Annotated in this window: 48 protein-coding genes (1 of these 48 running past the window's edge); 21 read left to right on the top strand and 27 right to left on the bottom strand. The window is 64.2% G+C overall.

What is annotated here, in order from left to right:
* Positions 1-585, bottom strand: the 5' portion of a protein-coding gene (locus ACQR1W_RS32940) for an ABC transporter substrate-binding protein (protein ID WP_434854663.1). Its footprint begins 1,023 nt before the window's first position; 585 of the gene's 1,608 nt are visible here — the first part of the coding sequence; it begins with the start codon at positions 583-585; its stop codon lies off the left edge, out of view.
* 297 nt (positions 586-882) lie between these two features.
* On the opposite strand from ACQR1W_RS32940, the gene ACQR1W_RS32935 reads away from it, so the two are divergent.
* On the top strand, positions 883-1,023 hold the full coding sequence (locus ACQR1W_RS32935; RefSeq protein WP_434854662.1) for a hypothetical protein: 141 nt from the start codon (positions 883-885) through the stop codon (positions 1,021-1,023).
* Positions 1,024-1,122: 99 nt separating this feature from the next.
* On the opposite strand, the gene ACQR1W_RS32930 is transcribed toward ACQR1W_RS32935, so the two are convergent.
* Positions 1,123-2,736: an ABC transporter substrate-binding protein gene (locus ACQR1W_RS32930; RefSeq protein ID WP_434854661.1), complete on the bottom strand. Its 1,614-nt coding sequence runs from the start codon at positions 2,734-2,736 to the stop codon at positions 1,123-1,125.
* A gap of 261 nt (positions 2,737-2,997) precedes the next feature.
* Here ACQR1W_RS32930 and ACQR1W_RS32925 point away from each other — a divergent pair, with 261 nt between their 5' ends.
* The 9 genes from ACQR1W_RS32925 (at position 2,998) to ACQR1W_RS32885 (ending at position 14,171) form a co-directional block, all read left to right on the top strand.
* On the top strand, positions 2,998-4,128 hold the full coding sequence (locus ACQR1W_RS32925; RefSeq protein ID WP_434854660.1) for a M20/M25/M40 family metallo-hydrolase: 1,131 nt from the start codon (positions 2,998-3,000) through the stop codon (positions 4,126-4,128).
* Positions 4,129-4,196: 68 nt separating this feature from the next.
* Complete coding sequence (locus ACQR1W_RS32920) at positions 4,197-4,883, top strand: DNA-3-methyladenine glycosylase I (RefSeq protein WP_434854659.1); 687 nt, start codon at positions 4,197-4,199, stop codon at positions 4,881-4,883.
* A gap of 163 nt (positions 4,884-5,046) precedes the next feature.
* A complete protein-coding gene (locus ACQR1W_RS32915) occupies positions 5,047-5,988 on the top strand; it encodes an ABC transporter permease (protein WP_434854658.1) in 942 nt (313 codons plus the stop codon).
* 12 nt (positions 5,989-6,000) lie between these two features.
* A complete protein-coding gene (locus ACQR1W_RS32910; protein WP_434854657.1) occupies positions 6,001-6,891 on the top strand; it encodes an ABC transporter permease in 891 nt (296 codons plus the stop codon).
* Positions 6,892-7,035: 144 nt separating this feature from the next.
* Positions 7,036-8,682: an ABC transporter ATP-binding protein gene (locus tag ACQR1W_RS32905; RefSeq protein ID WP_434854656.1), complete on the top strand. Its 1,647-nt coding sequence runs from the start codon at positions 7,036-7,038 to the stop codon at positions 8,680-8,682.
* A gap of 350 nt (positions 8,683-9,032) precedes the next feature.
* Entirely contained in the window at positions 9,033-10,532 is a 1,500-nt protein-coding gene (locus ACQR1W_RS32900) for a M81 family metallopeptidase (RefSeq protein ID WP_434854655.1), read from the top strand.
* Between the two features lie 36 nt (positions 10,533-10,568).
* Positions 10,569-11,741: a M20 aminoacylase family protein gene (locus ACQR1W_RS32895; RefSeq protein ID WP_434854654.1), complete on the top strand. Its 1,173-nt coding sequence runs from the start codon at positions 10,569-10,571 to the stop codon at positions 11,739-11,741.
* The gene (locus ACQR1W_RS32890) at positions 11,734-13,152 is read left to right on the top strand and encodes an amidase (protein WP_434854653.1); all 1,419 of its coding nucleotides are present in this window, start codon (positions 11,734-11,736) and stop codon (positions 13,150-13,152) included. The genes ACQR1W_RS32895 and ACQR1W_RS32890 overlap by 8 nt, the downstream gene beginning before the upstream one ends.
* Before the next feature lie 128 nt (positions 13,153-13,280).
* Positions 13,281-14,171, top strand: coding sequence for a crotonase/enoyl-CoA hydratase family protein (locus tag ACQR1W_RS32885; protein WP_434854652.1), 891 nt, complete (start codon positions 13,281-13,283; stop codon positions 14,169-14,171).
* A gap of 182 nt (positions 14,172-14,353) precedes the next feature.
* On the opposite strand, the gene ACQR1W_RS32880 is transcribed toward ACQR1W_RS32885, so the two are convergent.
* The 3 genes from ACQR1W_RS32880 to ACQR1W_RS32870 form a co-directional block, all read right to left on the bottom strand.
* The gene (locus ACQR1W_RS32880) at positions 14,354-16,393 is read right to left on the bottom strand and encodes a methyl-accepting chemotaxis protein (protein ID WP_434854651.1); all 2,040 of its coding nucleotides are present in this window, start codon (positions 16,391-16,393) and stop codon (positions 14,354-14,356) included.
* A 113-nt stretch (positions 16,394-16,506) separates the two neighbouring features.
* The gene (locus ACQR1W_RS32875; RefSeq protein ID WP_434854650.1) at positions 16,507-17,484 is read right to left on the bottom strand and encodes an NADPH:quinone oxidoreductase family protein; all 978 of its coding nucleotides are present in this window, start codon (positions 17,482-17,484) and stop codon (positions 16,507-16,509) included.
* Complete coding sequence (locus ACQR1W_RS32870) at positions 17,484-18,092, bottom strand: 2-hydroxychromene-2-carboxylate isomerase (protein ID WP_434854649.1); 609 nt, start codon at positions 18,090-18,092, stop codon at positions 17,484-17,486. Before ACQR1W_RS32870 ends, ACQR1W_RS32875 begins: the two co-directional genes overlap by 1 nt.
* Before the next feature lie 242 nt (positions 18,093-18,334).
* On the opposite strand from ACQR1W_RS32870, the gene ACQR1W_RS32865 reads away from it, so the two are divergent.
* Positions 18,335-19,357 carry a methionine synthase gene (locus ACQR1W_RS32865; RefSeq protein ID WP_434854848.1) on the top strand — a complete coding sequence of 341 codons (1,023 nt, stop codon included), beginning with the start codon at positions 18,335-18,337 and terminating at the stop codon, positions 19,355-19,357.
* Positions 19,358-19,449: 92 nt separating this feature from the next.
* Here ACQR1W_RS32865 and ACQR1W_RS32860 read toward each other — a convergent pair whose 3' ends face one another.
* From ACQR1W_RS32860 to ACQR1W_RS32850, 3 genes are all read right to left on the bottom strand, one after another.
* Positions 19,450-20,094, bottom strand: coding sequence for a hypothetical protein (locus ACQR1W_RS32860; RefSeq protein WP_434854648.1), 645 nt, complete (start codon positions 20,092-20,094; stop codon positions 19,450-19,452).
* Positions 20,095-20,207: 113 nt separating this feature from the next.
* Positions 20,208-20,729: a xanthine phosphoribosyltransferase gene (gene gpt, locus ACQR1W_RS32855; RefSeq protein WP_434854647.1), complete on the bottom strand. Its 522-nt coding sequence runs from the start codon at positions 20,727-20,729 to the stop codon at positions 20,208-20,210.
* Positions 20,730-20,771: 42 nt separating this feature from the next.
* Complete coding sequence (locus ACQR1W_RS32850) at positions 20,772-21,509, bottom strand: competence/damage-inducible protein A (RefSeq protein ID WP_434854646.1); 738 nt, start codon at positions 21,507-21,509, stop codon at positions 20,772-20,774.
* A gap of 226 nt (positions 21,510-21,735) precedes the next feature.
* On the opposite strand from ACQR1W_RS32850, the gene ACQR1W_RS32845 reads away from it, so the two are divergent.
* The 6 genes from ACQR1W_RS32845 to ACQR1W_RS32820 all read left to right on the top strand — a co-directional run bounded on the left by ACQR1W_RS32845 (position 21,736) and on the right by ACQR1W_RS32820 (position 27,693).
* Positions 21,736-23,154: a circularly permuted type 2 ATP-grasp protein gene (locus tag ACQR1W_RS32845; protein ID WP_434854645.1), complete on the top strand. Its 1,419-nt coding sequence runs from the start codon at positions 21,736-21,738 to the stop codon at positions 23,152-23,154.
* Positions 23,155-23,380: 226 nt separating this feature from the next.
* On the top strand, positions 23,381-24,325 hold the full coding sequence (locus tag ACQR1W_RS32840) for an alpha-E domain-containing protein (RefSeq protein WP_008969809.1): 945 nt from the start codon (positions 23,381-23,383) through the stop codon (positions 24,323-24,325).
* A 143-nt stretch (positions 24,326-24,468) separates the two neighbouring features.
* On the top strand, positions 24,469-25,320 hold the full coding sequence (locus ACQR1W_RS32835) for a transglutaminase family protein (RefSeq protein WP_434854644.1): 852 nt from the start codon (positions 24,469-24,471) through the stop codon (positions 25,318-25,320).
* Positions 25,321-25,555: 235 nt separating this feature from the next.
* On the top strand, positions 25,556-25,966 hold the full coding sequence (locus ACQR1W_RS32830) for a carboxymuconolactone decarboxylase family protein (protein WP_008969807.1): 411 nt from the start codon (positions 25,556-25,558) through the stop codon (positions 25,964-25,966).
* 113 nt (positions 25,967-26,079) lie between these two features.
* Positions 26,080-26,838 carry a peptidase gene (locus ACQR1W_RS32825; protein ID WP_434854643.1) on the top strand — a complete coding sequence of 253 codons (759 nt, stop codon included), beginning with the start codon at positions 26,080-26,082 and terminating at the stop codon, positions 26,836-26,838.
* Between the two features lie 99 nt (positions 26,839-26,937).
* Complete coding sequence (locus ACQR1W_RS32820; RefSeq protein ID WP_008969805.1) at positions 26,938-27,693, top strand: SDR family oxidoreductase; 756 nt, start codon at positions 26,938-26,940, stop codon at positions 27,691-27,693.
* Positions 27,694-27,871: 178 nt separating this feature from the next.
* Here the strand turns inward: ACQR1W_RS32820 and ACQR1W_RS32815 are convergent, their stop codons facing one another.
* The gene (locus ACQR1W_RS32815) at positions 27,872-28,408 is read right to left on the bottom strand and encodes an REP-associated tyrosine transposase (protein WP_434854642.1); all 537 of its coding nucleotides are present in this window, start codon (positions 28,406-28,408) and stop codon (positions 27,872-27,874) included.
* 295 nt (positions 28,409-28,703) lie between these two features.
* Here ACQR1W_RS32815 and ACQR1W_RS32810 point away from each other — a divergent pair, with 295 nt between their 5' ends.
* The gene (locus ACQR1W_RS32810; RefSeq protein ID WP_434854641.1) at positions 28,704-29,987 is read left to right on the top strand and encodes a glycosyltransferase family 87 protein; all 1,284 of its coding nucleotides are present in this window, start codon (positions 28,704-28,706) and stop codon (positions 29,985-29,987) included.
* Here ACQR1W_RS32810 and ACQR1W_RS32805 read toward each other — a convergent pair whose 3' ends face one another.
* Entirely contained in the window at positions 29,988-31,214 is a 1,227-nt protein-coding gene (locus tag ACQR1W_RS32805) for an MFS transporter (protein ID WP_434854640.1), read from the bottom strand.
* 113 nt (positions 31,215-31,327) lie between these two features.
* Between ACQR1W_RS32805 and ACQR1W_RS32800 the strand changes: the two genes are divergently transcribed.
* Positions 31,328-32,578, top strand: a complete 1,251-nt coding sequence (locus ACQR1W_RS32800; RefSeq protein WP_434854639.1) for a NupC/NupG family nucleoside CNT transporter — start codon at positions 31,328-31,330, stop codon at positions 32,576-32,578.
* 1 nt (position 32,579) lies between these two features.
* On the opposite strand, the gene ACQR1W_RS32795 is transcribed toward ACQR1W_RS32800, so the two are convergent.
* The 3 genes from ACQR1W_RS32795 to ACQR1W_RS32785 form a co-directional block, all read right to left on the bottom strand.
* Complete coding sequence (locus ACQR1W_RS32795) at positions 32,580-34,574, bottom strand: acyltransferase family protein (protein WP_434854638.1); 1,995 nt, start codon at positions 34,572-34,574, stop codon at positions 32,580-32,582.
* Positions 34,575-34,737: 163 nt separating this feature from the next.
* Entirely contained in the window at positions 34,738-35,298 is a 561-nt protein-coding gene (locus ACQR1W_RS32790; protein ID WP_434854637.1) for a cupin domain-containing protein, read from the bottom strand.
* 232 nt (positions 35,299-35,530) lie between these two features.
* A complete protein-coding gene (locus tag ACQR1W_RS32785) occupies positions 35,531-35,815 on the bottom strand; it encodes an usg protein (protein ID WP_008969799.1) in 285 nt (94 codons plus the stop codon).
* A 382-nt stretch (positions 35,816-36,197) separates the two neighbouring features.
* Here ACQR1W_RS32785 and groES point away from each other — a divergent pair, with 382 nt between their 5' ends.
* Positions 36,198-36,512 (top strand): co-chaperone GroES, encoded by a 315-nt coding sequence (groES, locus tag ACQR1W_RS32780; protein WP_008969797.1) that lies wholly within the window; start codon positions 36,198-36,200, stop codon positions 36,510-36,512.
* Between the two features lie 89 nt (positions 36,513-36,601).
* A complete protein-coding gene (groL, locus tag ACQR1W_RS32775) occupies positions 36,602-38,242 on the top strand; it encodes a chaperonin GroEL (RefSeq protein WP_008969796.1) in 1,641 nt (546 codons plus the stop codon).
* A 391-nt stretch (positions 38,243-38,633) separates the two neighbouring features.
* Here groL and lepB read toward each other — a convergent pair whose 3' ends face one another.
* From lepB to ACQR1W_RS32705, 14 genes are all read right to left on the bottom strand, one after another.
* Positions 38,634-39,362: a signal peptidase I gene (gene lepB / locus ACQR1W_RS32770; protein ID WP_434854847.1), complete on the bottom strand. Its 729-nt coding sequence runs from the start codon at positions 39,360-39,362 to the stop codon at positions 38,634-38,636.
* Between the two features lie 141 nt (positions 39,363-39,503).
* Positions 39,504-40,088, bottom strand: coding sequence for a 2OG-Fe(II) oxygenase (locus ACQR1W_RS32765; RefSeq protein WP_434854636.1), 585 nt, complete (start codon positions 40,086-40,088; stop codon positions 39,504-39,506).
* 90 nt (positions 40,089-40,178) lie between these two features.
* Positions 40,179-41,522 carry an RtcB family protein gene (locus ACQR1W_RS32760; RefSeq protein ID WP_434854635.1) on the bottom strand — a complete coding sequence of 448 codons (1,344 nt, stop codon included), beginning with the start codon at positions 41,520-41,522 and terminating at the stop codon, positions 40,179-40,181.
* A gap of 109 nt (positions 41,523-41,631) precedes the next feature.
* Positions 41,632-42,213, bottom strand: coding sequence for a 2OG-Fe(II) oxygenase (locus tag ACQR1W_RS32755; protein WP_434854846.1), 582 nt, complete (start codon positions 42,211-42,213; stop codon positions 41,632-41,634).
* Between the two features lie 89 nt (positions 42,214-42,302).
* Positions 42,303-43,643: an RtcB family protein gene (locus ACQR1W_RS32750; RefSeq protein ID WP_434854634.1), complete on the bottom strand. Its 1,341-nt coding sequence runs from the start codon at positions 43,641-43,643 to the stop codon at positions 42,303-42,305.
* An 844-nt stretch (positions 43,644-44,487) separates the two neighbouring features.
* Entirely contained in the window at positions 44,488-46,767 is a 2,280-nt protein-coding gene (locus ACQR1W_RS32745; protein ID WP_434854633.1) for a WD40/YVTN/BNR-like repeat-containing protein, read from the bottom strand.
* 568 nt (positions 46,768-47,335) lie between these two features.
* A complete protein-coding gene (locus tag ACQR1W_RS32740; RefSeq protein WP_434854632.1) occupies positions 47,336-47,824 on the bottom strand; it encodes a DUF2059 domain-containing protein in 489 nt (162 codons plus the stop codon).
* A 17-nt stretch (positions 47,825-47,841) separates the two neighbouring features.
* Positions 47,842-49,017, bottom strand: a complete 1,176-nt coding sequence (locus ACQR1W_RS32735) for an OpgC domain-containing protein (protein WP_434854845.1) — start codon at positions 49,015-49,017, stop codon at positions 47,842-47,844.
* A 172-nt stretch (positions 49,018-49,189) separates the two neighbouring features.
* Positions 49,190-51,151: a S9 family peptidase gene (locus tag ACQR1W_RS32730; RefSeq protein ID WP_434854631.1), complete on the bottom strand. Its 1,962-nt coding sequence runs from the start codon at positions 51,149-51,151 to the stop codon at positions 49,190-49,192.
* Complete coding sequence (locus tag ACQR1W_RS32725) at positions 51,148-52,395, bottom strand: DUF1501 domain-containing protein (RefSeq protein WP_434854630.1); 1,248 nt, start codon at positions 52,393-52,395, stop codon at positions 51,148-51,150. The genes ACQR1W_RS32730 and ACQR1W_RS32725 overlap by 4 nt, the downstream gene beginning before the upstream one ends.
* A 2-nt stretch (positions 52,396-52,397) precedes the next feature.
* Entirely contained in the window at positions 52,398-53,843 is a 1,446-nt protein-coding gene (locus tag ACQR1W_RS32720; protein WP_434854629.1) for a DUF1800 domain-containing protein, read from the bottom strand.
* A 170-nt stretch (positions 53,844-54,013) separates the two neighbouring features.
* The gene (locus ACQR1W_RS32715) at positions 54,014-56,542 is read right to left on the bottom strand and encodes a M56 family metallopeptidase (RefSeq protein WP_434854628.1); all 2,529 of its coding nucleotides are present in this window, start codon (positions 56,540-56,542) and stop codon (positions 54,014-54,016) included.
* On the bottom strand, positions 56,542-56,961 hold the full coding sequence (locus tag ACQR1W_RS32710) for a BlaI/MecI/CopY family transcriptional regulator (RefSeq protein WP_434854627.1): 420 nt from the start codon (positions 56,959-56,961) through the stop codon (positions 56,542-56,544). The genes ACQR1W_RS32715 and ACQR1W_RS32710 overlap by 1 nt, the downstream gene beginning before the upstream one ends.
* A 503-nt stretch (positions 56,962-57,464) precedes the next feature.
* Positions 57,465-57,671 (bottom strand): hypothetical protein (locus ACQR1W_RS32705; RefSeq protein WP_434854626.1); only part of this gene is annotated, 207 nt, incomplete at its 5' end.

Genomic DNA, 57,671 nt, shown 5'->3' with positions numbered 1-57,671 from the left:
GGGGCCGGAGCCGATCTGTTCGGGAATCGGCTGGTTCGCCGGCGTCTCCGCGAGCCGCTTCGGCATCATGAACGGGACGTAGGACGAGGGCTTGCCGATCGACTCCAGCACGAGGCCGTAATACTCCTTCAGCTTCAGCGTGATCGTCTTGGCGTCGGTCGCTTCTAAGCTCGCCGTGAACTCCATCAGCTTCTGGCCCATGGGATCATTGCGGCTCCAGCGCTTCAGCGAGGCCACGCAGTCCTCAGCGGTGACCGGCGTGCCGTCGTGCCATTTGAGTCCGTCACGCAAAGTGAAGGTGTAAGTGAGCTTGTCGTCGCTCACCTTCCAGTCCGCCATCTGCGGCTGGACCTTGAAATGCTCGTCCGTTCCCAACAGCGTGTCATAGACCATGTAGCCATGGTCACGGGTGATGTAGGCCGGCGTGAAAATCGGATCGATGACACGCAGATCCGAGTGCATCACCGCCGTAATGGTTTTCTTGGCAGCTGCGAGCACAGGCGGAACGCTCGCCGACATCACAAGTACGGAAGCGACGAGCCATGCGGCGAGCGCGGACAGCATCCGGCGCGGACTGTGTGACATGCGAACTCTCTCGAGGTGATGTGAGATTGATGGCGCGAAACTGATCAGGGCTCGGCGATTCATTGTGCATCGCATCCGCGCATCGACGCTGAACCGGCTGACAGCGTTCTATATTTTGCGGCGTCGAGAGTTGCAGCAGTTCCAGTGTTCGTCAATCGGCTTTCACCGATCACTGAAAGCGATCTGATCCCGGCGCAAGGCCCCCATCGTGATCACCCGATGTTGGCATCGTCGTTCCCGAAATCTGGAACCGCCTGCGCCGCCAGCCGTTGTCGGCGCAACCAAAGGAGCACGATGATGTCGAGCGAATGCGCGGAGCCGCAAGGCGGCGAGCAGGCAGTCACCGACGCGACCGAGCGCGAGCAGGCGCCCGCGCGCGAGATCGCGCCGCCTTTGATGGTCGACGGACCTGAAGCCGTTCGCGACAGCCATTGCTGACGCGTCTTCCGACGATCCGCGGCCGCGAACACAGCCTCATAAACAAAAACACGGCGGAGAGGCTCCGCCGTGTTTCCTTCACTAATGCGACAAGATCGGCTATTCGCTCTTGTCGACGTTCCAGAACACCGGGGTCGCGGGGCCGTCGAGCACGCCGGTCAGCGATTTGCGCCAGCCGCTCGGCAACAGATACTGGCCGAGCGGGATGTAGATCACCTGCTCGTAGTTCTCCTTCTGGATCTCGGTCGCGATCCGCTTCTGCTCCGCCGGCGAGGTCGCACGCGCATAGTCGTCGCGCAGCTTCTCGATCTTCTCGTCGGCCGCCCAGCCGAACCAGCCGCCCTTGGTGCCGCGGCCGCCGACCGAGACGTTGGCCACGGGGTTGGCGACATCGGCTCCAACCCAGTTGGTGAAGAACATGTTCCAGCCGCCTTCCTTGATCGGCTTCTGGCTGGCGCGACGCGTCACCACGGTCTGCCAATCGGTGGCTTGCAGGTCGACCTTGAAGCCGGCCTCGCGCAGCTGCTGTGCCACGACGATCGGTTGCGCCTTGAGCGTGGTCACGTCGCCCGGCGCCATGATCACGATCGGCGTGCCGTCATAGCCGGATTCGGCCAGCGCCTTCTTGGCTTGCTCCAGGCCATTGCCCTTGACCAGCGTCTCGGCGCCGACGTCGCTCTCCAGCGGCGTATCGCAAACGAACACTGCGCCGCAGACCTTCTGATACTTCGCATTGCCGACGAGCGCGTCGAGCACGTCCTTCTGATTGATCGCCAGGAAGGCCGCGCGGCGGACCTTGACGTTGTCGAAAGGCGGCAGCAGGAAGTTCATCCGGCCGAGCGTCTGGAACCCGAACTTGTTCGAAACCTCGATATGGATGTCCGGGTTGGCCTCGAGCACCGACAGCATGTCGTAGGGCAGGTTCTCCATGAAGTCGATGTCGCCCGACTGCAGCGCGTTCACCGCGGTCTGCGCGTCCGGCATCGTGATCCACTCGACGCGGTCGACCTTCACCACCTTGCCGCCTGCGGTCCAGCTCGCCGGCTCCTTGCGCGGCACGTAGTCGGTGTTCTTCTCATAGACCGCCTTCACGCCCGGCTGGAATTCCTCCTTGACGAATTTGAACGGGCCGGAGCCGATCTGCTCGGGGATCTGCTGGCCCGCCGGCGTCTCGGCCAGACGCTTCGGCATCATGAACGGGACATAGGACGACGGCTTGCCGATCGACTCCAGCACGAGGCCGTAGGGCTCCTTCAACTTGAGCACGATGGTTTTCGCATCGGCAGCTTCCAGGCTCGCCGTGAAATCCATCAGCTTCTGGCCCATGCCGTCATTGCGGCCCCAGCGCTTCAGCGAGGCGACGCAATCCTCTGCCGTGACCGGCGTGCCGTCATGCCACTTCAAGCCGTCGCGCAGGGTGAATGTATAGGTAAGCTTGTCGTCAGAGACCTTCCAATCCGCCATCTGCGGCTGGATCTTGAAGTTCGAGTCGGTCGCCAGCAACGTATCGTAAACCATGTAGCCATGGTCGCGCGTGATGTAGGCGGTGGTAAAACCGGGATCGATGACGCGCAGATCCGAATGCATCACGGCAGTGATCGTCTTCTTGGTCGATGCGGCAAGCACCTCCGACGGCTCTGCTCCGGAGAGCGCAAGCGCCGACCAGGCGATGCCTGCAAGCGTGAGAAGTTTCCGGCGCGAGATGTGGAACATTGATGTCTCCTGACTTGGCGTAAAAGCGGTCACGACCCGGTCACTGTTTATGCATGTAGTCCGGAATTTAGGCGAACTAACACGCTGTAAGTCTTCAGATTTCGACAGTTGCACCAGGACGCTTCACGCGTCAATCCGCATTCCGCGCATGCGTGACGTCGAAAACAACGACGTTAACGCCCGCATGACTTGGCATTACAAAATGCGCACCAGTTGATCGCATCGCTCGGTCACGCTGGCCAACGCGAACGAGGGCTCCCGATGAATCCAGCCAATCTTCCCTTTGATGTCGAGGCTATGCTGCAGGGTCTGCGCGGCTGGGTGGAGTGCGAAAGCCCGACCTGGGACGCCCTCGCGGTTGAGAGCATGCTCGATCTCGCCGCCCGGGACATGGCGATCATGGGTGCGACCATCGAACGCATCACCGGGCGCCAGGGTTTTGCCGGCTGCGTCCGGGCCCGCTTTCCGCATCCCAAACAGGGCGAGCCTGGTATCCTGATCGCGGGTCATTTTGATACCGTCCACCCCGTCGGCACCATCGCGAAGCTGCCATGGCGGCGCGAGGGTAACAAATGTTATGGCCCGGGCATCTTTGACATGAAAGGTGGCAACTATCTGTCGCTCGAAGCGATCAGACAGCTGACGCGCGCGTCGTTCACGACGCCGTTGCCGATCACGGTTCTCTTCACGCCGGACGAGGAAGTCGGCACGCCGTCGACGCGCGACATCATCGAAGCCGAGGCGCTGCGCAACAAATACGTCCTGGTGCCCGAACCTGGCCGCCCCGACAATGGCGTCGTGACCGGCCGCTATGCGATTGCCCGCTTCAATCTCGAAGCCACGGGACGGCCGAGCCATGCGGGTGCGCGACTTTCGGCCGGCCGTTCCGCGATACGGGAAATGGCGCGGCAAATTCTCGTCATCGACGACATGACCACGGAAGATTGCACCTTCTCGGTCGGCATCGTGCACGGCGGCCAATGGGTCAACTGCGTTGCAACGACCTGCACCGGCGAAGCGCTCAGCATGGCCAAGCGTCAGGAGGATCTCGATCACGGCGTGGAACGGATGCTGGCGCTGTCCGGCACCACCAACGACGTCACATTCAAGGTCACGCGCGGCGTCACGCGTCCGGTGTGGGAACCGGATTCCGGAACTATGTCGCTCTACGACACGGCGCGCGGCGTCGCCGAACAGCTCGGGATGAAGCTGCCGCACGGTTCGGCGGGCGGCGGATCCGACGGCAACTTCACCGGCGCGCTGGGAATCCCGACCCTCGACGGCTTGGGCGTGCGCGGCGCGGATGCTCACACCCTCAACGAGCACATCGAGATCGACAGTCTCGTCGAACGCGGCCGCCTCATGGCCGGCCTGCTCGCGACTCTGGAATGAGAACGGGCTGACGCTTTACGCGCGCCGCGAACTCTGCTGTGTTCGGCGCACGGAGTGATACGGCGCGCATGGCCTCGTTCAAGACGATCAGAAGTCGGGCGGAGAAGCGCAAAGGCGGCGCGCAGGCTTTGGCCGCGCTGCTGCCGCCGGTCTCCGATCATGCTGCGGTGGCGAAGCTGACCGATGATCGCGCGCTTGCGGAGATAAGCCGGCGAGTGTTTTCCGCGGGCTTTGCCTGGAGCGTGATCGAGGCGAAATGGCCGGGCTTCGAGGATGCGTTTCTGGGTTTTCAGCCAGCGCAGCTGCTGTTTCAGCCGGATGACTTCTGGGATGGCCTGTTGCGCGATGCACGCATCGTGCGCAATGCAGCAAAGATCATGTCGGTGCGTGCCAACGCCGCCTTCGTGCAGGAGATCGCGAAGGAGCATGGCAGCTTCGGCAACTTCCTGGCGGACTGGCCCTCCTCCGATGAGGTCGGGCTGCTCGCCCTCCTCGACAAGCGCGGCAGCCGGCTTGGCGGCAATACCGGACAGATGCTGCTGCGCTTCCTCGGCTGGGACGGCTTCGTCACCTCGAAGGATGTGGTCGCCTGCCTGCGCGACTCAGGCCTCGATATCGCCGAAGAGGTCAAATCCAAGAGCGATCTCGCCAAGGTTCAGATGCAGTTCAATGCCTGGGCCAAGGAGACCGGATTGTCCTACACGCAGCTGTCGCGCATCTGCGCGCTCTCGATCGGCGAGAACCATCAACCATGATCCGCGTGTGACAGGTCGACTGCAAGCCATGGCACGCAGCTTGCAGCCATCGCACAGCGAAAAGACCGGGAGATCTTGAAAGTGACTGATATCAGTGACATGCAGGCGCATTCACCGCGCCGTGTAACCGGCGAAAGCCTAGGATGAAGGCAGTCGGCCCCTCATGATCGGATATCTGCTACGTCGCGTGCTCGCCGCCATTCCCGTGATGGGCGTGGTCGCTCTGTTCGTGTTCCTTCTTTTGAGACTGACGCCCGGCGATCCTGCCGCCATCCTCGCCGGCGACAACGCCACGCCGGAGCAGCTCGAACGTATCCGCACCTCGCTCGGCCTGAATGAGCCGCTCTACATCCAGTTCATCACCTGGATCAATCAGCTGATGCACGGCGATCTCGGGGTCTCGCTGATCTCGAAGGTGCCGGTGCTGCAGATGATCGGCCAGCGCGTCGAGCCGTCGATCTCGATTGCGATCTCGACCATCATCCTGGCGATCATCGTCGCCGTGCCGCTCGGCGTGATCGCGGCCTGGAAGCACGGCACCTGGATCGATCGGTTCGTGATGGGCCTTTCCGTGCTCGGCTTTTCCGTGCCGGTATTCGTCATCGGCTATATCCTGATCGAGGTGTTCGCGATCAATCGGCACTGGTTTCCGGTGCAGGGCTTCAAGAGCCTCTCCGCAGGTTTTGGCCCCTTCTTCGAACGCATCATCCTGCCGACCTGCACGCTGTCCTTCATCTATATCGCGCTGATCGCGCGCATGACGCGCGCGGCCATGCTCGACGTGCTGGGCGAGGATTTCGTCCGCACCGCGCGTGCCAAGGGCATCGGTGAAGTCTCGGTGCTGCTGCGCCATGCGCTGCGCAATGCCGCCGTGCCTGTGATCACCGTGATCGGCTCGGGCTTTGCGCTTTTGATCTCGGGCGTCGTCGTCACCGAAAGCGTGTTCAACCTGCCGGGCATCGGCCGCCTCACGGTCGACGCCGTGCTGGCGCGCGACTATCCGGTGATCCAGGGCATGATCCTGCTGACCTCCTTCATCTATCTTGCAGTCAATCTGCTGATCGATGTCGCCTACACCCTGCTCGACCCCCGTATCCGTTACTGAGGCGTTGTCCTGATGGCGATCGTCACCCATCCCGAACCGTCGTTGCCGGTCACCACGCGGCTCACTCCGCGGTTCGGCTTTCTCACCTCGACCCCGATCATCGCGGCCGCAACCATCTGTCTGGCGCTGGTCGTGATCGTCTCCGTCCTTGCCCCGATGCTCGCACCGCATGATCCGGTGCTGCTGGCGCCGGCGCAGCGGCTGAAGCCGGCCAGCGCGCAATTCCTGCTCGGCACCGACGCCTATGGCCGCGATCTGTTGTCGCGCACGATCTATGGCGGCCGCGTCTCGCTGCTGGTCGGCGTCGGCGCTGCCGTGTTCTCGATTGCGATCGGGCTTTTCATCGGCCTCGTCTCCGGCTTCTTCAAATGGGTCGATGCGGTGATGATGCGCGTGATGGACGGCCTGATGGCGATCCCGAGCATCCTGCTCGCGATCGCCGTCGTCTCGCTGTCCGGCGCCAGCATCACCACCGTCATGATCGCGATCACCATTCCGGAAATTCCGCGCGTCGCGCGCCTGGTGCGCTCGGTCGTGCTCACCGCGCGCGAGGAGCCGTATGTCGAAGCCGCGATCTCGCTCGGCTCATCGCTGCCCAAGATCATGTGGCGGCATCTGATGCCGAACACCATCGCGCCCCTGATCGTGCAGGGCACCTATGTCTGCGCCTCCGCGATTCTGACCGAGGCGATCCTGTCCTTCCTCGGCGCTGGCATCAGCCCGGAGACGCCGACCTGGGGCAACATCATGGCCGAGGGCCGCGCCTACTTCCAGATCAAGCCGTCGCTGATCTTCTGGCCGGGGCTTCTGCTGTCGATTGCCATCCTCTCGATCAACCTGATCGGCGACGCCGCGCGCGACGCGCTCGATCCGCGGATGAAGCAGCGGGAGGGCGGAAAATGACCGCAATCGTATTCCCGACGCGGGCGACAGATTTGCATATGTTTTCCGTTATTCCGGGGCGCGTCGAAGACGCGACCCCGGAATCTCGAGATGCCGGGTTCAACGCTTCGCGTCGCCCCGGAACGACTGAGAGTATGAGCTGACATGACCGACACCATTCTCGACATCGACAGTCTCGTCGTTGCGCTCGGCAAGACCAAAAACCCCAACGGCCCGCGGATCATCGACGGCATCTCGGTCAAGGTGGCCAAGGGCGAGACGCTGTGCGTCGTCGGCGAAAGCGGTTCGGGCAAGTCCGTGACCTCGCTGACGACGATGGGCCTGTTGCCGAAGAACGCGCTGCATCCGATCGGCGGCAGCATCAAGCTGGTCGGCGAAGAGCTGTTGACCGCCACCGACCGGCGCCTGCGGCAGTTGCGCGCCACCACCATGGCGATGATCTTCCAGGAGCCGATGACGGCGCTCAATCCGGTCGTGCCAGTCGGCCGCCAGATCGACGAGGTCCTGCGCGCGCATACATCCCTCGACGCACGCACCCGCCGCAAGCGCATTCTCGACATGATGGAGCAGGTACGCCTGCCTGACGTCGAGCGCATCTTCGCCTCGTACCCGCATCGCCTGTCGGGCGGCCAGCGCCAGCGCATCATGATCGCGATGGCGCTGGTGCTGGAGCCGAAGCTTCTGATCGCGGACGAGCCGACCACCGCGCTCGACGTCACGACGCAGAAGCAGATCCTCACTTTGATCCGCGACCTGCAGCGCGACCACGGCACCGCCGTGCTGTTCATCACCCACGACATGGGCGTGGTCGCCGAGATTGCCGACCGCGTCGCCGTGATGCGCCAGGGCCGATTGGTCGAGACCGGCGCGCTCGACAAGATCCTGCGCCAGCCGGAAATGGACTACACGCGCAACCTGCTCGCCGCTGTGCCGAGCCTGATTCCGCGGCCCGCGCGCCCCGAGACGAAAGAGCCGGTGGTGCTGGAGGCCAACGAGCTCGGCAAGGTCTATCGCGAGCGCTCCCTGCTCGGCAAAGCGCGCGAAGTGGTCGCTGCGGAAAACGTGTCGCTCACATTGCGCAAGGGCCGCACGCTCGGCATCGTCGGCGAGAGCGGCTCGGGCAAGTCGACGGTCGCGCGCTGCATCGTCCGGCTGATCGACCCAACCTCGGGCGGCGTCCGGCTCGCCGGCCACGAAATCTCCATCCTGACGCGTCGCCTGCTGCAGCCGCACAGGAAGCGCATCCAGATCGTGTTCCAGGATCCCTACCGCTCGCTGAACCCGCGCCTGACCGTGGGCGAAAGCATTGCGGAAGGCCCGATCAACTATGGCACGTCGCGCGACAAGGCGATGGCGCGCGCACGCGAGCTGTTGGAACTGGTCGGCCTGCCCGCCGACTCCATCTCCCGGTTCCCGCACCAGTTCTCCGGTGGCCAGCGCCAGCGCATCGCAATTGCGCGCGCGCTCGCGCTGGATCCGGATGTGCTGGTCGCCGACGAAGCGGTCTCCGCGCTCGACGTGTCCGTGCAGGCGCAGGTGCTGGATCTGCTCGACGAGATCCAGCGCCGGCTCGGCATCGCGATCCTGTTCATCACCCACGATCTGCGCGTCGCCGCGCAGATCTGCGACGACGTCGTGGTGATGCAGAAGGGCCGCATCGTTGAACAAGGCCCGGCCGGCGAGATCCTGACGCATCCGAAGGAAGCCTATACGCGGGCGCTGCTCGAGGCCGCGCCCGGCCGCAACTGGGATTTTGCCAATTTCCGCCCCGTGGCAGAGGCGGTGGCATAGCAGCGTCGAGAGGGCTCGCGATCTATCCTCCTCGTCATTCCGGGGCGTGCCAACGGGTCCGCGCAAAGCGCGGCCCGATGACAGGCTCCGCACGAGCCAGGAAGCCATACTCACAGGCGGATGTGGTGACATCAGCCGGTCGACGCGCGTGCCGCACAGATCCTGCTGTGGTTATGGATTCCGGGCTCATCGCTACGCGATGCCCCGGAATGACGCCGTGGAAACTGGACGGCCGGCCAACGCGCGCCGGGCGCGCCCAGCACATGCAAAACGGAATTGCTCCTTTGCTTGCGCAGCGCGCGAGGAGAGGTCTAACGTCGCAGACCACGTCAACGGACTGAGACGAACTGATGACTCGCATCGCGATCGGCGGCTTGCTGCACGAGACCAATACCTTTGCGCCAACCAAAGCGGGCTACCATGCGTTCATGCATGGCAGTGGCGCGGCCTCGATCGCGGACGCTGCGAGCGTGCTGACGACGATGCGCAATATCAATGCCGGCCAGTCCGGCTTTATCGCCGAGGCCGAAGCGCGAGGCTGGGATCTGGTGCCGACGATCGCCTGTTTTGCGAGCCCCTCGGCGCATGTCACGGAAGACGCGTTCGAGCGGATCGTCGGCGTCATGATCGACCGCATCAAGGCCGCTGGCGCGGTCGACGGCGTCTATCTCGATCTGCATGGTGCGATGGTCACCGAACATCTCGACGACGGCGAGGGCGAGATCCTGGCGCGCGTGCGCGAGGTCATTGGCCCGGACGTGCCGCTGGTCGCAAGCGTCGATCTGCACGCCAATGTCACGCCTGAGATGATCGATCATGCCGATGCGCTGATCGCCTATCGGAAATATCCTCATACCGACATGGCCGACACTGGCCGCGCCTCGGCGCAGCATCTGGCGTTGCTAATTAACTCGCAGCAGCGTTTCGCCAAGGCGTTCCGGCAACTGCCATTCCTGATCCCGATCAGCTGGCAATGCACCAATGATCAGCCGACCAAAGGCATCTATGAGACGCTCGCGACCTATCAGAGCGACGCGGTGCCCACGCTCTCCTTCGCGCCGGGCTTTCCTGCGGCGGACTTCATTAACTGCGGGCCCAGCGTGTTCGCCTACGGCCGGACGCAGGCCGACGCCGATGCGGCCGCGGATGCGATCGCCGCGCTCGTTGCCGGTCACGAGAACGATTTCGACGGCAGGATCTATTCGCCTGACGACGGCGTACGCCACGCAATGGAGCTTGCGAAAACCGCGACCAGACCGATCGTGATCGCGGACACGCAGGACAATCCCGGCGCCGGCGGCGATTCCGACACCACAGGCATGCTGCGCGCTCTGGTGCGCAACCGCGCGCAGCGCGCCGCGATCGGCATGATTTATGATCCGCAATCAGCCCTCGCCGCGCACGCTGCCGGTGAAGGCGCCACCGTGACGCTGTCGCTGGGCAGCAAGTCCGGCATTCCGGGCGATGCGCCGCTGACGGAGAGCTTCATCGTCGAGAAGCTGTCGGATGGCCGCTTCGTAGCTCCGGGCCCATTCTATGGCGGCCGCAAGATGGACATGGGGCCCTCGGCCGCCTTGCGCATCGGTGATATCAGGGTCGTCGTCTGCTCGCACAAGGCACAGCTCGCCGACCAGGCGATGTATCGCTTCGTCGGCATCGAGCCGACCGAGCAGGCCATCCTGGTCAACAAGAGCTCGGTACATTTCCGCGCCGATTTCGAGCCGATCGCGGAGAAACTTCTGATCTGCGCCGCGCCCGGCCCGATGCCGGCCGATCCCGCCACCCTGCCCTGGACGCGGCTGCGTCCGGGCATCCGCGTCAAGCCGAACGGCCCGGCCTTTGCGCCATAACACTTCATCATCATTTCCCTACGGATAAAGAGACCCATGCCGCTGATCGACCGCATTGAAGGCTACGCCGACGAACTCACCGCCATCCGCCGCGACCTGCACGCCCATCCGGAGATCGGTTTCGAGGAGACGCGCACGTCCGGCATCGTCGCCGAGAAGCTCGCGCAATGGGGCATCGAGGTGCATCGCGGACTCGGCGGCACCGGCGTGGTCGGCGTGCTCAAGGGCAAGAGCGGCAACGGCAAGACGATCGGGCTGCGCGCCGACATGGACGCGCTGCCGATGGAGGAGAACACCAATCTGCCGTGGCGCTCGACCATTCCGGGCCGCTTCCATGGCTGCGGCCATGATGGCCACACCACGATGCTGCTCGGCACCGCGCGCTATCTGGCGGAGACCAAGAATTTCGACGGCACCGTGCATTTCATCTTCCAGCCGGCCGAGGAAGGCCTCGGCGGCGCGCGGGCGATGATCAAGGATGGGCTGTTCGAGAAATTTCCATGTGACGAGCTCTATGGCCTGCATAACGCGCCCGACCTGAACCATGGCGAGATCGCCATCCTGCCGGGGCCCGCGATGGCCGGCGCCGACTTCTTCGATATCCGCATTTCCGGCTACGGCGCCCATGGCGCGATGCCGGAGCGCTCCAAGGATGCGGTGGTGATCGCGACTTCGGTGGCGCAGGCCATCCAGACCATCGTCAGCCGCAATGTCGATCCGCTTCAGGCTGCCGTCGTTTCCATCACCCAGATCCATGCCGGCTCAGCCTATAACGTGATCCCTGGCGACGCCTGGCTGTGCGGCACCGTGCGCGCCTTTTCCGATTCCGTCCGCGCCCTGATCCGCGAGCGCATGCGCGCGATCTGCGCCGGCATCGCGGCCGCTTTCCACTGCGAGATCGATGTCGACATCCGCGACATCTTCAGCGTACTGGTGAACCAGGAAGAGCATTCGAAGGTGGTCGAGGAGGTCGCGCGCACCGTGGTCGAGCCGTCCAAGGTCCTGACCCGCGCGACTCCGAAGATGGGCAGCGAGGATTTCGCCGATATGCTGCAGAAGATCCCCGGCGCCTATTTCTGGGTCGGCCATGACGGCTCGGTGCCGGTGCACAATCCAGGCTACGTGCTGGACGACAAGATCCTGCCCGTCGGCGCCAGCATGTTCGCCCGCATCATCGAAACCCGCCTGCCCGTGAGCGCCCATGCATAAACCGGCATCGAATGAGATTACCTCGCTGCACGATCTCTCCGCGGTCGATCTGATCGCGGGCTATCGGGCGCGCCAGTTCTCGCCGTCCGAAGTGATGGAGGAGGTGCTGGCGCATGTCGCGGCCTGGGAGCCGCACATCAAGGCGCTGTATCTCTTCGATCCCGATGCGGCGCGCGCCGCGGCCAAGGCCTCCACCGCGCGCTGGGCGCAGGACGAGCCGGCCGGCGCGCTCGACGGCGTGCCGGCGACGGTCAAGGACAACATGGCCACCAAGGGCCAGCCGATCCCGCTGGGCGCTGCGAGCGTGACGCTGACGCCAGCCGCAGCGGACGCTCCGCCCGCGGCGCGGCTGCGCGAAGCGGGCGCGATCATCTTCGCCAAGACCACGATGCCGGACTACGGCATGCTGTCGTCGGGCCTGTCGAGCTTCCACCCGCTCACCCGCAATCCCTGGGACCTCCGAATGAATCCCGGCGGCTCCAGCGCCGGTGCGGGCGCCGCCGCCGCGGCCGGCTACGGTCCCCTGCATCTCGGCACCGACATCGGTGGCTCGGTGCGCCTGCCGGCGGCCTGGTGTGGCCTCGTCGGCCTGAAGCCGAGCTTCGGGCGCGTGCCGATCGATCCGCCCTATGTCGGCCGCGTCGCCGGGCCGATGACGCGCATCGTCGACGATGCCGCGCTGATGATGAGCGTGCTGTCGAAGCCCGATCGCCGCGACGGCACCAGCCTGCCGCCGACCGACCTCAACTGGAAGGTGGTCGAGAAGTCGCCGCGCAAGCTGCGGATCGGCCTGATGCTCGAACTGGGCGTCGGACAGCCATTGGAAGCGCCGGTGCGCGCGGCCGTGCTTGAGGCGGCGAAAGCGTTCGAATCCGCCGGGGCCGTGGTCAGCGAGGCCAAGAATTTTTTCACGCGCGAGATGCTGCAGGGGCTCGACAATTTCTGGCGCGCGCGGCTGTGGGACGATCTCTCCCGGCTCACGCCCGAGGTCCGCAACAAGACCCTGCCCTACATCCTGCAATGGGCCGAGCGCGGTGCATCGCTCTCGGGCGTCGAGGTGGTCAGGGGCTTCAACGTGACCATGGCGATCCGCGCCGCCGCCGCCAAGCTGTTCTGTGATTTCGATTACGTGATCTCGCCGACCTCTCCGGGCGTGAAATTCCCGGCCGAGTTCGCTTCCCCCGTCAACGACCCGGCACAACCGTTCGAGCACATCACCTACACGGTGCCGTGGAACATGTCCGAGAACCCGGCGGTCTCGGTCAACGCGGGCTACGATGCCGACGGTTTCCCGATCGGGCTGCAGATCGTCGGCCGCCGCTTCGACGATCTCGGCGTACTGGGCCTGGCCAAGACGTTCGAAGGCTTGCGCGGCGAACAGCGGCCCTGGCCTGCGCCGCCGAAGGGCTAAAGGCACAACATACTCGACTGTCGTGCGCGGGCTCGACCCGCGCATCCATCATCTTACAAAAAGGGATGGATGGCCGGGTCAAGCCCGGCCATGACGACAATCATAAGAACCACCGGAGCGAAACACCCATGGCCTACGAGACCATTCTCTACGACGTCGCCGACCAGATCCTCACCATCACGCTCAACCGGCCGGAGAAGCTCAACGCCTTCACCCCGACCATGCAGCGGGAGCTGATCGACGCCTTCGACCGCGCCGACAGGGATGACGAGATCAGGGCGGTCATCGTCACCGGTGCGGGGCGCGCCTTCTGTGCCGGCGCCGACCTGTCATCCGGCGCTGACACGTTCGACCGCGACGTCAGGCGCGGTCCGGTGCGGCGCCATCCCGACGGGCGCGTCGACTATTCCGATCCGCAGGTGCGCGACGGCGGCGGCCAGGTGACGCTGCGCATCTTCAAATCATTGAAGCCGGTGATCGCCGCCGTGAACGGACCCGCGGTCGGCATCGGCGTCACCATGCAGCTGGCGATGGACATTCGCATCGCCTCCGATGCCGCGCGCTTCGGCTTCGTGTTCTCCCAGCGCGGCATCGTGCCCGAAGCCGCCTCGAGCTGGTTCCTGCCGCGCATCGTCGGCATCTCACAGGCGCTGGAATGGTGCTACACCGGCCGCGTCTTCCCGGCACAGGAGGCGCTTGCGGGGCGGCTCGTCAGCAGGGTGGTGCCCGCGGACGAGCTGCTGCCGACCGCACGCGCGCTGGCACGCGAGATCGCGGAGAAGACCGCGCCGGTCTCGATCGCGCTGATCCGCCAGATGATGTGGCGCATGATGGGCACCGATGATCCGATGGACGCGCACAAGGTCGACAGCCGCGGCATCTACGCGCGCGGCCGCTCCGACGACGTCAAGGAAGGCGTGACCGCGTTCCTGGAGAAGCGCCCGGCCCAGTTCAAGAACAAGGTGTCCACCGACATGCCGGATTATTTCCCGTGGTGGGACGAGCGGGATTACAAGTAGTCACAAATTCGCTGTCGTCCCGCGAACGCGGGGACCCATACCGCGTGATCTATCTTGTGGCACTCTGAATATCGTTCGTCGCCAAACGATGTTCTGTGAGTATGGGGTCCCGGCTCAAGGCCGGGACGACAGTGGGACAACTCGTTAGCCTATCGGTTCTCCAGCCAACGTCATCCGACGTCTCACGCCGCCTTGATGCCGCTGATGAAGGCGTCGACGTGCCGGCGCATGCTCTCCGATTGGCGCAACAGCTCCTTGGAGGCGCCGAGCACCTGGCTGGCTGCGGTGCCGGACTCGGTGGCCGCGGCGGTGACCTGCAGGATGTTCTGCGATATGTCGCCGGTGCCCTGCGCCGCACGTTGCACGTTGCGAACGATCTCGCGGGTCGCCGCGTCCTGCTCCTCGACCGCCGATGCAATCGAGACGGCGATGGCATTGAGCTCGCCGATCGTCGCGGTGATCCCCTTGATGGCCCGCACCGCCTCGGTCGAGATGCCCTGCATCGCCGATATCTGGGCGCGGATGTCGTCCGTGGCCTTGGCCGTCTGCTCAGCGAGACTTTTCACCTCGCCGGCGACCACGGCAAAGCCGCGGCCGGTATCGCCCGCCCGCGCGGCCTCGATCGTGGCATTGAGCGCGAGCAGGTTGGTCTGACCGGCGATCTCGCTGATCAGCCTGACGACATCGCCGATCTTCTCGGCCGCGTTGGAGAGGCTCTGCACCGTCTCGTTGGCCCGTTGCCCCTCGGCGACCGCGTCCCGCGCGATGTCGGTCGACTGCGTCACCTGGCCGCCAATCCTTGCGACCGCGGTCGACAGCTGCTCCGACGCGGCTGCCACCGTCTGCATGTTGCTCGACGCGGCTTCGGTCGTCTGCGCCACCCTCGCCGCCTCGCCGCTGGTCCGGCCCGCACTCTTGTCCATGATGGCGGCGGTCGACTCCAACTGGGTCGATGCCGAGATCACGGTCTCGATCACCCCGGTGATGTCGTTGCCGAACCGATCGGCGAGCTCGCCGACCTGCCGCGCCTTGGCGGTGCGCGCACGTTCGGCCTCGGCGTCCCTCGCGGTAAGCTCGGCCGTATGGATCATGTTCTGCTTGAAGAACTGTACGGACCGCGCCATCAGCCCGATTTCATCGTGCCGGTCGACTGCGTCGACCTCTGTCGTGAGGTCACCTTTGGCCAGTCGCGTCATCGCATCGGCGAGCGCGTTGACCGGCTCGGTGATGCTGCGCGCCATCGCAACCACGGCGCCGATGCTGACCAGCAGGGCCGCCAGCAACAACACGGCAACGGCAGCCAGGCTCCGGTTCGCGTCAGCCTCCTTGCGGGCCATCAGCTCCGACAATGCGCCCGCCAGCGCGTCCTCGACCTGCTTCAGCAGATCGATCCGCCGCGTGGCCGTATCCCACCAGGTCTTGCTCTCGAGTCCCTTGAAATCCCCACTGAACGCGCCCTGCTCGACGGTCTTGCGCATCGCGCTGAACCCTTCGATCGCAGGGCTTGCCATCGCCGCCTGGAACGCCGCCTGCGACTTGGCGGTCGCAACCGTTCGGAAGGCGCTGAAGAAACTTTCTTGGGCCGCGGCGAGCCCCATCGCGCGGGCATAGCCGGCCGGTTCAAAACGCCCGGCAGCAAGTCCGCCGGCCACGGTGGCGCGCTCCAATCCGGCGCGCTCCTTGCCCTCGGTCAGATTGCCGTAGGCGATGATGGCTTTGGAGATCTCGTCGTCGTCGCTCAGCCGGGAGATGCCGTTGATCAGCCCGATCAACCGACCGACGATCTCGGTGAGATAGCCGACGGCAACCGGCGGCGTGACCGACTGCGCGTCGATCTCGCTGCGATAGCGGTCGAGCTGTGTCAGTTGCTGCTCGCAGTCCCGCACGGCCGCCGTCAGGGCTTGGGCGCCGCGCAATTCGCCGAGCGCTGCGACCGCACTGGCACGCTCCGCATCGGTCTGCTGGCGCTGCCGGCCGAGCTCAGGGCCCATCTGCGTGCCCTTGCTGCTGAGGAACGCTGACGACATCCCGCGCTCGCGCTGCAGCTCGTGAACGAAGCGGCTGAGCTTTTCGACTGCCGCTGCAACCGGCTGCAGGCGCGCCATCTCGGCGCGGACCAGCCATTTGGCCGAGATTTCGTAAGTGGCGAGCGCGGCCAAGGTGAGCAAGGGCAGCAAGGCCGACAGGGCGATGCGGTGAAGTATCCTGGTTTTCTTCAACATGATCGAACTCACACCTTCGATCGGTGTTAGTCGAACAATAGTAAAAAATTACCCCCGCCCCTCCGCTGATATTTTAAGCAGCAGATGCTGCGTTTCCGTACAGGCAGGTCGCGCTAATCCATCACCAGCGCGACGCGGCCGATCGCCTTGCGATCGCGTAGCAGCTGCATCGCACGCGCGTAGTCCGCAAATGGCACCCGGTGCGAGACGTGCGGCCGCAGCCTGCCCGCTTCGGCCCAGTCCAGCAACGCGGCGATGCGCCTTTCAGCCAGCGCCGGGTCCTTGCGGGCCGCCTCGCCGGCGCGCACGCCGAGCACGCTCGCTCCTTTCATCAGAATGAGATTGGTTCGCGCCAGCCCAATGCCGCCGGTGAAGCCAACCACCAGCAGCCGCGCGCCCCAGGCGATGCAGCGCACGCTCTGCTCGAACACCTCGCCGCCGACCGGATCGAACACGACGTCGACGCCGCGACCATCCGTGATGCGCTTAACCGCGTCGCGGAACGGCTCGCGGGAATAGAGCACGAGATGATCGGCGCCGCGCGCTTGCGCGACTCTGAGCTTCTCCTCGGATGAGGCGGCCGCGATCACGGTCGCTCCTAACAGCTTTCCGATCTCGACGGCCGCGAGGCCGACGCCGCCGCCGGCGCCGTGCACCAGCAAGGTCTCGCCCGGCGCGAGCCGGGCGCGATCGACCAGCGCATGATGGGCGGTACCGTAAGCAGCCAGATAGGTGGCACCCTCCGCATAGTCGAATGTCGATGGCAGCGGCGTCAGCTGGCCGGTTGCGACCACGGCCTCATCGGCATAAGCGCCGAACCGCATGCGCACGATGACGCGGTCGCCGATGGCGACGCCGTTCACTCCTGCGCTCACCTCGACGATATCGCCGGCCGCCTCCACGCCCGGGGTGAACGGCAGCTCCGGCTTGAGCTGATACTCCCCGGCACACATCAGGATGTCGGGAAAATTGATGCCGGCGGCGCGGATCTTCACCCGCACCTCTCCCGGCTGCAGCGAACGGAATGGAAAGCTCTCCAGCCGCAACCGCTCGGGCGGGCCGAGCTCGCGGCAGATGACGGCACGCGGCATCAGGCCGCCTTCTTCTTGCGCGCCAACGCCTCGCGCACCAGCGGCAGCCGGTCATTGCCGAAATACATGTCGGTCTTATCGATGAAGATGGTCGGCGAGCCGAAGCCGCCGCGCTTGACCACCTCCTCGGTGTTCGCCCTCAACTGATCCTTGACCGCCTGTTGCCCGATGCCGTCGAAGAAATCGCGCGGATCGATGCCGACCCGCAGGCAGATCTCGGTCAGCACGCCATCCTGCGAAATGTCCTTGTCCTCGCCCCAATAGACCTCGAACACCGCGCGCGCGAACGGCACCATATCCCTGTTGCCGAGCCAGATGCAGCCGCGCATCGCTTTGACACTGTTCACCGGAAACACCGTCGGCGGCATCTTGATCTTCAGTCCCGCCGAACGCGCCCAGTCGCCGAGGTCCTTCAGCATGTACTGCGTCTTCAGCGGCACCGGCGTTTCCCGCGAGGCGTAGACGCTGGGGTTCACGGTGTTGAAGATGCCGCCGACCAGGATCGGACGCCACACGATCTCCGCGCCGAATTCCTTCGCAAGCGGCTCGATGTTGTGGAAGGCGAGATAGGTCCAGGGGCTGGAGCAGTCGAAGAAGAATTCGATCATGGGCGTTTCCTGCGATTATCGTTCTGCTCCTCGTCCTCAGGAGCGCGCACCGCGCGTCTCGAAGGACGTGGCCCGGCCTCATGGTTCGAGACGGCGCAAGCGCCTCCTCACCATGAGGAGCCCCGGTCCGGAGTTTGTTCTCTGTACCCCGACCATAAGACATGGCACAGAGACGCTCAACAACATCGGCAGAAAGCCGCTATTCGAGGACGCCATCCATGGAACCGACCGGGAATAACGCAGTGCTGTTTCCATCCACCATCGCAGGCTCCCTGCCGAAGCCGGAATGGCTGGCCGAGCCGAACACGCTCTGGGCGCCCTGGAAGTCGAAAGGCGACGAGCTTGCCCGCGCCAAGCGCGACGCGACCATCCTGGCGCTCAAGCTGCAGGAGGACGCCGGCATCGACATCCTCACCGAGGGTGAGCAGTCGCGGCAGCATTTCGTGCACGGCTTCCTCGAGCGCGTCGAAGGCATCGATTTCGCCCACAAGGTCGAGATGGGCATCCGCAAAGATCGCTACAAGGCGATGGTGCCGCAGGTGGTGGCGCCGTTGCGGCTGAGGGGCCGCGTCCATGCCGACGAGGCGCGGATCGCGCGCACGCACACAACACGGGCGCTGAAGTTCACCTTGCCCGGACCGATGACCATCATCGACACGATCTCCGACAACTACTATGGCGACCGCATCAAGATGGCGTTCGCCTTCGCCGAGCTCTTGAACCAGGAGGCCAAGGCACTGCACGAGGACGGCATCGACCTGATCCAGTTCGACGAGCCCGCCTTCAACGTCTACATGGACGAGGTGCGCGACTGGGGCATCAAGGCCTTGGAGCGCGCCGCCGAAGGCCTGACCTGCCCCACCGCTGTGCACATTTGCTACGGCTACGGCATCAAGGCCAATACCGACTGGAAAGAAACGCTCGGCGGCGAATGGCGACAGTATGAGGAGATCTTCCCGGCGATCGATGCCAGCACGATCCAGCAGGTTGCGGTCGAATGCCGCAATTCAAAGGTGCCGATCGAGCTGCTCGGCCTGTTGAAGAACAAGGTGGTGCAGGCCGGCGTAATCGATGTCGCCTCCGACACGATCGAGACCGCGGAGGACGTCTGCAAGGTGATCGAGGACGTCCGGAAACACGTGCCGAAGCAAAACATCATCGCCACCACCAATTGCGGCATGGCGCCGATGCGGCGCGAGATCGCCGAGGCCAAGCTGATGGCGCTCGGCAGCGGCGCCAAGCTGGCGCGGCAAAGATTTGCGTAGCTGCGCCAGGAGCCCAGTGCACTCCCCTCCCATGCCGGGAGGGTTGGGGGTGGGAGTATTTCACGAAGACTGCTGTTGGGTTACCCCCCTCCCTAGCCCTCCCCCACAAGGGGGGAGGGAATGTACCGTGCGCTCGGATGCAGCACGGGCCGGTAGCCGGCCGCGATGGCCCGCAACGTCGACGGCGGGGTCAGCAGCATCGCGCGGTCGGGCACGGCACGTGCTTCGCTATAGCCCGCCGCTGACCACGGCAGCGCCCTGCCCCGCGCAATCAAGAAGCTCTCCGCTCCGGCCTGCACCATCGTGCCATCGGGCAGCGCGCCGACAGGGACAGGCAGCGGGTGCAGGCGCTTCTTGCCGCGGTCCAACCGCTCGCGATGCAGCACCGCGTCGATCTCCGAGGCGCGCAGGCCGCTTGTGCCACTGCCCGCTTCCCAGGCCGCACGAAACCGGTTGGCATCGTCGCGGCGGCAGTAAAAGCAGGGCCGATGCCCGGCGGAGAGCGCCGTGGCCTCGTCGAGAAAAAACAGCTCGGTCCAGCTTCGCCGCGCCATCACCTCGCGGCGGCGGCCACGGAATTCGCAGAGGCAAGTCAGCCAGGCCGGACTCGACCAGCGCTTGTTGAGCAGCGTCTTGGTCGCGGGATCATGGATGATGCCGCGATTGCCTGTGAACAGGCCGCGGTGCGGCGTGGCGATGATCTCGCCGGTCGGGGTGACGCGGTTTTGCAGAGGCATGCCCACACTCCGCTTTCACCGCCGTCATGCCGGGCCGCCCCAACGGGTCCGCGCGAGGCGGCCCGATGACAGGCTCCGGGTTCACGCTTCGCGTGCCCCGGAATGACAGCGAGCTACGCCGCCCCGTCGCGGATTGGCGGCTGGAACGACAGCGCGGTGTCCCAGGGGAAGAATATCCAGGTGTCCTGTGACACCTCGGTGATGAAGGTGTCGACCAGCGGCCGGCCCTTCGGCTTGGCATAGACGGTGGCGAAATGCGCCTCGGGCAGCATCTCGCGCACCATGCGCCCCGTCTTGCCAGTGTCGACCAGGTCGTCCACGATCAACAGGCCTTTCCCGGTCCCGCCGCCGAGCTTGGCCGTATCCGCGGAGATGCCTTTCAGCACCGTCAGATCGCCCTGCTTGTTATGATCATAGCTGGCGATGCAGACCGTATCGATGATGCGCACGCCGAGCTCGCGCGCCACGATCGCAGCCGGCACCAGTCCGCCGCGGGTGATCGCGATGACCGCGTGAAACGGCCCGACCTCATTGAGCCGCCAGGTCAGCGCCCGGCAATCCCTGTGAAACTGGTCCCAGGACACCGGGAAGGCCCGGCCCGCCCGCTCTTCCGCGCTCAACGTCTTGTCCGCCATGTCGTCTGTTCCATCGTTCCTCGGCCCCAACGCAATCCCGCTTTAACGCGAAACAGTCAGCCCGGCGAGCATCTCCTTCACCGCCGCCATCGCGGCCGACAGCTTCTCCGGCTCGCGCGAGCGCACCACCAGATGGGTGTTCGGCTTCTGCTCCTCGTCGGTGAACGGATAGCTGCCGATGATCGTATCGGGATGGGCCTTGGCGATCTCGCGCAAGGGGCCGCCGATATCGCCCTCGCGGGCATTGGCGCGCACCGTCTCCGACAGCATCCGCACGCCCGATTTCAGCTTCGGCGCGACGATGTCCATCATCGCCTGCATGATCGAGGGGACGCCGGCCATGACGATGACATTGCCGATCTTGAAGCCGGGTGCCAGGATGGTCGCGCTCTGGATCAGCTCGGCGCCCTCGGGGATGCGGGCCATCCGCAGCCGCGCCTCGTTGAGATCCTGCCCGCTCCAGCGCTCCCGAAACCGCGCCACCACGTCCGGGTGATGATCGATGCCGACACCGAACGCCTTGGCGACCGCATCCGCGGTGATGTCGTCGTGGGTCGGCCCGATCCCTCCCGTCGTAAACACGTAGGTATAACGGTGCCGGAGCGCGTCCAACGCGGCGATGATATCGGGCTCGTCGTCGGCCACGACCCGGACCTCCTTGAGGTCGATGCCGAGATTGGTGAGGTACTCGGCAATGAAGCCGACGTTCTTGTCCTTGGTCCGGCCGGACAGAATCTCGTCGCCGATGATCAGCAGCCCCGCGGTGACGATCTCGCTCATGATTTCTCCTCGCAACTGTCGTCTGTTTTGGCCCGTTGCGTCGCCAATGTCATCCCGTCCCCACAGCGATGCCGCCGATTTGAGCATCTTATAGCCGGTTTTTCGGGCAGGACTTCCAGCCGCCCGCCGAAATGCCGCCGACGGCTGCATATCGCGCTGGCCCGCCCCTTGCTACTCTCCCCGGGAGTCATGCAGTCTAGGCTGTGGCTGAGAGATACGGGCATCGATGGCACTTGCTTTCGACGAAATGAACGCGCCGGGCGGCGACATCCGCCAAGCCTATCAGGAACTGTCCCGCTGGCTGAAGGACACGCCGCCGGAAGCCTTGGAATATCGCCGGCATGAAGCCGAATTGCTGTTCCGGCGAATCGGGATCACCTTCGCGGTCTATGGCGAGGCGGAGGCGCAGGAGCGCCTGATTCCCTTCGACGTGATTCCGCGGATCCTGTCCGCTAAGGAATGGGCGCTGTTGGAAAAGGGACTGAAGCAGCGCGTCAAGGCGCTGAACATGTTCCTGCGGGATATCTATCACGGCCGCGACATCCTGCGCGCCGAGGTCATCCCTGACGACCTGATCTTCCAGAACCCGGTGTTCCGGCCGGAGATGAACGGCCAGGACGTCCCGCACGATGTCTACGTTCATATCGCCGGCATCGACGTGGTCCGTGTCGACGCCAACGACTTCATCGTGCTGGAGGACAATGCGCGCACGCCCTCGGGCGTGTCCTACATGCTGGAAAACCGCGAAATCATGATGCGGCTGTTTCCGGACCTGTTTGCCCGCCATCGCGTTGCGCCGGTCGAGCGCTATCCGGACGAGCTGCTGGCGGCGCTGCGCTCGGTCGCCCCCTTGAGCGCATCGGCCGAGCCGACTGTCGCGCTGATGACGCCCGGCATCTACAATTCCGCCTATTACGAGCATTCCTTCCTGGCGGACAAGCTCGGCATCGAGTTGGTGGAGGGGCGCGACCTCATCGTCAAGAACGATGAAGTCTTCATGCGTACCACCGAAGGGTTGAAACGGGTCGATGTGATCTACCGCCGCGTCGACGACGACTTCCTCGATCCCCTCACTTTCCGCCCCGATTCCGCGCTCGGCGTACCCGGGCTGATGTCGGCCTATGCCGCCGGCAACATCACGCTCGCCAACGCCGTGGGGACGGGCATCGCCGATGACAAGGCGATCTATTCCTACATGCCTGAGATCGTGAAGTTCTATCTCGACGAAGAGCCGATCCTGAAGAACGTGCAGACCTGGCGCTGCCGCGAGCCGCAGGACTTGTCTTACGTGCTGGATCACCTCGGCGAGCTCGTGGTCAAGGAGGTGCACGGCTCCGGCGGTTACGGCATGCTGATCGGGCCGGCCGCCACCAAGGCCACCATCGAGGCCTTCCGCGACAAGCTCAAGCGCGAGCCCGAGGGCTTCATCGCGCAGCCGACGCTCGCACTCTCCACCTGTCCGACCTACACGGCCTCCGGCCTCGCCCCGCGCCATGTCGATCTCAGGCCGTTCGTGCTGACCGGCCGCGAGCGCGTCACCATCGTGCCGGGCGGCCTGACCCGCGTCGCTCTGAAGGAGGGATCACTGGTGGTCAATTCCAGCCAGGGCGGCGGCACCAAGGACACATGGGTGCTGGATGAGTAGAGGGCACGCACACATCCCGGGGGCTGCTCACCTCTCCCCGCTTGCGGGGGCGCGGCGACCTTCGCTCGCGCTGAGAGGTCGGATCGCATCGCCAGATGCGACCCGGGTGATGGGGTACAGGCCTCACCACGCGCGCCGTCCGTGCGTCTGCCCCTCACCCCCGCCCTCTCCCCGTGCAGGACGGGGAGAGGGAGCACACCTTCTCAGCAGCTTAGTGTAACCGCCCATGCTGTCGCGCACCGCCGAAAATCTCTATTGGCTGGCCCGCTATGTCGAGCGGGCCGAATATCTCGCCCGCACCATCGACGCCACGTTGCGCGTCACCGCGCTTCCCGCCGCCTATATCGGCAAGACCAATGAGTGGGAATCGGCGCTGATGACGGCCGGCGTCAATGTCAGCTTCTTCGAGGTCTATCAGGAGGCCAACGAGCATAACGTCGTCGAATATCTCTCGTTCAATCCGTCCAATTCCTCGTCGATCAAGAACTGCATCGAGGCCGCCAGGCTGAACGCCCGCTCGGTGCGGACAGCCCTGACCTCGGAGATGTGGGACACCATCAACGGGGCCTGGATCGAGCTGCAGGAGGTCTGGAGCAAGGGCACCAAGACGCGCGAGGAGCTGGCGCGCTTCCTGCGCTTCGTGCAGGAAACCTCGCTGCGCTTCGACGGCTCGGCCTACCGGACCATGCTGCGCAACGACGCCTACTGGTTCTCGCGGCTCGGCCTGCATCTGGAGCGTGCCGACAACACCGCCCGCATCCTGGACGTGAAATATCACGTCCTGCTGCCCGAGGAGGAGCATGTCGGCGGCCCGCTCGATTTCTATCAGTGGAGCTCGATCCTGCGCTCGGTGTCGGCGCTCACCGCCTACCATTGGGTGTATCGCGAGACCCTGAAACCCTGGCTGATCGCCGATCTCTTGATCCTCAACGACTCCCTGCCGCGCTCGCTGGCGAGCTGCTACGGCAATCTCGTGCGCAATCTCGACCAGATCGGCGTCGCCTATGGCCGGCAGGGTCCGTCACAGCGCCATGCCCGCGGCGTCCGCAACCGGCTGGAACATTCCAATATGGATGATATCTTCCAGCGTGGCGTCCATGAGTTCATCCAGGAGTTCATCGCCGACAATTCGCGGCTTGGTGAGATCATCACCAAGCAGTATCTGATCTGATCGAGTTAAGGTGAAGGTTCTTGGTCACCGTCATGGCCGGGCGAAGTCCCGGCCATCCACGTCTTGCTTTTCCCTCTCGGCGAGAAACTTCGTGGATGCCCAGGCATGACGATGGATAGACCGGCATTCCATCGGACACGACTATGCGCCTGCGTATCTCGCATACAACCACCTATCGCTACGAGCCGGCGGCCACCGGCGTCATCCAGATCATCCGGATGACCCCCGGCAGCCATGACGGCCAATATGTCGCGGAGTGGCAGATCGACGTCTCGACCGATTCGCGCCTCCAGATGCATGAAGACGCGTTCGGCAACGTCACTCACGTGATCACGCATGGCGCGATCGAGGACCTGACCATCACCGCCGAAGGGCTGGTCGAGACCCACGACACCGGGGGCGTGCTGAGAGGCGCCGACGAGCGCTTTCCTGCGGGCTTCTTCCTGCGCCCAACAGCGCTGACCACGGCCACGCCGGCGATGGCGAGCTTCGTCCGCGAATTGCGCAGCGAGTCCGAGGACGACGTGCTCGGCTTCCTGCATGCGCTGATGACGCAGATCAACGAGCACATGACCTTTGACGAGGATCCGACCAACACCGGCACCTCGGCGGCAGAGGCCTTCGTGCTCAAGCGCGGCGTCTGCCAGGATTATGCCCACATCTTCATTGCCTGCGCCCGTGCCGGCGGCGTCCCGGCCCGCTTCGTCTCCGGGCATTTTCTGCGGTCCGATGGTGCAGCGCACCAGGCGGCCGGCCACGCCTGGGCCGAAGCCTTCGTGCCCGATCTCGGCTGGGTCGGCTTCGATGCCGCCAACTGCATCTGCACGACCGACGCGCATGTGCGCGTCGCCATCGGCCTGGATTATCTCGGCGCGGCACCCGTGCGCGGCACCCGCTATGGCGGCGGGTCGGAGACCCTGACCGTCAGGGTCACGGTGGAACAGGCCGGCCGCGGCAGCGGCCAGTCGCAGTCACAATCGCAGCGGCAGTCGTAATTTTCGGCGCACAGCCTTTGCGCGGATCACTTTCTCCTGGAACGGCGGCATCATCGCACGTGCTGCTTCCGCAACGACGGTTCGCTCCCTCCTCCCGCTTGCGGGCTTGCCTCCGCGCAAGCGCGCGATCGTTGATCCCGCAGACCACCAAGCCATCCGCGGCGAACGGCGCGGGGCAGGACTGCGTCATGTATGATACCAATCACGCGTGACGGCAAACCAGCGGGACTGGACCATGGCGACTGTAAAACTGCTCTCGGACAATGAACTCTCGCCGGAGGCGCGTGCCGTCTTCGACGACATTCGCAAGACGCGGCAGTCTGATTTCGTCAACAACTTCTGGCGTGCGCTTGCGCACGACCCGAGGACCCTTCGTCGGACCTGGGAAAGCGTCAAAGAGGTCATGGCGCCCGGTGCGCTCGATCCCAAGGTCAAGGAAATGCTCTACGTTGCCGTTTCCATCGCCCATGGCTGCACTTACTGCATTCATTCTCATACCGCGGCCGCACGAGCGAAGGGCATGAGCAACGCGGAATATGCCGAGATGATTGCCATTGTCGGCATGGCTGCCGAGACGAACCGGCTCGTCACGGCCTTGGGTGTGCCGGTTGACGACGCATTCCTCGTCGATCCGGAACAAGGCTGAACAGAGGATCGTAAAGGACGCGGCATGCCCGTTCGTGCACGCTGGGAATACGGGGGTTGGACGGTCAGCCGAAATTGGCTAGTAATTCCGGCTCTCAAGTGCGGGGATCGGGCATGACCTACTGCTGCGGAATATTGGTGCGCGACGGCCTCGTGATGATCGCGGACACCAGGACCAATGCCGGGCTCGACAACGTCTCGACCTTCCGCAAGCTGCACATCTTCTCCAATCCGGGTGAACGGATCGTGGCGGTCGCGAGCGCCGGCAATCTCGCCATCAGCCAGTCGGTGCTGTCGACCCTGACCGAGGGAATCGAGGACCCTGACACGGGCGAGGTCGAGACCTTGATGAATGCTCCGACCATGTTTCAGGCCGCGCAGCGGATCGGCAAGGCCATCCGCATGGTCCATGCCACCGAAGGTCCGGCGCTGAAGGCCGAAGATATCACCTTCGACGTCTCCTTCCTGTTCGGCGGCCAGATCAAGGGCTCGCGGATGCGGCTGTTCATGGTCTACACCGCCGGCAATTTCATCGAGTGCACCACCGACACGCCCTATTTGCAGATCGGCGAGCACAAATACGGCAAGCCGGTGCTCGACCGCGCCATGCATTACGACGTCGAGCTCTATGAGGCACTGAAGACCGGGCTGATCTCAATGGATTCGACGATGCGCTCCAATCTCGGCGTCGGCTTGCCGATCGACGTGCTGGTGGTCCGCTCCGATGTCTGCGAGGCCGATCTCAATCATCGCATCGAGGCCGGCGAGCCTTATTTCCACGACCTGCGCTCGCGCTGGTCGGCGGCGCTGCGGGCGGCGCACAACAACATTCCGCGTCCGCCCTACAAGACCCAGAGCGAACCGAAGCAGTAGAGCATGATCCGGAAACGTGCGACGCGGTTTTTCCGAAAGAGATCAGGCTCGATCGACACCAAGAAGATCGACACCAAGAAAAATGGAAGGTGAGGAAACATGACCGAGGCTGGACGCAAGATCGCCGTGGTGACCGGCGCAGGTACGGGCGTTGGCCGCGCTGCGTCGCTGGCATTGATGAAGACCGGCTTCACGGTGGTGCTCGTCGGCCGCCGCAAGGAGATGCTGGAGGAAACCGCCAAGCTCGGCGAGCCCGGGATGAGTCTCCCGGTCACGGCCGACATGACCGATCCCGGCTCGATCGCGGCGCTGTTCGCCAAGGTGACGGAGACCTACGGCCGGCTCGATCTGTTGTTCAACAATGCCGGCATGGGCGCGCCGCCAGTGCCGTTCGAGGATCTGCCGCTCGCCCAATGGCAAGCGGTGGTCTCGACCAACCTCACCGCGCCCTTCCTCTGCACCCAGCACGCCTTCCGCATCATGAAGGACCAGAACCCGCGCGGCGGCCGCATCATCAACAACGGCTCGATCTCGGCGCATGCGCCGCGGCCGTTCTCGGCCGCCTACACCTCGACCAAGCACGCCATCACCGGCCTTACCAGGGCTTCCAATCTCGACGGTCGCGCCTACGACATCGCGGTCGGACAGATCGACATCGGCAATGCCGAGACGCCGATGACGGACCGGATGGTTGCCGGCGTGCTGCAGCCCGACGGCCGGATGATGCCGGAGCCGCGCATGGATTCGAAGGCGGTCGGCGACGCCGTGGCCTACATGGCCTCGCTCCCGCTCGATGCCAACGTCCTGTTCATCACGGTGATGGCCAGCAAGATGCCGTTCGTCGGACGCGGCTGACGGACATCCGTAGCCCGGATGCGCGACGCGACATCCGGGCGCAACCCGCGCGGATTTCTTTGACTTGGCCGGTCGGGCGCGACTCGCTGCGTCTGCCGGTCTCTTCGACTGAACGCGTAGCCCGGATGAGCGGAGCGAAATCCGGGGAATTGTTATAAGACTTGCGACGAGGAGATGCCTAAACGGTCCGCTCGCCAAATTCGCCAGTCAATTCGGTGACATCGCCTCCCCAATCCTCGGGAAGAAGACCTTCGCGGACATAGCGTCGGAATGACGAATAGGGCCAGTCATGTACCCGAGTTACGAGGCCATGTTTCACCGGGTTGAAGTGAATATAGTCGACGTGGCGAGCGAAGTGGTCGTCATCGCGGATGGTGTGCTCCCAAAACCGATTCTGCCAAAGTGCAAGGTCTCCATTGTTCCGACGCGGAATTGACAGTCCCGCTCGTAGCAGCACGCTGCTAAATTGCCCTTTTATTCGTCGCCATCGTCCGGAGAAATCGGCATCTCCCGGCGGAAGAGTCATGAGCACGTGCAGATGTTCAGGCAGAATCGCAATGGCATCGATTGCAAACGGTCGCTCGTTTCGCGTGATTCGAAAAGATTCCCGCAACACCTCGATCTGGTCGACAAGTATGCGTGAGTTTCGATCGAAAAGTGTGACCGTGAAAAAGAATGTCCCTCCAGGCACGAAGTTGCGCCGATAGCGAACCATTGGCTAAGTCCAGCTTCAATAACGACCGTTAGTCTGGGCCGCCAGCAGCAACAGGTCAACGCGCAAGATGAAGACTGCTTTGTTCGCCCCGGATATCGCTTCGCTCATCCGGGCTACGGGTTCACTACTCATTTGAGCGGGCGTGACTCAGCCGCGGCCTGGACCCGATCCGCGGATCAGGGCACCGCACGGAACATTTTGCGCGTTGCTTCAATGGTATCTTAATCGGCAACTTTTAGGATGCTGAGGCTCGCGACGTCGTGCGCGGCGCTGTCCCGCGATCCGAGCTGTGCCCATGCAGCCCTCAGCCATCCTCGGCCAGGCTCCTCTCAGCCGCCTCAAGCGGCTGCTTGAGCTTATGACCCCAGCGGCCGCAAATGAGGCCGATCGCGAGATGCTGCGCGGCCTGGCCGTGCTCGGCGGCGGCTTTTTCATCTTCACGTTCGTTACCTTTCTCTGGGCCACCCAGTGGAGCTGGCCCTTCCCGCGCGACGGGTCGACGCTGGTGGTCGGTCGCGATTTCCTGAATTTCTGGATGTATGGCCGCGCCGCGTTCACGCCCGATCCGTCGCGCTTCTATGATCTCTCAATCTACAATGATGCGCTCGCCGCGCTGCTCGGCCCCGGCTACCCCGGGCAGAACGTGCCCAATCCGCCGAACGCGCTGGTGGTGATGGCGCCGTTCGGGCTCTTGAACTACGTCCCGGCCCTGCTCCTGTGGTTCGCTCTCGGCCTGCTCGCCTTCTATCTGGGCTGTCGCAGCAGCTTCGCGGACGGGCGCGCGCTGCTCGTGGTCGCCATCTCGCCGGCGGCGCTGATGTGTATTCTGTCCGGTCAAAGCTCGTTCCTGACCACGGCCGCATTGTTTGCGAGCTTTGCCTTCTTGGACCGCCGGCCGGCGTTCGCCGGGCTCTTGATCGGGCTGCTCACGGTCAAGCCGCAGCTCGGCATTCTGCTGCCGGTGATGCTGGTCGCCTCTAGCCGCTGGCGCGTCATTGCCTCCGCGGCGGTTGCGGCGGCGGCGCTGTTCGCGGCGAGCGTCGCCATCGGCGGGCTGCAGGGCTGGGTCGACTATGTCACGAAAGCGCTGCCCGTCATGCGCGAGGTGTTGCGCGATCCCAGCGGCATCGCCATGCCGTATCATGCGACGCTGTTCATGAGCTTCCGTGGCCTACTCGGCGATCAGGTGGCGGATGCGATCCAGGCCGTTGCGGCAGTGGCCGCGGTTGCCGCCGTGTATGCCGCCTTCCGCTATCGCAAGCACGGCGATCCGGCGCTGCTCAGGGCTCTGCTGCTGGCCTGCACGATCTGTGCGTCGCCCTATATGGGCACCTATGACGTGCTGCCGCTAACCGCTGCGGCGATCGCTCTGCTGGCGGATGGAAAGCTCGATGCGATCGGCCGGCGGCTGGCACAGCTCGTCTTCTGGCTGCCCGCGCTGCAACTATTGTTCGGCAACCTGCAGATGCCCGGGCCGGGCCTGATCCCGGCGGTTTTCGCGCTCTATCTGTTGCGGCGGCTGTTTGTGTCGGCAAAAGCCGCCCTGCCGGCGCCTGCCTCGATTTCCGTGACCGGCTGACTATTCGAGACGTTCGACGGCCCGCAGCGCCGGAAACAGCTTCATCCACAACAGCGCAATCGCAATGGTGCCGACGCCGCCGAGCACGGCGGCGGGCATCGTGCCAAACAGCGCCGCGGTGACGCCGCTTTCGAACTGGCCGAGCTGGTTGGAGGCATTGATGAACAGGAAGTTCACCGCGCCGACCCGGCCGCGCATCTCGTTCGGGGTGGCCAGCTGCACCAGCGAGAAGCGGATCACCACGCTGATCGTATCCGCGGCGCCGAGGATCGCGAGCGCGGCGACCGATACCCACATCCAGTGCGAGACCGAGAATACGACTGTCGCCGCGCCGAACACGATCACCGCCTGGAACATGCGCAAGCCCACATGGCGGCTGATCGTGTGCTGCGCCAGCACCGCCGTCATCGCGAGCGCGCCGACTGCGGGCGCCGCGCGCAGGATGCCGAGCCCGAGTGGGCCGGTCTCGAGAATGTCGCGGGCATAGATCGGCAGCAGGGCGGTGACGCCGCCGAACAGCACCGCGAACAGGTCGAGCGAGATCGTGCCGAGGATCGCCGGGCTCTGCCAGATGAAGCGGACGCCGGCGAACAAGTCGGCATTGGTCGCATTCTCCTTGGGCGCCGGCACGTCGTCGGGCACCTCGATGACGCCGGTGAACAGCATCCCGAGCAGCCAGAACACGACCATGATGCCGTAAGCGAGGCCGGGTGCGACCGCATAGGCGAAGCCGCCCAGCGCGGGACCGATGATGGTCGCGAGCTGGGCCGCGCCGCTGGACAGCGCGCTCGCCCGTTGCAGGCTGCCGTTGGGTGCGATCAACGGGAGCAGCGCGGCCGTCGCTGGGCTCTCGAATGCGCCGGTGATGCCAAGCACGAAGGTCGCCGCGAACAGCTGCAGCTCCGTTAGCACGCCCGCATAGGCGCCCCAGCACAGGTAGACTGCGGTCAGCGCTTCCGCGAGCTGGCAGAGCTGCACGACGCGCTTGCGCGGGTAGCGGTCGGCGGCGCTGCCGGCCACGAACACCAGAAGCGCGGTCGGCAGGAACTGGATCAGCCCGACCATGCCGAGATCGAAGGCGCGTCCCGTGAGGTCATAGATCTGCCAGCCGATCGCGACCCCGGCGATCTGGCTGGAGAAGCGCGACAGGCTGCGGGAGAGCAGGAAGAACAGGAACGAGCTTTGCTTGAGCAGCGTGCCCGCGCCGATCGGAATGGTGGAGGACATGGCACGTTTGCGTGACCCAGCACCGGAGCCTTGTCAACTTCAGCCCCGAGGTCAGCGCATGGCATTGCGCTTTGCTATCTGGGCTGCTCATACTGACCAAACTCGGGGGACCTATGCTACAGCTGCAATCTGCGTTCGGCGTCGTCGCGCTGCTGTTGATCGCCTGGGCGATCAGCGAGGACCGCCGCGCGGTCTCGCTGAAGCAGGCCGTGCTCGGCCTTGTCGTCACGCTGGTCACCGCGGTGGTCCTGATCAAGGTTCCGGTGGTCGCGCGCGCCTTCGGCACCATCAACGACGCGGTCGGCGCGATCTCAGCGGCCTCGCGCGCCGGCACCTCCTTCGTGTTCGGCTATCTGGGCGGCGGCGCCCTGCCCTTCGACCTCAAGGCGCCCGGCGCCGATTTCATCCTTGCCTTTCAGGCGCTGCCGATCGTGCTGGTGATGAGCGTGCTGACCACGCTGCTGTTCTACTGGCGCATCCTGCCACCGATCGTGCGCGGCATGGCTTGGCTGCTGGAGCGCACGCTGGGCGTCGGCGGCGCCGTAGGGCTGTCGACCGCGGCCAATATCTTTCTCGGCATGGTCGAAGCGCCCTTGTTCGTCCGGCCCTATCTCGCGCAGATGACGCGGAGCGAATTGTTTCTGGTGATGACCGGCGGCATGGCCGGCATCGCCGGCACCGTGCTGGTGCTTTACGCGACACTGCTTGCGCCGCTGATCCCCGATGCGGCCGCGCATTTCGTCATTGCCTCCGTGCTCGGCGCGCCCGCTGCGATCCTGGTCAGCCTGATCATGGTGCCGGAGACGTCCAAGGAGCTCACCGGCGGCGCTCTCACCGATCCCGAGATGGACGCTGCGAGCACGATGGATGCCATCGTCAAAGGCACGAGCGCGGGGCTCGAGCTCCTGATGAACATCATCGCGATGCTGATCGTGCTGGTCGCTTTGGTGCATCTCGCCAACGCCATCCTGTCGCTGTTGCCGGCGATCGGCGGCGCCGACATCTCGCTGCAGCGGCTGTTGGGCCTCGTCATGGCGCCGGTGTGCTGGCTGATCGGGCTACCCTGGTCGCAAGCCGTCACGGCCGGCAGCCTGATGGGAACCAAAACCGTGCTGAACGAGCTGATCGCCTATGTCGAATTGTCCAAGCTCGACGCGGCCGCGCTCGATCCCCGCGCCAGATTGATCATGCTCTATGCGATGTGCGGCTTCGCCAATTTCGGCAGCCTCGGCATCATGATCGCAGGGCTCGGCACCATGGCGCCGTCGCGGCGCGAGGAGATCAATGCCCTCGGCCTGAAGTCGATCGTCTCGGGCACGCTCACCACCTGCCTGATGGGCGCGATCGTCGGCCTGCTGACTTGAGCTACCGCGGCAGGATCTTCAGGCTCGGCGCGACCTTCGCCATCATATAGACCGAGCCTTGCGCAGTCAGATGCGCATGATCGAAGGACAGCGGCACACCGTGTTCGGTGAGCGGACATCGCCGCTCCGGGCAGACCGCGTCCAAAATCGAGACATAGGACAGGCCTTCGCCGACCGGCAGCGCGTTGCGCATCATCCGGTCGAGCGCATAGATGTCAGCGCGCACGAATTCCTCCGACGTCGCGGCGATCCCGCGCAACTCCGCGCGCGCCAGCATGGACGGCAGGCGTGCGCGAAACTGCAATGAGGGACCGAGCAAGACAACGGCAATGCCGGCCTCGTTCAGATGCGTGATCGTCTGCTTCAAATCGGCGATCATGCCGCCAAAGCGCGGCGGCCGGGCATATTCCAGCCAGTCCGCCGACATCACCACAAGGTCCGGCTTCTGCTCGCCGAAATAGTCTCGCATCTGCGCGGCGAACGCGCGGCAGGAGGCGAGGCCTTGCGTCTCCGCGCTCAGCGTCGGCATGCAGGCCGGCTGCGTCGCCTGCATGATGTTGACGGCGTGGAGATCGAGGCTCGCTGTGAGGCCGTGATAGTAATGCGCGGCGAAGCTGTCGCCCCATAGCAAGATGTTGGTTTTGCCGGGCGCCGCAGTCAGGCAGGCGTCACCGAGCCGTCCATCCGATGTCGTGAAGCAGGTGCCGTAGCGATAGACCGGCTTCATGTCGTAATCGTTGTAAGCATCGAGCCGCGCCGCGGCGCGATCGGCCTCCGAGCTGGAGCCGCCGAAAATCACTGCCGCAATGCTGCCGAGGAGCAGGAGCAGGCTTGCGACCGCCGCCATGCTGAAAGCGGTGCGCGGGGTCGCGGCCAGGCTGCGGCTGCGGAACGGCTGCTCCACATAGCGCCAGGACAGGTAGGACACGCTGACCGTCAGCGCGAACAGCGCGGCCTTTTCGTGAGCCTCGAGCACGAGGCCGGGCTTCGCGAAGCGCGCAAAGGCGAACAGCGGCCAATGCCAGAGATAAAGCGAATAGGAGATACGGCCGAAGAACTGCGGGAGCGACAGCGGCGACAGCGCGCTACGCGCAACATTCGCAACACCAATCCCGCTCCAGATGAACATGGCCGCGCCGAGGCACGGCGCCACCGCGTTGAGGCCGGGAAAGCCGGGCCCTGGCCGCAACGATAGGATCGGGATCGCCATTAGCAGCAGCGACAATCCGCGTGCGCTCCGCTGCGCGAGTCCGGGCCGGGGCTGCGGCACGCCCGGCAGTGCCATCAGTCCGCCGATCAGGAATTCCCACGCCCGCGCCGGGCTCAGGAAGAAGGCGCTCGCGGACGCGCCGTCGCGCATCAAAATGAGACCGAGCGCGAATGAAGCGACGGCCAGCATCACCAGCGTGATCGGCAGCACCAGTCGGCGGCCGTGGGCGAACCGCAGCACGCCCCAGATCAGGACCGGCAGCACCAGATAGAACTGTTCCTCGACCGCCAGCGACCAGCTGTGCAGCAGCGGCTTCTCCACCGCTGCGCGATCGAAATAACCCGACTGCTGCCAGAAGAAGATGTTCGAGGTGAAGGTGACGACCGCAACAGCGGAGCGGAAGAATTCGGCGCGTTCGGAGTTGAGCAGGAAGTGCAATGACGGCAGCGCGGTCAGCACCACCATGACATAGAGCGCCGGCAACAGCCGGCGCAGCCGCCGCTCATAGAATCCCGTGAAGGAGAAGCGGCCCTGCGCGATCTCGGATTGCAGGATGCCGATGATCAGATAGCCGGAGATGACGAAGAAGATATCGACGCCGACGAAGCCGCCGAAGATTCCCGGCGTCTCGAAATGGAAGGCGACAACGGACAGGACTGCGATGGCGCGCAGCCAGTCGATATCGTCCCGATGTCCAGGGCTGGCGATATCGTCGAGATGACGCGCCGCCGGAAATGGCGCGCCTGGGAAGGATACCGATCGAAACTGGGCGGCTATTGACGACAACGGAACGCATACGCCTGACACAAACCCACAGCGGACGCGATGCGGGCATCGCATCCCTTGCGGGCCCATCCCGCCCAACAACGCCGGGCAAAGATGTGACAAACACCATGCGGTCAGGCCGCCGCGACCGCAGGGCGAATGTTTCCAGCTGTTTCAGACCGATTTACGTCGAGAGTTCGACCGTTTTGAAGTCGGCCGGCAGGATCACCTCGAGCAGTTCGACGTCGTCGGAATAGTCGAGGATCATGTGGCGGATACGCGGCGGCTGGGTCCAGGCGCTGCCTTGCTTCATCAGCGTTTCGCCAACGCCTTCGAGATAGCTCTTCACCCAGCCCTTGAGCACATAGACCATCTGGAATTCGACGTCGTGGGTGTGCAGCTTCGCAACCTCCTGCGGGTTGCAGGGCGGCAGCAGCCGGATCACATGGGCGCGCGCCAGCCCATGCGTCGCGTCAGCAATGCCGAGGTCGCGGTAGTGCGCGTAGGCGCGCAGCCCATCGGCCTTGAAGTCTTCATCGCGATGATGGCTGATGGCGATCCGCTGCTTCTTCCGTCGCACGGCAGGCGCGGCGGCAGCTTTGCGCGGGAGCGGCCGGCGCGCGATGGATTTGGCTGCCGCAGATTTGGCTTTCGCCTTGGCGCTCTTGCGCGGCGATGTCTTGCGCGTCGCCGCTTTGGCGGCTGTCCGTGATGCCGGCTTCTTCGCACGGCTCTTGCTGGCCATCGTGCTCTCCCTGCGTGTCCTTGAGCGGAGGGTAGCACACTGAGCCGTTTGTGGGTCGATCGATCAACGATCTCCACCGTCATGCCCCGCCCAGGCGGGGCATCCAGTACGTCGCGGCCTCTCGTTCACGCACGACCGTCTCTGGAAGACTGGATCACCCGCCGGAGCCTGTCATCGGGCTCGCCAAAGGCGAGACCCGGTGGCGGGTGATGACGGCCAGAGCGATATCGGCTCAGTTCAGCCGGAACACGCCGTCAACCGCGCGCAGCTCCGCTGGCTTGATCAGCTTGGAATGCGCCACGGTCACCGAGAACAGTGGCCCTTCGAGCTTACTCTGCCAGAACGCTAGGAAGTCCTGCAGCGCGGGGAATTTCGGGAACAGGTCGTAATTCTGCCAGACGTAGGTCTGGAGCAGCGAGGGATGATCCGGCATCCGATAAAGGATCTGCGCCGTCGTCAGCCCGTAACCCAGGACCTGTTTCCGAAAATCCTCGGAAACGGCAACCTTCGACACCATGCCAACCTCCGTTTTAGGAAGCGCATTGTCCCCGCGTGGCACCTGCGATGGAGTCACCCGGTGAAGATGCGCTCACATGAGAGAAATGTGACGCATGACTTCAATCCATCACAAGCCTAAATGTTTAACGGGTTGTTGAAATTTCCTGCACTAGCAGCGACTTAGCGGGGGTGCTAATACTGGGTTTCACGATCCGTTCCGGCCTCGTTAACGATGCCCGGACCTTCTGGCAGACCGCGTGATTGACTGCTAATTTTTCTGCTAGAAGCCCTTGCCGGCCCCAAAACTCTCGCCTATGTCCTGCCCGGCAGGCTGGCACTCGCTGGCATCGACTGCCAATCTCCAGAAACTGATAATCGCCTCAATAGCTTAGGAGGACTGTATGGCTTTCCGTCCGCTTCACGACCGCGTCGTGGTCAAGCGCATCGACGCCGAAGAGAAGACTGCCGGCGGCATCATCATCCCCGACTCGGCCAAGGAAAAGCCCTCGCAGGGCGAAGTGATCGCGGTGGGCCCCGGCGCCCGCGACGAGAGCGGCAAGCTGGTCCCGCTCGACGTCCAGGTTGGTGACCGCGTGCTGTTCGGCAAGTGGTCGGGCACCGAGGTCAAGATCGACGGCCAGGAGCTGTTGATCATGAAGGAAAGCGACATCATGGGCGTGCTGACCGACGTCGGCGCCAAGAAGAAAGCCGCCTAATCATCCGCTCGCACACGCTCACCCTGAGGAGCGCCCCGCGGGCGCCCCGCCAAGGGTGAGATAGACGTTTCAACTCAGGGAAACCCAATATGTCAGCCAAAGACGTGAAGTTCGGCGTCGACGCCCGCGACCGCATGCTGCGCGGCGTCGAGATCCTCTCCAATGCCGTGAAGGTCACCCTCGGCCCGAAGGGCCGCAACGTGGTGCTCGACAAGTCGTTCGGCGCTCCCCGCATCACCAAGGACGGCGTCACCGTCGCCAAGGAGATCGAGCTCGACGACAAGTTCGAGAACATGGGCGCGCAGATGGTGCGCGAAGTCGCCTCCAAGTCCGCTGATGCGGCCGGCGACGGCACCACCACCGCGACCGTGCTCGCCGCCGCGATCGTGCGCGAAGGCGCCAAGGCGGTTGCCGCCGGCATGAACCCGATGGACCTCAAGCGCGGCATCGACCTCGCGGTCGAGGCGGTCGTTGCGGACCTGTCGAAGAACTCCAAGAAGGTCACCTCGAACGACGAGATCGCCCAGGTTGGCACCATCTCGGCCAATGGCGATGCCGAGATCGGCAAGTTCCTCGCCGACGCCATGAAGAAGGTCGGCAACGAGGGCGTCATCACCGTCGAGGAAGCCAAGTCTCTCGAGACTGAGCTCGACGTCGTCGAGGGCATGCAGTTCGACCGCGGCTACATCTCGCCCTACTTCGTCACCAACGCCGACAAGATGCGCGTTGAGATGGACGATGCCTACATCCTCATCAACGAGAAGAAGCTGTCGTCGCTGAACGAGCTGCTGCCGCTGCTCGAAGCCGTCGTGCAGACCGGCAAGCCGCTGGTGATCGTCGCTGAGGACGTCGAAGGCGAAGCGCTCGCCACCCTCGTCGTCAACCGCCTCCGTGGCGGCCTGAAGGTCGCGGCCGTCAAGGCGCCGGGCTTCGGCGATCGCCGCAAGGCCATGCTGCAGGACATCGCGATCCTGACCGGCGGCCAGGCGATCTCGGAAGACCTCGGCATCAAGCTCGAGAACGTCAACCTGTCGATGCTCGGCCGCGCCAAGAAGGTCATGATCGACAAGGAGAACACCACGATCGTCAACGGCGCCGGCAAGAAGGCCGACATCGAGGCGCGCGTGGCCCAGATCAAGGCGCAGATCGAGGAGACCACCTCGGACTACGACCGTGAGAAGCTGCAGGAGCGTCTGGCCAAGCTCGCCGGCGGCGTCGCGGTGATCCGCGTCGGCGGCGCGACCGAGGTCGAGGTCAAGGAGCGCAAGGATCGCGTTGATGACGCGATGCACGCGACCCGCGCTGCTGTCGAGGAAGGCATCCTGCCGGGCGGCGGCGTCGCCCTGCTCCGTGCCTCCGAGCAGCTCAAGGGCCTGCGCTCCAAGAACGAGGACCAGAAGACCGGCATCGAGATCGTCCGCAAGGCGCTCTCCGCTCCGGCCCGCCAGATCGCCATCAATGCGGGCGAGGACGGCTCGGTCATCGTCGGCAAGATCCTCGAGAAGGAGCAGTATGCCTACGGCTTCGACTCGCAGTCCGGCGAATACGTGAACATGGTCTCGAAGGGCATCATCGACCCGACCAAGGTCGTGCGCACCGCGATCCAGAACGCGGCCTCCGTGGCCAGCCTCCTGATCACCACCGAGGCGATGGTTGCCGAGCTGCCGAAGAAGAATGCAGCCGGCCCCGCAATGCCTCCGGGCGGCGGCATGGGCGGCATGGACTTCTAAGGTCGAACCTGCTCCGAAGCTACGAAGGGCGCGGTGCGAACCGCGCCCTTTTTGTTTGGGGCGGATTTGACGGATAAGCGACTTGGTGCGAGCTATACGTCGCCACTATCGCGCGCCACAGTTACGGCCAATGGCTATGGATTCCGGGCTCATCGCTGCGCGATGCCCCGGAATGACGAGGAGGATAGATCGAGCTTCTGATCATGCGATCTGATTTCGCTATCAGCGAGCAGCTAGTTTCTCTCTCCGTCGTCATTCCGGGGCGCTTGCGAAGCAAGCGAGCCCGGAATCCATAACCACAGGCAGCTGTCGTGAGCGAAGACCCATGACAAGCAGATACCGATGCTGCCCTCCTTCATCCCGATTGGCCCGCATCTTGTAGTCGGAGAGCTCACCGTACCATCATCCCGATCCGCTCGAAGCGAATCCGGCCCGGCTCCCCCTTTTCGCCGCCTGTGACCGAGAAATAGATCATCGCGGCGCGGCCGATGACGTTCTCGATCGGGACATAGCCGACCTGACTGAGCACGCGGCTGTCGGTGGAATTGTCGCGGTTGTCGCCGAGCATGAACAATCGATCGGGCGGCACGGTATAGACGGGCGTGTTGTCAAAGAAACCGTTGTCGAGACAATCGAGCGTGTCGTAGCTCACGCCATTCGGCAGGGTTTCGCGCCAGCGTTTGACGCGCTCGCGGGACTCGTCGCCGCAGGCACTGAGCCCAACCGCGTCGTCGCCCCGTTCGCGCACGACCGGCGTCTCGTTGATGTAGAGCCGCCCGTCCTTCATCTGAATGCGGTCACCTGGCAGCCCGACCACGCGCTTGATGTACACGGTCGCATTATCCTTCGGCAGGAAAAACGCGACGACGTCGCCGCGCGCGGGCACAGCACCCCAGATGCGGGCCGAAGCAGCCAGTGAGGACGGCCAGGACAACGGCCACGTGTAACGGCTATAGCCGTAGGGATATTTCGCGACGAAGAAGACGTCGCCGACCAGGAAGGTCGGCTTCATCGAGCCGGCCGGAATATTGAACGGCTGATACAGAAAGGCACGAACCAACAGCGGCGACGCCGTCAAGAGCGACAGCAGCACGAAACCGAGCACGAAAACAGCCGCGATCGACCACCAGGGCTCCCGCTTCGACCTGATCGCTCCAGCCTCGACGCCCGTCACCACGCGCCCCAATGCATCTTACCGCAAGGATGGCCGACGGCAGCACCACACGCAACCGCCATTTGGTTGCGCGTGGTGCGCCATGCCTCACCCCTGGCGGCGATACATGACATCGGTTCGCAGCACGTATTTGCGCCCCTTGGTAACCGGATCGCCGCGATGCATGATCGGATGGTGGAACAGGAGCGCCATCCCCTTCTCCGGCCTGACCCGAAACGGATCACCGATCGAGGCTCCTCCATCGCCATCTTTGAATGACGTTGCTCCGCCTTCGAAGTCGTCATTGAGATAGACCATGAAGGTGAATTGGCTGCGCTCACCGAGCTCCCGCTCGAAATGGCCATCGAGATGCCAGTCGAACTGCTGCCCGATATCATAGCGATAGAGCCGCAGGCGTTCGTTCAGCGCGACGGGCACCCACGTCTTCTGGAACCGCGGCGCCAGATGACCGGAGAGCCTTTGATAGAGCGCCTGAGCCCGCGCCGCATCGTCAATCATGACGCGATCGTTGTTACGAACGTCCTCCATCATGATCATGCCCTCCGAGGTCGATATCGGTGCTTCGGTGAAGCCGATCGCCTCGCCGAACCGGACATAGTCGTCGCATTCGCCGAGCGAGAGAAAGCCCTCGATCGTACCGACGTTCTTCGCTCTCCACCGGATCTCACTCATGTCTCGCCTCCATCCTGCTTGGCCCGAGGCCACCCGTGGGCGGCTTCTCCGATCTCGCCGAAACTTTCGCGCGACGCCCCGTTCCGAACCTCACCGTCCCTTCCGCCACGGCGCATCGGCTTCCCAATCGCCGGCCATGACCGAGCCGTACGGGATCACCTCGTCGATCACTTCACCGAGGCGATAGGCCTCGATCTGCGCACGCACCGAGGCCGCGTTCTTGTAGGCCTGCGGCAGCTCGGACAGGTCCGGCTTACCGCAGTAAAAGCGCGCGTCGATGCCATCTGGCAGTTCGGGCCGGTTCTGGCGCAGAAACGCTTTGCGCCCGAGATTACGACCGGCGCCGTGGGGCGCAAAGCCAAGCGCGTCCTTGTTGTCGGTATGCTTCAACAACAACACCGGCTCCGCCATGTTGAGCGGCACGATGGTGCGCCCGTCATCATCGGCGGAGAAGCCCGCCCAGTTCGGGGTCGCGCCCTTGCCGTGGTAGAACAGGCCGTCCGTCTTCCTGAAGACGAAATTATGCTCGTTCCAAAAACGATCGGCGATCTTGTTACCAAGCTTGGCAGCCGCGAGATCATGGATGGCATGGTGGTTGGCCTTGGTCCAGAGCCGCACCACCTGCAACGCCTCCCAATAAGCGCGCCCGTCGTCGCTCGATGCCCTGATCCAGGCATTGTGGTCCGGGACCTTCGGCGCATAGATCGCGGTGTGCTTCCTGGCCGCGGCCATGCCGCGCTTGTAGACCTGTGCGCCGAGGCCGCGCGAGCCATGGTGGGTCACCAGCGCGACCTGCCCCGTCGACTTCAGATGGCCGACAAATGCAAAATGATTGCCGTCACCCTGCGTGGCGAAGTGACCGACCGCGAAACGCTCCAGGCCCTTCAGGAACGGATTGGCGTCGAACGCAGCCATCACCTCATCCGGCGGACTAAGCAGCTTGTCGCGGCCGCCCGGGCCGAAATGAGTGACGGCGTGAACGGCATCGAGCACGCGTTTCGGATCATCCTTGCGCGTGAACACCGTGATCGCGACCGAGCAGCAGATGTCCGAAGAGTGGAATCCGGGATGGATCGCATCCTCGCAGGCGACCACGCCGCCCACGGGAATCGTGCCCGTCGCCGTCCCGGAAGGGCAGGCATCCGGCATCACCGCGCCGACCACAATGGTCGGGACTCTCATCAGCGCATCCATGTGCTGCGCCACGGCCCCGACGTTGGCACGTTCCAGCTCGTTCTCGGCATCGATCAGCATGGAGAACGGGAGGCCATTGGTGCGCATCAAGGTTTCGAGCGGCTGCAATGCCTGCAAGGCCGCGAAAATCGCGTCCTCGTCGGCGCCCTCGGCGCGCAACGCGTTCGCCGTCGCCAGTCCATCCCTGAACCAGCGGCCTGGCTTGAACCCCCAGGCGATCAAGGTGTTTCCATCGATCATCGCTCGTCTCGCATTCCAATTCAGAAATATTTGTCGCACCCGGCCTCGACGATGTTCATTGGGCGAAAAGCCGCCCGTGGGCGGCTTGCAGCAATTGAGCGCGACGACCTCAAGCGACGCGCCGGTACATCACATCGCTCCGCAACACATATTTGCGCCCCTTGGTGACGGGATCACCGCGATGCATGATCGGGTGGTGGAACAGCAGCGCCATGCCCTTCTCCGGCGTGATGCGAAGAGGACCATCAGGCATCAGGCCGCTGTCATCCCCGAACGATGTCGCCCCTCCTTCGAAGTCGTCGTTGAGATAGACCATGAAGGTGAACTGGCTGCGCTCCCCGTTTGGCCGCTCGAAGTGGCCGTCGCGATGCCATTCGAAACGCTGCCCGACGTCATAGCGGTACAGGCGCAACCGCTCATTCAGCCCGACCGGCGTCCACCAATGCTGGAACGACGGGGCGAGATGAAGCGCGAGCTTCAAATAAAGCTCCTGCGCGCGCTCGGCGTCGTCGACGATGACGCGATCATTGTTGCGGACGCTCTCCATCCGGACCATGCCGGTCGAGGTCGAGATCGTCGCCTGCTCGAAGCCGATCCGCTCCGCAAGCGCGATGGTCCCCTCACACTCCGCAGTGGAGAAGAAATTTGCGATCGTTTCGACATTATCGGCGCGCCAGACCAGCTCGGTCATGATGATGTCCTCCGAAGGAGAGTTGAGGAGGCCGCCCATAGGCGACCTCCTGTATTGAAGCTGCGCTGCTATCAGCAGCGCCAGCGTGCTCAATCCTTGAACGGATCGAACTCGCCCTCGCCGGCCATCACCACCGCGAACGGCCGCAAGGTGTGAAGCACCTTCACCGAGCCCGCGTGCTCGGCGATCACCTCCGGCAGACGGCGATAGGCCATCGGGCTCTCGTCGAGGTCGGCCCCGATCAGGGTGACGCCCCGGCCCTGCAGCCACGCGTCCATCTCGGCGCGGGTGAAACGCCGCTTGGCTTCCCGGCGCCCGAACAGCCGCCCGGCCCCGTGCACGGTGGAGTAGAGCGAAGCCTTCGCCTCCTCGGACTCCATGCCCTCGATGATGACGGCATCGTCGCCCATCGAGCCGCCGACGAAGCCGCGCTGGCCAGGAAAGGCCGGCGTGGCGCCCTTGCGGACGACCCACAGGTCCTTGCCGCCATGGGTCTCGCGCCAGGCGTAGTTGTGGTGGTTGTGCACCATGTCCGTAACGGCGCCGCCGATGATCGCGCGCACGCGCTCGACCACCCACTCCCGTCCGGCATAGGCATAACGCCCCGCCAACTGCATCGCGGCGATGTAGCGCCGCCCGAGCTCCGAGTCCTCGTCGACGACGGCAGGCGGCACGTTCATGCCGTCCTTGCCACCGGCCGCCTTGAGGTAGCGCGTCGCGCTGGTGTGGCCGAGACCACGGCTGCCGAAATGCACGCCGATCCAGACGAAGCCGGCCGCGTCGCGCATCAAATCGACATAGTGGTTGCCCGAACCCACCGTGCCGAGCTGTCCGACAGCCTTCTGCCGGTACTCGCCCATGTCGGACTCGCGCCAGGCATCGGCGTCGTCGAACAGCTCATGCTCGACGCGCTGTGCATTCTTGCGGCCGACGCCGAAGGAGATCACCTTGGCGACATCCTGGGTGATCGCACCGACCTTGTTCTCGATCTCACTGAACTGAGTGTCGAGACGCACGGCCATGTTGCCGCAGCCGATGTCGAAGCCGACGCCGGAGATGCTGATCTGCTTCTCATAGGCGATCACGCCGCCGACCGGCTGGGCATAGCCGAGATGGCCGTCGGCGCAGATCACACCGGCCACGGCGTTGCCGACCGCCATGCAATTGCGCATCTGCGCAAGCGTCGCATCCTCGTGCTGGCCGAACACCTTCAGCGGGCTGTTCTGATACTCGGCCGCCTGCGGCCGGCTCGCCACGGTGTTGGCGAGCGCCTCCGCGTCGCGCGCAAGCTGCTCCTTGCGGGCGGCGTCGCGAAACGTGCACCACAGCGGCATCGGCCGCTGCCCGGGCCGGTCGATCTTGGCATCGGGATCGAGGCCGGCTTCAACCGCCAGCTCTCGCGCCCGCTCTCGGTAGGGATCGGATCGCATCTGATCCTCCTCTCTCAAGCAGTTACAGGTCCGGAAACCCAGCATGGGCTCCAGATATCAGGCCAGCGCGATGTCAGATCGCGCGAACCGTTGTGCAAGCAGAGAGGTCGGTCGAGATCGTCCCCGAAGGGACCACGGCTTTGCGGATTTTCTCTCTGCCCAAGGCAGAGGGAAAACCCGCCGCCTTTTACGCTATCGGTGCAATATTGCCTGGTAGCGCCTTGCCTGCGGAGACCGCCGGCACGCACGCGGAATTCAGGCGTTGCCGCATGAGCGGCAGCGCTGCTTCCTTGATCGGGCGTGGATACGAATACGGCATAGGTCTCTCGCTGGCGGAAATCCGCAACGTCGTGGCGTGTGCTCTTACAGCAATTTCGGAATTTGTAAAGTGTCAGTTGGAGTGCTGATAATAAATGAGATCGGCATCGTGCTCATGGAGCACATCGCAAATGGTCGTGGTTATGGATTCCGGGCTCATCGCTGCGCGATGCCCCGGAATGACGAGTAGATGGATTACACAACCTATCCTCCGTCATTCCGGGGCGCTTGCGGAGCAAGCGAGCCCGAAATCCATAACCACGAACGCATGTTGAAGTCGCAAGTGCCGGCTCAATCGTATCGCAAGCACCAAGATCATCCTGTTCGAGGGGCATGGGGAGAAGAGCTCGGAACCGATCGGCGAAATGCTACAGTCTATCGGCTATTCGATATTCGGGATTCGCAAGAGCCTCACAAAATTCACTCTTGATCCAATCAGTTCGAAAGCGGATTGCGTGTGCAACGACTACATTGCGGCGTCGCGAGCGCGGCGGCTTCCGGATCGCGCCATCAACAAGGTACGGGATTAACCGTACCTCTTGAACCCGCCATTCGTATAAGCGATTGAGCATCTATTGTCGTTGACCGGGTCACCCGCCACGCCGGCAATCGCAGAGAACCACCCTTGCGGATAGTTCGTCCCGTCTGAATTCGTCATCAGCGTCCAGGTGCCGGCGCCTGTGCTCGGGTTGAAGTTGTTACACTTGTAGATGCCGTAGGTCGCCGTGCTGGCGCGGTGGGCGGCGATGTAGAGCGTTGGATAGGATTGGCCCGCGACGACCGTCCCGAAGCCAATGTCCTCCACGCTGTGGAAGTCAAACAGCGTCGAGAACGAGGTGCCGCTTTTGGTGGACCACTTCAAGATGGCGCTGGGCACTGGCTGCCGATTGAGCGAGTTTCCGGTCACGACGAACACATGTCCGGCATTCCCAGGCACGCATTTGACTCGCGCGAGCCCGAGGGCGTCGGTCAGCGCGCCGGCGGCCTTGAACGTAGCCCCGCCATCCGTGGACACGTACATCTTGTCGCCGGCGGAAAGCACGTAGAACTTTCCGGGCGTGACGCGATCGGCTGCAATGACACATTCATAGAAGAACGGGAAAGACGGCATGCCGTTGCCGGCATAGGACGATTTTTTCCACGTCACCCCGTTGTCAGTCGTGTAGATCAGCCCTGAGCCGACACCAAAGAAAAGATGGTTGGTCGGGGACGACGATGCGACGCAAGCTCCCTGATAATAGGTATCTCCCAGCGCCGCCTGGTTTGACATCCGCGACCAGGTGCTGCCGTAATCACTGGAGTAGTACAAACCGAACGAGGTCAAGCCAACAAGGAAATTTGTTGAGCTTGAGGCATAGTCGATCATGTGACCACGCTTCAGAGCCACGCCGTAGGTTGGCATATTGGCATAAAAGTCGTCGTCTGGACCGTACTTCGTTGGATATGCCGCGCCGTAGTCCGGCCACCGCCAGATCGGTAGATCCCAAGCAGTTCCGATCGGGACCCCGCCCGGAGGATGGATAACATAGGTGGCATCAAGCGCCTCAATGCCGCGAGACTGTGCCCTATAGGTGATATTGTTGGGATTCGCGAACGGCGTCGGCGCTGAGAAAACCCCGAACCCTTGCGCCATGTAGACGACGCCGGTGCTATCGAACATGAGCCTGTTGGCCGAATATCCATAAGATCCTCGGCTATAGCCGCCGTTATTTGTTCCAGCGTAGCCAGCAGAAGGTCCCCAATTCTGCCAAGGCGCGTCTGCGCTGCCGTCAACCCTTGAGGTGATGATCGACGTGGTCCAGGTGCTCCCACGATCGGTCGAGATGTACATGCGACCGCCGAGGCTGCAGCAGAGCATGTTATTAGGATTAAGAGGCGACACCGCGATCCCGCTGAGACCTGCGCCATCCCTGAGTGAGTTTCTGACCCATCCAGTTTCAGACGTCCACAACCGGAGTGCACCTCCCGCGCCTGTCGTGATCCATAGCGTCCCGAGCTGATCTACGACCATATCCCAATAGGCGGTCGGCATTCCCGTCGTGTTGAGCCTGGTCCACGACGAACCGCCGTTGGTCGAATGCCAAACCCCTTGCCCGTTTGAGACGGCAAATATGCCTTGGGTTGCGCCGGCAACCACCGAGGACGTGGGATCGAAGACAATTCCGATGCCTTGCGACGTCGCCGCAGCAACGCCACCGTCGACGACCCAATTCCCGCCGCCGTTGCTGGTCTTGAGCAGACCGTTTGCAGGCGATCCCACAAACACGATCTGGTCATTGGCGGGATCAACCGCCATGTTGCAGACGCCGTGATCGCCGTTCGCCTCAAACCAACCGGCAACGCCATTGTTGGCAAAGCTCGGCCACGCACCGGATTTGATCGACGTCCAGGTCCGCCCGCTGTTCGTCGAAACGAATGGCGTGCTGAGATAGACCATATAAAGCCTGGTCAACGTGCTCGGGCAGATGCGCGCTTCCCATACGCCATCCGCAAAGACATTGTTGCCATAGGACGCCACATAGTTGGACGGCAACGAATAGGACGTGACTAAAGGGTCCCATCTGTTGGCCGCCGAATCCCAAAGATAGAGCGCCGGGTGAGTATCCGATCGCGCAAGGAGCGTGGTCCCGACGACATCCATACCGCGCATGTTGCCGCCGCCGCCGACCTTGAGCGTTTGCCAGGTTGGAGCGGCATTGGATGCTGACCGTATCCCGCCTTTCACAAATGCGAGGGCCTTTTCACTGACCGAACTAACCGCTGTGGCTACGAATGTCTTTAAAATGCCGCGCCGATTGATATTCACTGGATGTTATCTCCATGGCAATGCGGCAATCCCGAAATACTGAAGCCCATTTGTTTCAAAGCCTGGCGTCACTGAGCCTGCGTGGTCGAACTTGCATTCGAACCGACGCCGGCGACACGCCCATGGCGTTGAAAGCATTGGTTCCCGGGCTGTCGCGGTGATCGTCACGAGCCACCCGTCGCCATGCGTATACGGCCGAAGCGGGATTTCGCACATGCTCGAACGATCATCGCCAGGCAAGAAATCCACAAATCCTGCAAAACGACAAGCCGAGAAATTGCCGCGCGCCAGGCTGCCAAGGAGGAACCGCGCGAGCGGAAACGTCATCTCGATGGACCAGGCTCGGTCCTGACCTTCGCCGACAGAGCAGAGCACTGTCGCAAAGCCGGCCGCAAGATTGCTTCTTGGACCGAGTTGAGGGGAAGCTTGGCGGTACGCTGGTCCAGGACATCACGGCAGGCATGGTTCGAACCATGGCGAATCGAGATGCTTCCAGCTTGCACCGGGGCCCCTTGCAAGAGGCTGAGTTACGAATTTTTTGTGTCGGGACCGCTGTGTGACAAGGCCGTCACAGCTTGTGCCCCTTCTGGCGCAGCGCGTCGGTCAGGCGCGCTTTCAGCTCATCGGCAGCCTTGCGGCTGATGTCCTGCACCACGACCTCGCGCTGCTGTGCCAGCGCGGGCACTTTCTCCAGCAATTTCTGGCCGACTGCCGTGCGATAGAACGCCTCGATCTGATGCAGCTCGTCGATCGTAAACGCGCTGGCATAGAGCGCGGCGACGCGATCAACCATGGCCTGATAGAACGGCGTGTAGGCGTCACCAACCGTCGCCGCCATCGCTTCGTAGTCGCGCTCGATCTCCGGCCGGTCCTGCACCAGCACGGGCTTGATGCCGAGCAGAATGGTCGGCAGCATCGCCTTGTATTGATCGGCGAGCTTCATGGTCACGACCAGGCCGCGCGCGGCGTCCAACGCCTCGGGTGACGGCGCTTGCGCGCTGACGCGACTGGTCAGAACCAGGACCATCGCAACGATCATCAGGATCCGCGCACGCATCGATCTCTCCCCCAGCATCAGGCGCTCTCGGTCCCGGCCTCTTTGTTCTCCAGCACCTCGACGAACAGATCGGGCACCTCGTTGGTGCGCTCGAGCAGCCAGGCGAAGCCGATCATGATCAGGATGCCGGCGGCGCTGACCGCCAACTGCTCCCAGACGCCACGCGTGTATTGCATGAGAATCCAATGCGCCGAGAACGACAGGAACACGCCGAGGCAGAAGATCGGCAGCGAGTGCCGGCCGCAGAGCCGCATCGGGAATGTCCAGCGCGCCTTCAGCGGCGGCCAGTCGCGCGGCACCAGATAGGAGACCCAGGTCGCCAGCGCGAGGAAATGCGTCAGGCGGAACAGGTCGAGGTCGGTCTTGTCGATCGGATAGATCACCTTGATCATCCATTTCGGCACCAGCGCCGCGAGCGCCGGAATGTGCCAGGTCATCACGATCAGGAAGGCGAAGACCAGCCACGCCACCGCAAGCCACATCACCGCGCGCGACCACACCCACCGCGCGATCAGCGCAAAGCCACCATTGCCGCACCATGCCGCGAACACGAACAGAAGCTGCCAGCAGAACGGATTGAAGTACCAGGTCGTGCCCGCCGGATACGATGGGACGTTCCAATCGAACCAGCGCGAGAACGCATAGAGCACCACCGACGCCGCAAGCGTCAGGTTCGGCCGGCGCACCAGGCACCAGAGCATGAACGGGGCTGTCGCGACCAGGGTGATGTAGAGCGGCAGCACGTCGAGATTGACCGGCTTGTAGCGCAGCGTGATCGCCTGCCCGATCAGCACGTCCGGATGCTCCAGAAAATTGTGGATGTTGAATTCGTCCTCATACAGCGGATTGTCGAACCGCCGCACGGTACGCGCGATCTGGGCGGTGAACAAAAGGAACAGCATGATATGGGCGACATACATCTGCAGAGCCCGCCGCAGCAGCCGCTTGGCGGCGGCAAAGAACAATCCGGCGCGGATGATCGGCGCGTAGATGAAACCGACCAGATAGCCCGAGATGAAAACGAAGAATTCGGCGGCGTCGCTGAAGCCGTAATTGCGGAGCGTCAGCCAGGAGACGACGTCATGCGGAATGTGATCGAGAAAGATCATCCACAGACCGATCCCCCGAAACAGATCGAGCCGCACGTCGCGTTCGATCCGGCGCAATCCTGCTAAGGCATTCGGATTGATCATCGTCGCCCCCTGCTCCGGAATCGTCCGTTGCATCGGCACACATCAAGAGAGCGCCATTTTCAGCGCGATCACGGGGTGATGTAAATGGGGTTCGTGGTACCGTCCATCCGCCATCTGGGCAGGGCGACAGGCCGGCAGGCGCTCGCGGATTGTGCGCCGCGAGGGCGCTGGTCTATGCGATGTAGTCGGCCAGCAGCGGTGCGCCGGCCCTCACCTCATGGCTGGAACCGTCGAAATCCCGGCCGATCGGCTCGAATGCGCCACCGAGATGGCGCGCGAAGAAGGCCTCCGCCATCGCGATATAGGACAGGCGATTCTCCGGCTTCTGGAAGCCATGCCCCTCGTCGGGATAGACGATATAGGTGACCGGAATACTCCGCTGGCGCATCGCGGCGACGATGGTATCACTCTCCGCAATCAGGCAGCGCACGTCGTTGGCGCCGTGGAAGATCAGCATCGGCTTTGTGATGTTGTCGACCTGATGGATCGGCGAGCGCTCGGCCAGCAGCGCTCTCCCCGCCGCGGTGCGCGGATCGCCATAGCTGCGATACATGAACTCGGCAAATCCCGACCAATAAGGCGGCATGGATTCGAGCAGCGTCTGCAGGTTGGTGATGCCGACCACCGGCACCGCGCAGCAGAACACCTCCGGGGTGAAGGTCGCGGCGACGAAGGAGGCATAGCCGCCGTAAGACACGCCGGTGATCGCGATCCGGTCGCGCAGCGCGATGCCTTGCGCAATCGCCCAGTCGACCATGTCGATGAGATCGTCGTGCATCTTGCGCGCATGCTGCTTCTCGCTCGCGGCGACGAAGGCTTTGCCGAAACCGGTCGAACCGCGATAGTTCACCGAGAGCACGGCATAGCCGCGGTCGGCGAGCCATTGATGGTCGCCGCGGTAGCCGTAGACGTCGCGGCCCCAGGGCCCGCCATGCACGACCAGCACTGTCGGCAGCGGCTGCGGCGGCCGGTCGCCGTCGATGTCAGACGGCAGGGTCAGATAGGACACCAGATCGAGCCCGTCGCGTGCCTTGGTCTTGATCGGATGCATCGGCGCAAGGCAGTATGATTTCAGCTCCGGCCGCGCGGTGAACAATTCGGTCACCGTGCCACTGTTACGATCGTAGAGATGGAAGGTGCCCGGCTGCTGCGGCGTGTAGCTCATCAGGGTCCAGCGGCGGTCATCGTCCGACTGGCTGATGACGTGAAAGGCATGGCCCGGCAGCGCATCGCGGATGAGCGCCAGATCATTGGCCACGGCGCCGGACATCGCATGCCAGTGCTGCCGGCCGGGATCGATCGCGGCCGCCAGCGGCTCGAAGCTCTGTCCGTCCAGGATCCAGCCGGTCACGTCGGCCTCATCGCTGGCAAACAGCACCTGCTCGTCGCCGGTCGCCCAGTCCATGCGCACCAGCGCCGTCTTGTCGTGATGCAGGCAGGAGAACAGATGCAAATGGCGTCCGCTGATGTCGAAGGTCGCGACCCGCGTGCTCCAGCTCGCCTCGAACGGCACGTCGCACCAGGGCACCAGCGTACCGTCCTCGATCCGCCACAGCCGGGCGCCGCCATCGGCTGCGTAGCTGCGGGCGTGCCGCGGCTTGAGCTGCCAGTCCAGACCGACGAACTCGAGCTGCTGGGTATTCTCCCAGATCAGCGTACGCTCGCCGCTGTCGAGATCGAGCGCGAACACGTCGGGACTGCGAGGATCGCGATCATTGAGCGTCACCGCGATTCTGTTCGGCACGGCGCGTGACCACAGCGTCGGTATCGCGCGTGCGCCCGGAAAGGGCGTGAGGTCGCGCAGCGCGCGCGTCCATGGATCGACCACGAACAGATGAAAATTCTCGTCCCCGTTCTCGTCCTTGATGAACATCAGGAAGCGCCCGTCGGGGCTCCAATCCTGCCAGGTGATCGGCCGGCCCTTGGTGCGCGTCACCGGCTCTGCGCCGGCAATGTGATCACACGGCGCGACCCAGAGATTGAGCACGCCGTCGACCGGCGCGAGCCAGGACACGAATTGTCCGTCCGGCGACAGCTTGGCGTCGAAGAACGTCGGATTGTCGAACAGCACGCGACGGGGAATGAGCCCACGTCTCGCGCTGTCGAATGCCCGGCCGTCAATCGCAGAGTTCATGCCAACAGACCCGCCATAGGCGCGACGTCGCCGCTATCAGGGAAGACGCGCGCCGCCAGCGCCTGATCGTCGATGCGCAGATGATCCCGGAGCAATCCCTTGAGCACAGCCCGCAGATCGGTCGTCGCCCTGAGATCGCGCTGCTCATAGAGCTGGGCGAGTTTCAGGCCGGGCCAGTCCGCGATCACGCGGCCGCCATTCAACGCGCCGCCGGCGAGGAAGGCAACCGTGCCGGTGCCGTGATCGGTGCCGTTGGTGCCGTTGATATGCGCGGTGCGGCCGAACTCGGTGACGACGGCAACGACGGTCTCTCCCCACGCCGGCCCCATGCCGGTCTCGATCGCAGCAATCGCGCCGTCGAGCGCACCCAGCAGATTGGCGAGTTGGCCTGAGCCCGCGCCTTCGTTGACATGGGTGTCCCAGCCGACGAAACCGAGCGCGCCGACGCGTGGACCATCGGCCCGCGCCAGAAAGCGCGCGGCGGCGCCTGCGGTGTCCGCGAAAAAGGTGCGCACACGGGCAAAGCCGAGCAGCGCAGCCGCGGGATCATCGGTCATCGGCGCGCTCGGTGCTGCGGTTCCGCCGATCGCGGCAAGATTGATCCGCCCCTCCATCGCCGCCGCCAGCTTCGGATCAGTGTGGCGATAGAGATCGAGCAACCGCATCTGGGTGTCCGCGCTCGCAGGCAGCAGTAGTTGCGGTGCCCAGGACATCACCGGCGCCTTGCCGCGCACGACGAGCGGCGTCACCGCGCCAACGCCGAGCGCGCGGCTGCCGTTGAGATTGACGCGACCGTCAGACTGCATCTCGCCGAGCGCGCGGTTGAGCCAGCCGGTGTCGGTCGCGCCGGGCTTGACCATGCCGCTTTCGAGCACGTCCTGACCGTCGAAATGCGAGCGCTCGCGATAGGGCGTGCAGGTCGCATGCACCACGGCGGCCTGCTTCGCCTGATACAGCCGGTGCAGGTTCGGCATTGCCGGATTGAGCGCAAAGAAGCCGTCGAGCGGCAACGCCGGCGGCTTGCCGTCCAAGAGCAGCGCGCGATCGCCGCGCAAGGCCACCCAGTCGGGATCGCCGACCGGAGCCACTGCACCGAGGCCGTCGAGCGCGCCGCGCAGCACGATCACCAGCAGGCGCGGGTCGCGCCCCTCCGCGCGTGCAAGGCGCGGCATCTGGGTCCAGGCGAACAGCGCACCCGAGCCGCGCAGCACATCGCGTCGCGTCGGCAGATGAGATCCGGCCATCGTCACCTCCTCTGAAGATCCGCCGACATGAACAGCAGCACCAGCGCCTGCTGGCGGCTTTCGGCGTGCGCGACCGCCTGCATCACGTCCGATGACACGCAGGACTGCAGCACGGTCTCGGTCACGAATTGCGGATCGACTTGGCCGGCGATGCGCTCGGCAAAAACATTGGCGACGTCGAGCCGCCGGCCGAGGCCGTCGATCCAGCTCGCCTCGTCATCGGCGTAGCCCTTCGGCGACGGCGGCCGCCACAGTGCCTCGCCCAGGATCCTCTGTCCCTGCGTGAAACGCAGCGCGTCGACTTCCGTGATGCCCGCCGCGCGCACCATCCCGACCACCCATTCGGACGGGCGCTTCAGTTTGGTCGGCGGCAGAGTCCAGGCCGCGGGCGATGCGACCATCGCCTTGGCAACCTCCTTGAGATCGCCAGCGGTGTCTCGAAACACCCGCGCCATGTCGTCCACCAGCTCCTGAGGCGGCTGATCGGCGATGAAATGGCGAGCCAGCTTGCCCGCCACATGCGTTGCCGTCGCGGGATGGGCGGCGAGATCCCGCAGGACGGCGCGCCCCTGCTCGACACCTTCCTCGGCATAGCTCTTCCCCAGCACGGTCTGGGCGCCCGGCTCGTGCAGGCGCGGATTGAAGCTGAACTCGCCGCCATGCTCGGGATTGTCGGCCGGCGGCAGCAGCGTCCAGCCGGTCAGCACGTTGGCGAAGGCGATGACGTCATCCTGGCCGTAACCGCTGCGCACGCCGAGCGTATGCAGCTCCATGATCTCGCGCGCGAAGTTCTCGTTGAGCCCGCGCGTGCGGTTGATGCCGGCGATCGAGTTCGCGCCCATCGAGACGTTGTTGTCGAGATAGAACAGCATCGCCGGATGCCCCTCCGCCGCGAGCAGGAGGTCGACGAAGCGGCCGAGCGCGTAAGGGCGGATCGCCTCGCGCTCATAGCCGCCCGACATGCTCTGGATCTTGTCGGCGGAGATGCAGAAATGATTGGACCAGAACCACACCAGGCGCTCGGCAAAGCCGATCTCGGCGGTCAGCGCCGCCTCGGTCCGCACCTTCGCCTCCTGGAGATAGAACTGACGGCCGGGATCGGGCACCGCTTCCGCTGCCGCCTTGGCGTCCGCTTCGGTGTCGGTCTGCCCGCTATCCGCGACGATGGTCGCGCCAGCCGCAACCTGCTGCCGCTTCGCCTCCTCGCGCGCCTTCTTCGCTGCGATGGTCTTGGCCTGGCGGCGGGCATTGGCCTCATTGACGGCGCGAAAGGCCTTGGCCGTGGACGGCAAGGCGGCGGCCGCTGCGAGCATCGCCGGCGCCCGTTCAAGCTCCGCCAGCAGCGCCCCGCGCGGATCCGATGCGATGCCAACGATCGAGCCGGGACGCGGCCCCAATCCGAACCGGTTCAAGACCAGCACCGCGTCCGCCTTGGCCGAACTCTGCATCGCGCCGTCCTCTCATGACGATCTGTAGCGCTACAAATCGTAGCACTTGAGATGCAGCCCCGCAAGCCGAGATTGTGCCAACCGGGATGGTACCGCGCGGGCAGCGAGCTGACGGCGCGGATCAGCGTGCCGTCGCCTCAGCACAGGTTCAGATCGGCCCGCCCGAAAGATCAGTACGACGGACCGAGCGCGATGCGTCCGATGCTGCCGTCCCGGGCCAGGCCGATGCGCCATTCGGCGGTGCCGTTGGCGAAATGCACCATGTAGATGTCGCTATCCAGCGCGGTGACTCCGCGGAAGCTGATCGCCCGCAAGGCGCCGAGTCGTGCCAGGATGGCCTGGTTCATCGCCAATTGCTGCCGGGTATAGGCCGCGACCTCGGTGGTCATGTGCTCATAGTCCGGGTGGCCTTCGGCGATCGATTCGATATAGCGCCGCAGCTTATCCTCGCTGCCGGGCGCGGGCGCGCCCCGGCGTTCGCCGAAATGGTCGGCTGCGCTGCCGATCCGCTGCGCCTCGACCATGTTATAGCGCGTCCGCCGCCCCGGCAGGATGATCTCCAGGCAGTGTCCATTCGCATCGGCAACGATCCAGGGACTGCCGATTTCGGTCAGGAAGGACGACGACAGGTCGTCCTCGACCACGCCATGCGGCGACCGCCGGCCCTGCGCGTCGACGCGAAACAGGCGAATCTCGGCGCCGGTGGCGTTGTAGATCATCAGCTTGATCGGCGTCTGGTCCGGCTGCGCGCGCAAATTCGCTTCACTGGCGCAGTTCAGCACCTCGCCGGGCGCATCATTGCCGTCGGGCCGGAACAGCACGTCATCGACCCTGCCCTCCGGCCCCACCAGAATGCGGAATTCTGCCGAACCGTTGGCGAACTTCACACCATAGATGTCGTAGCCGCCTCCGCCGACACCGCGAAAGAAGATCGATTGCACGTCGCCGAGCGTCACCAGCGTGCTCCGCAGCGACGACATGTGCTGGCGGATATAGCTCGCGAGCGCCGCACCCATGCGTTCGTAGTTCGGCGCACCCCGTTGCAGATCGGCGATGCCCCGCAGCACCATCTCACGACTGCCAGGCGTCGGCACCTGCTCGCGGAAGCGGTCCGGCACTTCGGCCATGCGCCGGGCGAAATTATCCTCGATCTCTTTCGCTCGCGGCTCGTCGACGCGGTGGGCAACCCGGGCACCGAGCAGCGGATCCTGCAGCAGCAGCCGCGTCACCTGTTCCTTGCCATCGCGCAGGAACAACACGAGGTCGTCGCTGGCGCTCGAATAGGCATCGGGGCAATCAGCCTTCACCTCGAAAGAGCCGCGCCCGGTCTCGCGAAATTGCAGCCGCTCGCCGCTCGCGGTGACCGCAAGCACCCGGCTCGGGCTCAATTCGTACCAGCCGAGATAGTCGGCGGCAGGCCTGGCCTCGGCCTCGCTGTCACAGGGCGACAGTTCGGCGATGCGCCCGGCCTGCCACTTGCGGCTCTCCTGATGCACGACCAGCTCCGGCGGCGCGTCATTCCCGACGACGAAGCTGAGCAGACCGGTGGTGTCGGCGTAGGAATAGGCCCCCTGCCCGATCGATGCTAGCCGCAGCCGGCGTTGACCGGTGAGCTGCCCGAACAGCGCGTCGCCATGGCGGGAAATCGCGAAAACCCCGCGCGGTCCGAGCGAATAGAAGCTGATGCGCTCGGCCTTTTGCGCCGGCATCCCCAACTCGTTTGGCCCGGCTACGGCCTTCGCCTTCGCCATCTCCGTCCGCGTCGCGATCGCGAGCGCCGATACGATGATAGCAGGCAGGATGGCCGCGGCCACGGCGATGCGCCCGCGCAGGCGGACCTTCGCCTGACCGGCGCCGCCGCCCAGGATGCGCTCGATCCGAGCGCGCACCGTCGAGGCGCGCGCCATCTCCAGCGCAACGGCGCTGCCCCGCGGAGCCTGAACGATCTCGAGCAGGATCTCGGCATAGGAGACATGGTCGTCGAGCGCCTCGATCGCACTGGCGTCGCTGATCATCTCGGCGAGATCGGCGAGCCGGCGATACTGCCACCAGGCAAACGGACTGAACCAGAACAGCGCACGATTGACCGCTGCGATCAGCAGCACATAGAAATCACGGTTGGCGATATGCGATCTCTCATGCGCGAGCACGGCTTCACGCTTCACCGCATCCCATGACAGCCATTGCGACGGAACGAGGATGGTCGAGCCGATCGTCACCGGGCTCGCGATGACATCGCTGATGCGCAGATCAGCCGTTTGACCGCCGGGAAGCGGCCGCGCCTTGCGGACGAGCCTGTAGGTGAGCCGTAGCCCGATCGCGAGCCGCAGCAACAGACATCCGGCCACGAGCAGGTAGATGATCGTGGCGATCGTCCATGGGCTCACGACATGGACGCTCGCGATCGGCGCGACCTCCACGGCCTCGAATTCGTCCGGCACTGGAGCTGGCGCGGACGCCGGCAGCAGATCCTCGATGGGACCGACCGGCCTGATGCTGGCCGCCTGCGGCGCATGCAAGGTGATCGTCACCGTGCTCCAATGCATCAGCAGCGGCATCACCAGAGACGCCGCTAGCACGACCAGCCACGCCGTCATCTGCAGCTGCGGATGACGGACCCGAAACAGATAAAGACCGAAACCAACGACGCTTCCCAGCAGGACGGTGCGAAGCGCCGCTTCCGCCAGAACGGTGAGCATCATTTCCTCCCGCCTGTTGACCTTCTCACTGGCTTCACCGGCGACTTGTCTTTCCTGGCCGCCGCGATCTGATCCGCCAGCATCTGCAGCTGGCGCTGGTCGAGCATCGCATTGTCGACCATGCCGACCAGCACCTCCTCCACCGACCCGTCGCAGAACCAGTCGACGATGCGCTGCACGGCCTTGGCGGCAACGCGCGCCCGCGGCTCGGCCGCGGTGTAGACATAGGTCCGGCCATCGACGGTGTGGGTCGTGTAGCCCTTCTCTTCCAGCCGCCGCAGCACGGTGCGCACGGTCGATTCCTTCAACGGGCGCGACAGCTTCTCGCGGACGGTTTCGGCTGTGACCGGATTATGCTCCCAGACCAGTTGCATGACCTCGCGTTCGAGGTCGCCGAGTTCGGGAAGGCTGCCATCCATGGACCGGTCCTGTCGCTTAAGCTCTGTAACGCTACAGATTGTCGCGCAATGTCCGGCCGCGGGCAACCGTTTTCATGGGCAGTCGACACAGGCTGGAGGGGTCGAAGGCGCCATCCGCCACGACCTACGCAACCGCCGGAGCGGTGCGGGATGCTGCCTGGCGGGCAAATCAGCTGCGCCTGCCTTGTGCGGCGCCTGCGACGAACCAGCTTAGCCCCAGGCAAGAAAGGCATGCCCGGAAAAACTCGTTTCACGTGCAGCTTCAATCGCATCCGCCTGTCAGGGCCGTTCAGCGAAAAGATTCTTCTTTCGTTTTTTCAGAAATCATGCATACATGTGTCGTCCCGCCTCACCAGAGGGACGTACGCGTCGTCACGAACGTCGGGTGCGGGATGCGGCGGGTTGCAGCGTGACGGCATGATCCGGAAAAGTGCGTAGCGGTTTTCCGAACAAGATCATGCCCAATTCAAGTTCATGCGGACGAACAATCCCGATGCGCACGGTTAAGTCGTGTGGTCCTGATGTCCCGGTGCTGACATCAAGTTGGCGACGATGCTTCTCGACATCGCTTTGCGACGCGAGGGCATCGCGCCGATGACAGGGGCAAGAACGCCGGTCCCCGGGGAGCAACTTTTTTTTTGGTAGACCGGCGACCGGCCGGCCTCAAGGCTGGCGCGAAGACGCGCCACCGCCTGCGGCGGCTGACGGCC

It is taken from the genome of Bradyrhizobium sp. HKCCYLS1011 (assembly GCF_051167795.1).
GTDB lineage: Bacteria > Pseudomonadota > Alphaproteobacteria > Rhizobiales > Xanthobacteraceae > Bradyrhizobium.
The sequence above is the reverse complement of the archived record's forward strand: the minus strand, read 5'-3'. Positions and strand labels throughout refer to the sequence as shown.

Coding starts and splice junctions, on each gene's coding strand:
- ACQR1W_RS32935 (WP_434854662.1), top strand. CDS start 883: ATGTCGAGCGAATGCGCGGAGCCGCAAGGCGGCGAGCAGGCAGTCACC.
- ACQR1W_RS32930 (WP_434854661.1), bottom strand. CDS start 2,736: ATGTTCCACATCTCGCGCCGGAAACTTCTCACGCTTGCAGGCATCGCC.
- ACQR1W_RS32925 (WP_434854660.1), top strand. CDS start 2,998: ATGAATCCAGCCAATCTTCCCTTTGATGTCGAGGCTATGCTGCAGGGT.
- ACQR1W_RS32920 (WP_434854659.1), top strand. CDS start 4,197: ATGGCCTCGTTCAAGACGATCAGAAGTCGGGCGGAGAAGCGCAAAGGC.
- ACQR1W_RS32915 (WP_434854658.1), top strand. CDS start 5,047: ATGATCGGATATCTGCTACGTCGCGTGCTCGCCGCCATTCCCGTGATG.
- ACQR1W_RS32910 (WP_434854657.1), top strand. CDS start 6,001: ATGGCGATCGTCACCCATCCCGAACCGTCGTTGCCGGTCACCACGCGG.
- ACQR1W_RS32905 (WP_434854656.1), top strand. CDS start 7,036: ATGACCGACACCATTCTCGACATCGACAGTCTCGTCGTTGCGCTCGGC.
- ACQR1W_RS32900 (WP_434854655.1), top strand. CDS start 9,033: ATGACTCGCATCGCGATCGGCGGCTTGCTGCACGAGACCAATACCTTT.
- ACQR1W_RS32895 (WP_434854654.1), top strand. CDS start 10,569: ATGCCGCTGATCGACCGCATTGAAGGCTACGCCGACGAACTCACCGCC.
- ACQR1W_RS32890 (WP_434854653.1), top strand. CDS start 11,734: ATGCATAAACCGGCATCGAATGAGATTACCTCGCTGCACGATCTCTCC.
- ACQR1W_RS32885 (WP_434854652.1), top strand. CDS start 13,281: ATGGCCTACGAGACCATTCTCTACGACGTCGCCGACCAGATCCTCACC.
- ACQR1W_RS32880 (WP_434854651.1), bottom strand. CDS start 16,393: ATGTTGAAGAAAACCAGGATACTTCACCGCATCGCCCTGTCGGCCTTG.
- ACQR1W_RS32875 (WP_434854650.1), bottom strand. CDS start 17,484: ATGCCGCGTGCCGTCATCTGCCGCGAGCTCGGCCCGCCCGAGCGGTTG.
- ACQR1W_RS32870 (WP_434854649.1), bottom strand. CDS start 18,092: ATGATCGAATTCTTCTTCGACTGCTCCAGCCCCTGGACCTATCTCGCC.
- ACQR1W_RS32860 (WP_434854648.1), bottom strand. CDS start 20,094: ATGCCTCTGCAAAACCGCGTCACCCCGACCGGCGAGATCATCGCCACG.
- gpt (WP_434854647.1), bottom strand. CDS start 20,729: ATGGCGGACAAGACGTTGAGCGCGGAAGAGCGGGCGGGCCGGGCCTTC.
- ACQR1W_RS32850 (WP_434854646.1), bottom strand. CDS start 21,509: ATGAGCGAGATCGTCACCGCGGGGCTGCTGATCATCGGCGACGAGATT.
- ACQR1W_RS32845 (WP_434854645.1), top strand. CDS start 21,736: ATGGCACTTGCTTTCGACGAAATGAACGCGCCGGGCGGCGACATCCGC.
- ACQR1W_RS32840 (WP_008969809.1), top strand. CDS start 23,381: ATGCTGTCGCGCACCGCCGAAAATCTCTATTGGCTGGCCCGCTATGTC.
- ACQR1W_RS32835 (WP_434854644.1), top strand. CDS start 24,469: ATGCGCCTGCGTATCTCGCATACAACCACCTATCGCTACGAGCCGGCG.
- ACQR1W_RS32830 (WP_008969807.1), top strand. CDS start 25,556: ATGGCGACTGTAAAACTGCTCTCGGACAATGAACTCTCGCCGGAGGCG.
- ACQR1W_RS32825 (WP_434854643.1), top strand. CDS start 26,080: ATGACCTACTGCTGCGGAATATTGGTGCGCGACGGCCTCGTGATGATC.
- ACQR1W_RS32820 (WP_008969805.1), top strand. CDS start 26,938: ATGACCGAGGCTGGACGCAAGATCGCCGTGGTGACCGGCGCAGGTACG.
- ACQR1W_RS32815 (WP_434854642.1), bottom strand. CDS start 28,408: ATGGTTCGCTATCGGCGCAACTTCGTGCCTGGAGGGACATTCTTTTTC.
- ACQR1W_RS32810 (WP_434854641.1), top strand. CDS start 28,704: ATGCAGCCCTCAGCCATCCTCGGCCAGGCTCCTCTCAGCCGCCTCAAG.
- ACQR1W_RS32805 (WP_434854640.1), bottom strand. CDS start 31,214: ATGTCCTCCACCATTCCGATCGGCGCGGGCACGCTGCTCAAGCAAAGC.
- ACQR1W_RS32800 (WP_434854639.1), top strand. CDS start 31,328: ATGCTACAGCTGCAATCTGCGTTCGGCGTCGTCGCGCTGCTGTTGATC.
- ACQR1W_RS32790 (WP_434854637.1), bottom strand. CDS start 35,298: ATGGCCAGCAAGAGCCGTGCGAAGAAGCCGGCATCACGGACAGCCGCC.
- ACQR1W_RS32785 (WP_008969799.1), bottom strand. CDS start 35,815: ATGGTGTCGAAGGTTGCCGTTTCCGAGGATTTTCGGAAACAGGTCCTG.
- groES (WP_008969797.1), top strand. CDS start 36,198: ATGGCTTTCCGTCCGCTTCACGACCGCGTCGTGGTCAAGCGCATCGAC.
- groL (WP_008969796.1), top strand. CDS start 36,602: ATGTCAGCCAAAGACGTGAAGTTCGGCGTCGACGCCCGCGACCGCATG.
- ACQR1W_RS32765 (WP_434854636.1), bottom strand. CDS start 40,088: ATGAGTGAGATCCGGTGGAGAGCGAAGAACGTCGGTACGATCGAGGGC.
- ACQR1W_RS32760 (WP_434854635.1), bottom strand. CDS start 41,522: ATGATCGATGGAAACACCTTGATCGCCTGGGGGTTCAAGCCAGGCCGC.
- ACQR1W_RS32755 (WP_434854846.1), bottom strand. CDS start 42,213: ATGACCGAGCTGGTCTGGCGCGCCGATAATGTCGAAACGATCGCAAAT.
- ACQR1W_RS32750 (WP_434854634.1), bottom strand. CDS start 43,643: ATGCGATCCGATCCCTACCGAGAGCGGGCGCGAGAGCTGGCGGTTGAA.
- ACQR1W_RS32740 (WP_434854632.1), bottom strand. CDS start 47,824: ATGCGTGCGCGGATCCTGATGATCGTTGCGATGGTCCTGGTTCTGACC.
- ACQR1W_RS32735 (WP_434854845.1), bottom strand. CDS start 49,017: ATGATCAATCCGAATGCCTTAGCAGGATTGCGCCGGATCGAACGCGAC.
- ACQR1W_RS32730 (WP_434854631.1), bottom strand. CDS start 51,151: ATGAACTCTGCGATTGACGGCCGGGCATTCGACAGCGCGAGACGTGGG.
- ACQR1W_RS32725 (WP_434854630.1), bottom strand. CDS start 52,395: ATGGCCGGATCTCATCTGCCGACGCGACGCGATGTGCTGCGCGGCTCG.
- ACQR1W_RS32720 (WP_434854629.1), bottom strand. CDS start 53,843: ATGCAGAGTTCGGCCAAGGCGGACGCGGTGCTGGTCTTGAACCGGTTC.
- ACQR1W_RS32715 (WP_434854628.1), bottom strand. CDS start 56,542: ATGCTCACCGTTCTGGCGGAAGCGGCGCTTCGCACCGTCCTGCTGGGA.
- ACQR1W_RS32710 (WP_434854627.1), bottom strand. CDS start 56,961: ATGGATGGCAGCCTTCCCGAACTCGGCGACCTCGAACGCGAGGTCATG.